This window comes from Streptomyces sp. Y20 (assembly GCF_043195475.1).
Taxonomy (GTDB): Bacteria; Actinomycetota; Actinomycetes; order Streptomycetales; family Streptomycetaceae; genus Streptomyces.
Genome location: NZ_JBIDDP010000001.1, coordinates 279805 through 335581, shown reverse-complemented (window position 1 = coordinate 335581; position 55777 = coordinate 279805). Strand labels below are relative to the sequence as shown.

General features: G+C 75.0%; 53 protein-coding genes (2 of these 53 running past the window's edge). 33 read left to right on the top strand and 20 right to left on the bottom strand.

Annotated features, from left to right (window positions below; all coding sequences use genetic code 11):
• From ACGFT1_RS01565 to ACGFT1_RS01535, 7 genes are all read left to right on the top strand, one after another.
• On the top strand, positions 1 to 908 hold the 3' portion of the coding sequence (locus ACGFT1_RS01565; protein WP_373906994.1) for an SMP-30/gluconolactonase/LRE family protein. 49 nt of this gene lie to the left of the window's left edge; 908 of the gene's 957 nt are visible here — the last part of the coding sequence; its start codon lies beyond the left edge, outside the window; it ends in the stop codon at positions 906 to 908.
• A gap of 68 nt (positions 909 to 976) precedes the next feature.
• Positions 977 to 1438, top strand: coding sequence for a CrcB family protein (locus tag ACGFT1_RS01560; protein ID WP_373906993.1), 462 nt, complete (start codon positions 977 to 979; stop codon positions 1436 to 1438).
• A 295-nt stretch (positions 1439 to 1733) separates the two neighbouring features.
• A complete protein-coding gene (locus ACGFT1_RS01555; RefSeq protein ID WP_373906992.1) occupies positions 1734 to 2570 on the top strand; it encodes an undecaprenyl-diphosphate phosphatase in 837 nt (278 codons plus the stop codon).
• Between the two features lie 153 nt (positions 2571 to 2723).
• Positions 2724 to 3455, top strand: a complete 732-nt coding sequence (locus tag ACGFT1_RS01550; protein ID WP_373906991.1) for a FadR/GntR family transcriptional regulator — start codon at positions 2724 to 2726, stop codon at positions 3453 to 3455.
• Complete coding sequence (locus ACGFT1_RS01545; RefSeq protein ID WP_373906990.1) at positions 3452 to 3958, top strand: hypothetical protein; 507 nt, start codon at positions 3452 to 3454, stop codon at positions 3956 to 3958. Before ACGFT1_RS01550 ends, ACGFT1_RS01545 begins: the two co-directional genes overlap by 4 nt.
• A gap of 11 nt (positions 3959 to 3969) precedes the next feature.
• On the top strand, positions 3970 to 4986 hold the full coding sequence (locus tag ACGFT1_RS01540) for an asparaginase (protein WP_373907635.1): 1017 nt from the start codon (positions 3970 to 3972) through the stop codon (positions 4984 to 4986).
• A gap of 65 nt (positions 4987 to 5051) precedes the next feature.
• Positions 5052 to 5978, top strand: a complete 927-nt coding sequence (locus tag ACGFT1_RS01535) for a glutaminase (protein ID WP_373906989.1) — start codon at positions 5052 to 5054, stop codon at positions 5976 to 5978.
• Between the two features lie 66 nt (positions 5979 to 6044).
• Here ACGFT1_RS01535 and ACGFT1_RS01530 read toward each other — a convergent pair whose 3' ends face one another.
• Positions 6045 to 7217, bottom strand: coding sequence for a D-alanyl-D-alanine carboxypeptidase family protein (locus ACGFT1_RS01530; RefSeq protein WP_373906988.1), 1173 nt, complete (start codon positions 7215 to 7217; stop codon positions 6045 to 6047).
• Between the two features lie 103 nt (positions 7218 to 7320).
• Positions 7321 to 8469, bottom strand: a complete 1149-nt coding sequence (gene rho / locus ACGFT1_RS01525; protein WP_373906987.1) for a transcription termination factor Rho — start codon at positions 8467 to 8469, stop codon at positions 7321 to 7323.
• 484 nt (positions 8470 to 8953) lie between these two features.
• Between rho and ACGFT1_RS01520 the strand changes: the two genes are divergently transcribed.
• Together ACGFT1_RS01520 and ACGFT1_RS01515 are read left to right on the top strand one after the other, a co-directional pair.
• Positions 8954 to 10186, top strand: a complete 1233-nt coding sequence (locus ACGFT1_RS01520; RefSeq protein WP_373907634.1) for a cytochrome P450 — start codon at positions 8954 to 8956, stop codon at positions 10184 to 10186.
• Positions 10187 to 10282: 96 nt separating this feature from the next.
• Positions 10283 to 11173 carry a hypothetical protein gene (locus ACGFT1_RS01515; protein ID WP_373906986.1) on the top strand — a complete coding sequence of 297 codons (891 nt, stop codon included), beginning with the start codon at positions 10283 to 10285 and terminating at the stop codon, positions 11171 to 11173.
• 31 nt (positions 11174 to 11204) lie between these two features.
• Here the strand turns inward: ACGFT1_RS01515 and ACGFT1_RS01510 are convergent, their stop codons facing one another.
• Positions 11205 to 11603, bottom strand: coding sequence for a nuclear transport factor 2 family protein (locus tag ACGFT1_RS01510; RefSeq protein ID WP_373906985.1), 399 nt, complete (start codon positions 11601 to 11603; stop codon positions 11205 to 11207).
• Between the two features lie 73 nt (positions 11604 to 11676).
• On the opposite strand from ACGFT1_RS01510, the gene ACGFT1_RS01505 reads away from it, so the two are divergent.
• Together ACGFT1_RS01505 and ACGFT1_RS01500 are read left to right on the top strand one after the other, a co-directional pair.
• A complete protein-coding gene (locus tag ACGFT1_RS01505) occupies positions 11677 to 12270 on the top strand; it encodes a PadR family transcriptional regulator (RefSeq protein WP_373906984.1) in 594 nt (197 codons plus the stop codon).
• Between the two features lie 794 nt (positions 12271 to 13064).
• On the top strand, positions 13065 to 13832 hold the full coding sequence (locus ACGFT1_RS01500) for a class I SAM-dependent methyltransferase (RefSeq protein WP_373906983.1): 768 nt from the start codon (positions 13065 to 13067) through the stop codon (positions 13830 to 13832).
• On the opposite strand, the gene ACGFT1_RS01495 is transcribed toward ACGFT1_RS01500, so the two are convergent.
• The 5 genes from ACGFT1_RS01495 to ACGFT1_RS01475 form a co-directional block, all read right to left on the bottom strand.
• Positions 13810 to 14553, bottom strand: a complete 744-nt coding sequence (locus ACGFT1_RS01495; protein WP_373906982.1) for a GntR family transcriptional regulator — start codon at positions 14551 to 14553, stop codon at positions 13810 to 13812. The two genes, ACGFT1_RS01500 and ACGFT1_RS01495, sit on opposite strands and share 23 nt — an antisense overlap.
• A 153-nt stretch (positions 14554 to 14706) precedes the next feature.
• Entirely contained in the window at positions 14707 to 15897 is a 1191-nt protein-coding gene (locus ACGFT1_RS01490) for a serine hydrolase domain-containing protein (protein WP_373906981.1), read from the bottom strand.
• Between the two features lie 208 nt (positions 15898 to 16105).
• Positions 16106 to 17074, bottom strand: coding sequence for an acetylxylan esterase (locus ACGFT1_RS01485; protein ID WP_373906980.1), 969 nt, complete (start codon positions 17072 to 17074; stop codon positions 16106 to 16108).
• 306 nt (positions 17075 to 17380) lie between these two features.
• Positions 17381 to 18100 (bottom strand): ferredoxin reductase, encoded by a 720-nt coding sequence (locus tag ACGFT1_RS01480; protein ID WP_373907633.1) that lies wholly within the window; start codon positions 18098 to 18100, stop codon positions 17381 to 17383.
• 124 nt (positions 18101 to 18224) lie between these two features.
• A complete protein-coding gene (locus ACGFT1_RS01475; protein ID WP_373906979.1) occupies positions 18225 to 18830 on the bottom strand; it encodes a sulfite oxidase-like oxidoreductase in 606 nt (201 codons plus the stop codon).
• Positions 18831 to 19069: 239 nt separating this feature from the next.
• On the opposite strand from ACGFT1_RS01475, the gene ACGFT1_RS01470 reads away from it, so the two are divergent.
• Positions 19070 to 19927: a GNAT family N-acetyltransferase gene (locus tag ACGFT1_RS01470; RefSeq protein WP_373906978.1), complete on the top strand. Its 858-nt coding sequence runs from the start codon at positions 19070 to 19072 to the stop codon at positions 19925 to 19927.
• Here ACGFT1_RS01470 and ACGFT1_RS01465 read toward each other — a convergent pair.
• The gene (locus ACGFT1_RS01465) at positions 19873 to 20277 is read right to left on the bottom strand and encodes a MarR family winged helix-turn-helix transcriptional regulator (RefSeq protein ID WP_373907632.1); all 405 of its coding nucleotides are present in this window, start codon (positions 20275 to 20277) and stop codon (positions 19873 to 19875) included. The genes ACGFT1_RS01470 and ACGFT1_RS01465 overlap by 55 nt on opposite strands.
• Before the next feature lie 125 nt (positions 20278 to 20402).
• On the opposite strand from ACGFT1_RS01465, the gene ACGFT1_RS01460 reads away from it, so the two are divergent.
• Positions 20403 to 21527 carry a hypothetical protein gene (locus tag ACGFT1_RS01460; protein ID WP_373906977.1) on the top strand — a complete coding sequence of 375 codons (1125 nt, stop codon included), beginning with the start codon at positions 20403 to 20405 and terminating at the stop codon, positions 21525 to 21527.
• A 304-nt stretch (positions 21528 to 21831) separates the two neighbouring features.
• A complete protein-coding gene (locus ACGFT1_RS01455) occupies positions 21832 to 22617 on the top strand; it encodes a putative protein N(5)-glutamine methyltransferase (RefSeq protein ID WP_373906976.1) in 786 nt (261 codons plus the stop codon).
• Between the two features lie 39 nt (positions 22618 to 22656).
• On the opposite strand, the gene ACGFT1_RS01450 is transcribed toward ACGFT1_RS01455, so the two are convergent.
• Positions 22657 to 24735 carry a SpoIIE family protein phosphatase gene (locus ACGFT1_RS01450; RefSeq protein ID WP_373906975.1) on the bottom strand — a complete coding sequence of 693 codons (2079 nt, stop codon included), beginning with the start codon at positions 24733 to 24735 and terminating at the stop codon, positions 22657 to 22659.
• 315 nt (positions 24736 to 25050) lie between these two features.
• On the opposite strand from ACGFT1_RS01450, the gene ACGFT1_RS01445 reads away from it, so the two are divergent.
• Together ACGFT1_RS01445 and ACGFT1_RS01440 are read left to right on the top strand one after the other, a co-directional pair.
• Positions 25051 to 25929 (top strand): hypothetical protein, encoded by an 879-nt coding sequence (locus ACGFT1_RS01445; protein WP_373906974.1) that lies wholly within the window; start codon positions 25051 to 25053, stop codon positions 25927 to 25929.
• 96 nt (positions 25930 to 26025) lie between these two features.
• Positions 26026 to 26394, top strand: coding sequence for a hypothetical protein (locus ACGFT1_RS01440; RefSeq protein ID WP_373906973.1), 369 nt, complete (start codon positions 26026 to 26028; stop codon positions 26392 to 26394).
• A 10-nt stretch (positions 26395 to 26404) separates the two neighbouring features.
• Here ACGFT1_RS01440 and ACGFT1_RS01435 read toward each other — a convergent pair whose 3' ends face one another.
• Positions 26405 to 26812, bottom strand: a complete 408-nt coding sequence (locus tag ACGFT1_RS01435; protein ID WP_373906972.1) for a tautomerase family protein — start codon at positions 26810 to 26812, stop codon at positions 26405 to 26407.
• 160 nt (positions 26813 to 26972) lie between these two features.
• On the opposite strand from ACGFT1_RS01435, the gene ACGFT1_RS01430 reads away from it, so the two are divergent.
• Together ACGFT1_RS01430 and ACGFT1_RS01425 are read left to right on the top strand one after the other, a co-directional pair.
• Positions 26973 to 28988: an FAD-dependent oxidoreductase gene (locus ACGFT1_RS01430; protein ID WP_373906971.1), complete on the top strand. Its 2016-nt coding sequence runs from the start codon at positions 26973 to 26975 to the stop codon at positions 28986 to 28988.
• Between the two features lie 55 nt (positions 28989 to 29043).
• On the top strand, positions 29044 to 29607 hold the full coding sequence (locus tag ACGFT1_RS01425; RefSeq protein ID WP_373906970.1) for a PadR family transcriptional regulator: 564 nt from the start codon (positions 29044 to 29046) through the stop codon (positions 29605 to 29607).
• A 23-nt stretch (positions 29608 to 29630) separates the two neighbouring features.
• Here the strand turns inward: ACGFT1_RS01425 and ACGFT1_RS01420 are convergent, their stop codons facing one another.
• From ACGFT1_RS01420 to ACGFT1_RS01410, 3 genes are all read right to left on the bottom strand, one after another.
• On the bottom strand, positions 29631 to 30086 hold the full coding sequence (locus tag ACGFT1_RS01420) for a transcriptional regulator (RefSeq protein WP_373906969.1): 456 nt from the start codon (positions 30084 to 30086) through the stop codon (positions 29631 to 29633).
• 84 nt (positions 30087 to 30170) lie between these two features.
• A complete protein-coding gene (locus ACGFT1_RS01415) occupies positions 30171 to 30710 on the bottom strand; it encodes a hypothetical protein (protein ID WP_373906968.1) in 540 nt (179 codons plus the stop codon).
• A 214-nt stretch (positions 30711 to 30924) separates the two neighbouring features.
• On the bottom strand, positions 30925 to 31899 hold the full coding sequence (locus ACGFT1_RS01410) for a fibronectin type III domain-containing protein (protein ID WP_373906967.1): 975 nt from the start codon (positions 31897 to 31899) through the stop codon (positions 30925 to 30927).
• A gap of 486 nt (positions 31900 to 32385) precedes the next feature.
• Between ACGFT1_RS01410 and ACGFT1_RS01405 the strand changes: the two genes are divergently transcribed.
• Positions 32386 to 33135, top strand: coding sequence for a glycoside hydrolase family 75 protein (locus ACGFT1_RS01405; RefSeq protein WP_373906966.1), 750 nt, complete (start codon positions 32386 to 32388; stop codon positions 33133 to 33135).
• A gap of 268 nt (positions 33136 to 33403) precedes the next feature.
• On the opposite strand, the gene ACGFT1_RS01400 is transcribed toward ACGFT1_RS01405, so the two are convergent.
• The 5 genes from ACGFT1_RS01400 to ACGFT1_RS01380 form a co-directional block, all read right to left on the bottom strand.
• The gene (locus ACGFT1_RS01400) at positions 33404 to 33814 is read right to left on the bottom strand and encodes a PTS-dependent dihydroxyacetone kinase phosphotransferase subunit DhaM (protein ID WP_373906965.1); all 411 of its coding nucleotides are present in this window, start codon (positions 33812 to 33814) and stop codon (positions 33404 to 33406) included.
• Complete coding sequence (gene dhaL, locus ACGFT1_RS01395; protein ID WP_373906964.1) at positions 33807 to 34415, bottom strand: dihydroxyacetone kinase subunit DhaL; 609 nt, start codon at positions 34413 to 34415, stop codon at positions 33807 to 33809. The genes ACGFT1_RS01400 and dhaL overlap by 8 nt, the downstream gene beginning before the upstream one ends.
• Before the next feature lie 66 nt (positions 34416 to 34481).
• On the bottom strand, positions 34482 to 35474 hold the full coding sequence (dhaK, locus tag ACGFT1_RS01390) for a dihydroxyacetone kinase subunit DhaK (RefSeq protein ID WP_373906963.1): 993 nt from the start codon (positions 35472 to 35474) through the stop codon (positions 34482 to 34484).
• Positions 35475 to 35854: 380 nt separating this feature from the next.
• A complete protein-coding gene (locus ACGFT1_RS01385; RefSeq protein WP_373906962.1) occupies positions 35855 to 36298 on the bottom strand; it encodes a peptidase inhibitor family I36 protein in 444 nt (147 codons plus the stop codon).
• Between the two features lie 36 nt (positions 36299 to 36334).
• Positions 36335 to 37285 carry a hypothetical protein gene (locus tag ACGFT1_RS01380; RefSeq protein WP_373906961.1) on the bottom strand — a complete coding sequence of 317 codons (951 nt, stop codon included), beginning with the start codon at positions 37283 to 37285 and terminating at the stop codon, positions 36335 to 36337.
• Between the two features lie 169 nt (positions 37286 to 37454).
• Between ACGFT1_RS01380 and ACGFT1_RS01375 the strand changes: the two genes are divergently transcribed.
• Positions 37455 to 40676: an XRE family transcriptional regulator gene (locus ACGFT1_RS01375; RefSeq protein ID WP_373906960.1), complete on the top strand. Its 3222-nt coding sequence runs from the start codon at positions 37455 to 37457 to the stop codon at positions 40674 to 40676.
• Positions 40677 to 41034: 358 nt separating this feature from the next.
• Positions 41035 to 41373, top strand: a complete 339-nt coding sequence (locus tag ACGFT1_RS01370; protein WP_373906959.1) for a DUF3040 domain-containing protein — start codon at positions 41035 to 41037, stop codon at positions 41371 to 41373.
• Positions 41374 to 41464: 91 nt separating this feature from the next.
• Here the strand turns inward: ACGFT1_RS01370 and ACGFT1_RS01365 are convergent, their stop codons facing one another.
• Positions 41465 to 42028, bottom strand: a complete 564-nt coding sequence (locus ACGFT1_RS01365) for a hemerythrin domain-containing protein (protein WP_373906958.1) — start codon at positions 42026 to 42028, stop codon at positions 41465 to 41467.
• A 748-nt stretch (positions 42029 to 42776) separates the two neighbouring features.
• Here ACGFT1_RS01365 and ACGFT1_RS01360 point away from each other — a divergent pair.
• The 12 genes from ACGFT1_RS01360 to ACGFT1_RS01305 form a co-directional block, all read left to right on the top strand.
• On the top strand, positions 42777 to 43784 hold the full coding sequence (locus tag ACGFT1_RS01360) for an NAD-dependent epimerase/dehydratase family protein (RefSeq protein WP_373906957.1): 1008 nt from the start codon (positions 42777 to 42779) through the stop codon (positions 43782 to 43784).
• Between the two features lie 28 nt (positions 43785 to 43812).
• On the top strand, positions 43813 to 45447 hold the full coding sequence (locus ACGFT1_RS01355) for a carbamoyltransferase (RefSeq protein WP_373906956.1): 1635 nt from the start codon (positions 43813 to 43815) through the stop codon (positions 45445 to 45447).
• The gene (locus ACGFT1_RS01350; RefSeq protein ID WP_373906955.1) at positions 45444 to 46439 is read left to right on the top strand and encodes a glycosyltransferase family 2 protein; all 996 of its coding nucleotides are present in this window, start codon (positions 45444 to 45446) and stop codon (positions 46437 to 46439) included. The genes ACGFT1_RS01355 and ACGFT1_RS01350 overlap by 4 nt, the downstream gene beginning before the upstream one ends.
• On the top strand, positions 46436 to 47488 hold the full coding sequence (locus tag ACGFT1_RS01345; protein ID WP_373906954.1) for an HAD-IIIA family hydrolase: 1053 nt from the start codon (positions 46436 to 46438) through the stop codon (positions 47486 to 47488). The genes ACGFT1_RS01350 and ACGFT1_RS01345 overlap by 4 nt, the downstream gene beginning before the upstream one ends.
• Entirely contained in the window at positions 47485 to 48495 is a 1011-nt protein-coding gene (locus ACGFT1_RS01340; protein ID WP_373906953.1) for a glycosyltransferase family 9 protein, read from the top strand. Before ACGFT1_RS01345 ends, ACGFT1_RS01340 begins: the two co-directional genes overlap by 4 nt.
• Positions 48492 to 49454: a glycosyltransferase gene (locus tag ACGFT1_RS01335; protein WP_373906952.1), complete on the top strand. Its 963-nt coding sequence runs from the start codon at positions 48492 to 48494 to the stop codon at positions 49452 to 49454. The genes ACGFT1_RS01340 and ACGFT1_RS01335 overlap by 4 nt, the downstream gene beginning before the upstream one ends.
• A complete protein-coding gene (locus ACGFT1_RS01330; RefSeq protein WP_373906951.1) occupies positions 49451 to 50683 on the top strand; it encodes a glycosyltransferase in 1233 nt (410 codons plus the stop codon). Before ACGFT1_RS01335 ends, ACGFT1_RS01330 begins: the two co-directional genes overlap by 4 nt.
• A complete protein-coding gene (locus ACGFT1_RS01325; protein ID WP_373906950.1) occupies positions 50680 to 51438 on the top strand; it encodes an SIS domain-containing protein in 759 nt (252 codons plus the stop codon). The genes ACGFT1_RS01330 and ACGFT1_RS01325 overlap by 4 nt, the downstream gene beginning before the upstream one ends.
• Positions 51435 to 52853: a PfkB family carbohydrate kinase gene (locus ACGFT1_RS01320; RefSeq protein ID WP_373906949.1), complete on the top strand. Its 1419-nt coding sequence runs from the start codon at positions 51435 to 51437 to the stop codon at positions 52851 to 52853. Before ACGFT1_RS01325 ends, ACGFT1_RS01320 begins: the two co-directional genes overlap by 4 nt.
• Before the next feature lie 714 nt (positions 52854 to 53567).
• The gene (locus ACGFT1_RS01315) at positions 53568 to 54572 is read left to right on the top strand and encodes a glycosyltransferase family 9 protein (protein WP_373906948.1); all 1005 of its coding nucleotides are present in this window, start codon (positions 53568 to 53570) and stop codon (positions 54570 to 54572) included.
• Positions 54562 to 55503, top strand: coding sequence for a glycosyltransferase family 2 protein (locus ACGFT1_RS01310; protein ID WP_373906947.1), 942 nt, complete (start codon positions 54562 to 54564; stop codon positions 55501 to 55503). The genes ACGFT1_RS01315 and ACGFT1_RS01310 overlap by 11 nt, the downstream gene beginning before the upstream one ends.
• Positions 55500 to 55777: the beginning of a glycosyltransferase family 2 protein gene (locus ACGFT1_RS01305; protein ID WP_373906946.1), read on the top strand. It continues 658 nt past the right edge of the window; 278 of the gene's 936 nt are visible here — the first part of the coding sequence; the start codon lies at positions 55500 to 55502; the stop codon falls past the right edge of the window. Before ACGFT1_RS01310 ends, ACGFT1_RS01305 begins: the two co-directional genes overlap by 4 nt.

Here is a 55777-nt window from a genome sequence, read left to right as displayed (position 1 = left end):
CCCGCGGACCGGAAGATGTCGTGGCCGACCCGCACGGCCGGGTGCTGACCGGCGTGGCGGACGGACGCATCCTGCGCGTCCACCACCCGGGCGACCCGCACGCGGTGCGCACGGAGGTGCTGGCCGAGACCGGCGGCCGTCCCCTGGGACTGGAGCTCCTGCCGGACGGCGACCTGCTGGTGTGCGACGCGGAACGCGGACTGCTGCGCGTAGGCACGGACGACGGCACCGTCCGCGTGCTGGCCGACTCGGTGGCGGGGGAGCGGCTCCGCTTCTGCAGCAACGCCGTCGCCCTGCCGGACGGAACCGTGTACTTCACCGTCTCCAGCCGCCGCTACCCCCTCCACCGGTGGATCGGGGACATCGTCGAACACACCGGCACCGGGCGGCTGTTGCGGCTCGCCCCCGGCGGCGCACCCGAGGTCCTGCTGGACGGCCTGCAGTTCGCCAACGGACTCGCCCCGAGCGCCGACGGCTCCTTCCTGATGATCGCCGAGACCGGCTCCTGCCGCCTCATCCGCTACCGGCTCACCGGCCCCCGCGCCGGGCACGCCGACCCCTTCGCCGACCTTCCCGGCATGCCGGACAACCTCTGGCGCGAGGGCCCCGGCGGACCCGTCTGGGTCGCCTTGGCCGGCCCCCGCGTCCCCCCGCTGGACGTGCTGCACCGCACCCCGCCGGCCGTCCGCCGCGGCGCCGCCCGGGCCGCCGTCCACGCGCCGTACCGGCCGAGCGGCACCGTCGGCGTCGTCGCCGTCGACGACCGGGGCCGCACCGTCCACCACCTCACCCGCCGGCACTCCGGCTTCCGCATGGTCACCAGCGTGTGTGCGACCCGCGACCACTTGGTGCTCGGCAGCCTCCTGGAGCCCGGTGTGGCGGTCTGCGCCCGGCCCGCCACCCGCTGAGGCCGGCGGTACCCTGGTCCGGGCCGTGACCGCCCCTGGGGACCGGGCCGGACAGGAGACGTACGAGCATGCCAGCGCCGGGCACCGAGACCCGCGGCGTCCGTTCCACGGCACGCCGGCGGTCGGAGTGGCGTACGCAGGCGCCCGTCGTCGCGGTCGTGGCGGCCGGCGGCGCACTCGACGCACCGGCCCGCTACGCCCTCGGCCTCGCCCGGCCCGCGCCCGCGGGCGGCTTCCCCTGGGCGATCTTCTGGACGAACGTCACAGGCTGCGCGGTCATGGGCGTTCTCATGGTGCTCGTCACCGAGGTGGGGTCCGCCCACCGCCTCTTGCGGCCGTTCCTCGGCACCGGCGTCCTCGGCGGCTTCACCACCTTTTCCACCTACGCGGTCGGCATCCGCCGACTGGCCGACGCCGGCCACCCCGGCCTCGCGGCCGTGTACCTCGCCGCGACGCCGTGCGCGGCCCTCGCGGCGGTCCGGCTGGCTTCGGCCGCCGCCCGCCGCCTGCTGACCGGCAGGCGGCGATGACATGACCCACCCACCGCGCCCTCCGGCTGACCGGCTGCGCCGGCGAGAACGACACCCGGCACCACGAGCCGCTCCATTCCTGCCCCAGCTCGAAGAGCTGACCGGTGAGGCCCTGGTGACCCCGGAGGTGTGCGAGGTCGTCCCCTGCGGTCCCCGCCCCGCCCGGGCGGGGGAGCGGCCCTTACCGGGGTCGCGCCGGCCGACGCCCTTTGGGCCCGGGCGCCTGTCGCCCGGCCGGGCGGAGTCAGTACTGTCTACTGCACTGTCGACCTAACTCTCCTCAGAACTGGATTCCATGAGCGCCATCTCCGTCGGTCAGGCCGTCGTCCTCGGGGTAGTCGAGGGGGTGACCGAGTTCCTCCCGGTGTCCTCGACCGGCCACCTCAAGATCGTCGAGGGGCTCATGGACATCCCCGTCGACGACAAGTCCGTCGTCGGGTTCTCCGCCGTCATCCAGGTCGGCGCCATCGCCGCCGTGCTCGTGTACTTCTTCAAGGACATCCGGCGCATCGTCACCGCCTGGGGCCGCGGTCTGACCAACCGCGAGGAGCGCTACCACCACGACTACAAGTTCGCCTGGTGGGTCATCGCCGCCACCGTCCCGATCGTCGTCGTGGGCCTGGCCGCGAAGCCGCTGATCGACGGCCCGCTCGCCTCGCTGTGGGTGGTCGCCGGCTCGCTGATCGTCGGCTCGGGCGTGATGTGGGCCGCCGACCAGATGGGCCGGCACAAGCGGGGTGAGGACGACACGTCCTTCAAGGACGCCATGTGGGTCGGCTGCTCCCAGATCCTCGCCCTGCTCTTCCCCGGCTTCTCCCGCTCCGGCGCCACCATGTCCACCGCGCTCATCCTCGACCTCGACCGCGTCGCCGCCACCCGGCTCTCCTTCTTCCTCGGCATCCCCGCCCTGACCGGCGCGGGCCTGTACGAGCTGAAGGACGCCCTCGGTGCGGGCGTGGGCGCGGCCCCGCTGGCCGTCGGGACCGTCGTGTCGTTCGTGGTCGCCTACGCCTCCATCGCCTGGCTGCTGAAGTTCGTCGCCAAGCACTCCTTCAACGCCTTCGTGATCTACCGGATCGTCGTCGGCGTCCTCCTGCTCGGCCTGCTCGGCACCGGCACGCTCAGCGGCTGACGGGAGACGCGCGTCACCCAGCGGGGTGGGGGGGGCGCCCCCCCCCCCCCCCCCCCCCCCCCCCCCCCCCGGCCCGACCAGGCCGCGCACCCCGCCCCGCCCTTCCCGGGCCCGCCTTGACAGCCCCGGCCCGTACGCCGCAGGATCGGTGCCGTGAGCCTGTCAGACAGCCAGACAGGTGGTCGTGGTCCCCGGCGCGTGAGCGCCATGGAGGCGGTCCTCGCCCACCTCCGCGACGCCATCGAGCGCGGCGCCTACGCCATCGGCGACAAGCTGCCCTCGGAGGCCGAGCTGTGCCGCACCCTCGAGGTGTCGCGGCCCGTGCTGCGCGAGGCGCTGCGGGCGCTGCAGACGATGGGGCTCACCGTCTCCCGGACCGGCAAGGGCACCTTCGTCGTCGCGAACGCGGTGGAGGACCCGACCTTCGGCGACTACGCGGCCAGCGACCTGCTCGAAGTGCGCCGCCACATCGAGATCCCGGTCGCCGGCTACGCGGCCCTGCGCCGCACCCCGGAGAACCTGGACCTCCTGACCCACCTGCTGGACCGCATGGAACGGGAGACGGACACCACCGCCTGGGTCGCCATGGACACCCTTTTCCACCTCGCCGTGGCCGAGGCCGCCCAGAACCCGGTGTTCCGCCGGGTCATCGAGGAGATCCGCGACGCGCTGGCGCGCCAGTCGGCCTTCCTCAACGAGCTGGGCGGGCGCCGCGAGCAGTCCAACCGCGAGCACCGGGCGATCGTCGAGGCGCTCGCCGACGGCAGCGAACGCGACGCGGTGGAGGCCATGAGCCACCACTTGGACCGCGTCGAGACGACCCTCACCGACATCGTGCGTCCCCGGCGGGCGGGCGCCGCCGCGGCGGAAGGCACCGGTACATGAGCGCGCGCCGCCCCGAGGACGTGACGCGCCTCCCGTCCGCCCTCCTCGCCTCCCCGGCCGCCCGCACGCCTCGGCGGATCCGCTCCGGGACCGTCCGCGGCCACCGGGCGACCGGCCTCCCCGCGGTCCGGGGAACGGCCGGGACCCGTCAGCTGCCGCCCCGACGGCAGGTCCGGCTGGGTACATCGGTCGAGCCGTTGCGGCAGGTCCGGCGGGTCTCGCGGGGTCGGAGGGGCGAGCCGGGCCGGTCGTCGTACCGGCTGCCCGACCGTCCCCCAACCCGCGCCGTGACGTGGGCGTTCCCCGCCCGCGTCCCGGCCTGCCTGTACGCCGCCGACGGCACCGGACGCACCCCCGTGCCCGGTCCGCCGCCGATCGCGGCGGCACCGTTCGCGGGCCGGCACGGCATCCGTGTCCGCGTCCGCGTGTCCCGCACCACTCCCACCGCCACCCCCACCGGCGCCGACGCGCGATCCGCGTACCGGCCGGCCCCGACCCCATGATGCAGGCAGTGATGTACGACAGTTCTCCCGCCGGCGCGCCCGTCGTCCGCGAACCCCTCCACACGCCCGTCGCCCACCTCGTCCGCGGCGGGATCGTCGAGGGCGTCCACCACGGCTCCGTCGTCGTCCTGGAAGCCGACGGCCGGGTAGGCTTCCGGCTCGGTGACATCGAGGCGGCCTTCTACCCGCGCTCGGCCCTCAAGCCCGTCCAGGCCGTGGCCATGGTGCGGGCCGGGCTGCCGCTCGACGGCGAGCTGCTGTCGCTGGCCGCCGCGAGCCACTCCGGCGAGGAGCGCCACCTCGCCGGCACCCGTCGCATCCTCGAACTCGCCGGCCTCGGCGAGAACGACCTGCGCAACGTACCGGACATGCCGTTCGACCCGGTCGTGCGGGACGCCTGGATCCGCGAGGGCCGGGCGCCCTCCCGGCTCGCCCAGAACTGCTCCGGCAAGCACGCGGCCATGCTGTGGACCGCCCGGCTCAACGGCTGGTCCCTGGACGACTACCTCGACCCGGCGCACCCGCTCCAGCGGGCCGTCGCCGAGACCGTCGAGGAACTCACCGGCCAGCGCGTCGCCCGGGTCACCGTGGACGGCTGCGGCGCCCCGCTGTTCGCCGTCTCCCTGCACGGCCTCGCCCGTGCCGTCGCCCGGATCACCTCCGCGGCACCCGGCACTCCCGAGGCGCGCGTCGCGGACGCGATGCGCGAGCACGCCGAGATGGCCTCCGGCTCCGGCCGGGACGTCGCCGCGCTCATGCGGGCCGTGCCCGGGCTGCTGGCCAAGGACGGTTTCGAGGGCGTGCAGGTGGCCGCGCTGCCCGACGGCCGCGCCATCGCCGTCAAGATCGCCGACGGGGCGAACCGGGCGCGTATACCGGTCGCCGCGGCGGCCCTGGCCCGGGCCGGCATAGACCCGGCCGCGCTCACTCGGTTCGCGGGGGAACCGCTGCTCGGGGGAGGGGTGCCGGTCGGCTGCGTGCGGCCGGTGGACGCCCTGAACCCCGTTCACCCGGCGGCCCGCGTCTAGGCCAGGCCGATTCGTTCCGCGGTGAGCCGGACGCCGCGGGCGCCCCGCGCCGGCGGTACGGCATGATGACGATCATGTCCTCGCAGTTCCGACCGGTTCTCGACCGCATCATGGCGGAGATCGACCGCGCCCCCGGCCGCGGCCGGTCCGCCGACTACATCCCGGCGCTCGCCGCCCGCGACCCCCGCCGTTTCGGCATGGCCGTCGCCGAGCCGGACGGCACGGTGTACGGGGTGGGGGAGTGGCAGCAGCCGTTCTCCACGCAGTCGATCACCAAGGTCTTCACGCTGGCCCTGGACCTGGCCCGCGAGGGTGACGAACTGTGGGAGCACGTGGGCCGCGAACCCTCCGGCAATCCCTTCAACTCGCTGGTCCAGCTGGAGTACGAGAGCGGCATCCCGCGCAACCCCTTCATCAACGCGGGTGCGCTGGTGGTCACCGACCGCCTCCACACCCGTACCGGTGACGCGGCCGGGGAACTGCTGGCCTTTCTGCGGGCCGAGAGCGGCAACGCCGCCCTCGACTTCGACCTGGAGGTCGCCGCGTCGGAGACCGCCCACGGCGACCGGAACGCCGCCCTCGCCCACTTCATGGCGTCCTACGGCAACATCGGCAACGACGTGCCGGTCCTCCTCGACCAGTACTTCCGGCAGTGTTCCGTGGCCGCCTCCTGCGCCGACCTGGCGCTCGCCACCGGCTTCCTCGCCCGGCACGGCGTCCGCGCCGACGGCAGCCGGCTGCTCAGCCGCAGCCAGGCCAAGCAGGTCAACGCGGTCATGCTGACCTGCGGCACGTACGACGCGGCCGGTGACTTCGCCTACCGCGTGGGCCTGCCCGGCAAGAGCGGGGTCGGCGGCGGGATCATCGCGGTCGTACCGGGCCGGTGCACGCTGTGCGTGTGGAGTCCGGGGCTGGACGAGCGCGGCAACTCGGTGGCCGGCGTGGCGGCACTGGACCGGTTCACGACGCTCACCGGCCTGTCGGTGTTCTGAGCGGCCGGCCCGCCGAAGCGGTCCGTCCTCCCCTCCCAGGGCCCGCTGCCCCGGCTGCCGGCCGGGTCAACCGCGGGCCGTGCGGCCGCCCTTGGCCCGCAGCGTCAGCGCCACGGCTCCCGCGCCGAGCCCCAGACCGGCGACGACGGCCGGACCGGACCAGCCCGAGTCGTCGTCCGGCGCCGGAGCGGTGGCCGCCGCCACCGGCTTGGCGGACGACGCCGTACGGGCTGCGGCGCGCAGTCCGTCCAGCGACCCCACCGGATCCACCTGCCCGGCCGCGGCGAAACCCCAGTCGAGCAGGGCACGCGCCTCCTCGTACACGGCGAACCCGCCGCCTGACTGCGGGTTCATCACGGTCACCACCAGGGTGCGCCCGCCCCGGCGGGCCGCGGCCACGAGGGTGTTGCCCGCGTTGCTGGTGTAGCCGTTCTTGATGCCGACGAGCCCCGGGTAGGATGCCACGCCGTCCTCGCCGGTCAGCAGCCGGTTGGTGTTCTCGATCTCGTACGGCGACCCGTCACCGGGGAAGCGGGCCTCGGGAGTGGCGCAGTACCGGGCGAAGGCGGGGTCGGCCAGTCCCGCCCGGCCGAACACCGCCAGGTCGTAGGCGGAGGACACCTGGCCGGGGGTGTCGTAGCCGTCCGGGGAGACGACGTGGGTGTCCAGGGCGCCGAGGGCGCGGGCCTTCACCTGCATCCGCGCGGCCGTTGCGTCCCAGCCGCCGTTCAGCGAGGCCAGGACGTGCACGGCGTCGTTCCCGGAGCTGAGGAAGACACCGCGCCACAGATCGGCCACCTCGTAGGTGTGCCCCTCCTCGACGCCTACCAGGCTGCTGCCCTCGGCGACGTCCTCCAGCTCCTCGTACCGCACGGTGTGCCGCATGCCGCCGGGCAGTGCCGGCAGCACGGTGAGCGCGAACAGGGTCTTGAGGGTGCTGGCCGGCGGCAGCCTGCGGTGGGCGTCGCCCGCGGCCAGCACCTCCCCGCTGCCCGCGTCGGCGACCAGCCAGGACAGCGCCGACACCTCCGGCACCGCGGGCGCGCCCCGGCGCGGCCGGACCTGGGTGCCGGAGCGGTAGAGCAGGGCCGGCCCGGGCGTCGCGGTCCGGGGGGCGGGTGGTGCGGGCTCCCCGCTCGGGTGGCCGGCGGCGGCAGCGGCCGGCGTGAGCACCAGCAGGCCGGTCACGCACAGGGAGCAGGCCGACACGGCCGCCCGATAAGCAAGTCCGGTGATCATACGATCAACGTACGGAGAGGGGTCCCTGTGTGCCGCGCCGTCCGGGCCGTTCGGCCCAACGGAGCGACCCGGATGCCGCACCCGGCACCCTCCCGGCCGGGGGTCAGCCGGCCGGCAGGGTGGGCCGGACCTGCCGCAGGAACGCGGCGTTGTCGGGTGTGGCCCGCAGGCGTGCCAGGAGGGTCTCCAGGGCGGCCGGCCCGGCCTCCCGGGAGCGCAGAGCACGGCGCAGGCCGGTGACGGCCGTCAACTCGCCCGGGGTGAGGAGCAGTTCCTCGCGGCGGGTGCCGGTGGCGTCGATGTCCACGGCGGGGAAGACCCGGCGGGCGGCGGGTTCCCGGTCCAGACTCAGTTCCATGTTGCCCGTGCCCTTCAGCTCCTCGAAGAAGTAGCCGTCGGCGCGGGAGCCGGTGTCCACGAGCACGGTGGCGAGGATGGTGAGCGAACCTCCCTCCTCGGCCTGCCGGGCGGCGCCGAAGAACCGCTTGGGGCCGAGCAGCGCGCCCGCGTCGACACCGCCGCTCAGGGTACGGCCGCCCGCGGCGGATGCGTTGTTGTGGGCCCGGCACAGCCGGGTCAGCGAGTCCAGCAGGACGACCACGTCCTCACCGGCCTCCACCAGGCGTTTGGCCCGCTCCACGACGAGGTCGGCGAGGGCGATGTGGTCCCGGGGCGACCGGTCGAACGTGGAGGCGTACACCTCCCCGCGCACCGAGCGGCGCATCTCGGTGACCTCCTCGGGCCGCTCGTCGAGCAGGACGACCATCAGCCGGCACTCGGGGTGGTTGCCGGCCACGGCGGCGGCGAGCTGCTGGAGCAGCACGGTCTTGCCGCTCTTCGGCGGTGCCACGATCAGGCCGCGCTGGCCTTTGCCGACGGGTGCGAGCAGGTCGGTGACGCGGCCGGCCAGTCCCGAGGCGGGGTGTTCGAGGCGGAGGCGCCGGTGCGGGTGGAGCGGGGTCAGGTCGCGGAAGTGCCGCCGGGAGCGGAGGTCGCCGGGAGCGCGGCCGTTGACGCGCGCCACCTCGGCCAGGGCGCGCTGTGCGCCCCGGACGCCTTCGACCAGGTCGCCCGCGCGCAGTGCGTGGCGCCGGATCAGCGCCGGCGCGACCTGCGGGTCGGCGGGGGAGGAGAGGAGGTTCGCGGCCCTCAGGTGCCCCTTGCCGTGCGCGTCGATGTCCAGGACACCGGTCACGGTCGGGGCGGCCTGGTGCTGCCGGACCTCGGGCGGGTGTTCGAGTGTGGTGGTCATGAAGGAGGTGTCCTTTCACGGACGGAACGAGAGTACGAGGGGTGTGGCCGCGAGAGGGAGGCGCGGACGGCGGCCTCCGGGCGGCGGGAACGGCACCTCGGCCACGGGAGGGGACACCCGTGACGGGTGTGCGGAGAAGCTGACGGGCCGGGAGCCGGAAATCCGGGAAACGGCGAACAGATCAGCGTGAAGGAGGGAGACTGGCACCGGCGGCCACGGTGGGCGTGCACGAGTGCTGACGGCACGGTAGCACCGGACGGGGTGCTGTGTCCCGGACCGTGTCAACAAGCCGCCGGGCCGGATCATTCCCGCTGCGACTGCGACTGCGACTGCGACTGCGACTGCGACTGCGACTGCGGCACCGGAGAGAGGCGCGCGCCGGTTCGTCCGGTGGGGTACGGCCGCGGGACCACGATCGACCGTCTTGTCAGGGCAACGTCAGGAGACTCCGGTGGAGGCCACACCCGCCCGCACCCCGCACCGCATGGACCCCGCCGGCGGCTGCCCGCACGCCGTCAACGCCCGGCTGCTGGCCCAGGGCGCCGTGGCCCCGGTCGAGCTGCCCGGCGGGATCGAGGGCGTGGCCGTACTCGGGCACGAGGCGCTGAAGGAGTTCCTCCAGCATCCCGAAGTCGCGAAGGGCGCCCACCACTTCACGGCACTGCGGGAGGGCCGGATCGCCGAGGGCTGGCCGCTGCTGACGTTCGCCACCGTCCCGGGCATGACCACCGCCGACGGCGACGACCACCGGCGGCTGCGGTCCCTCGTCAGCCGGGCGTTCACTCCCGGGCAGGTCGCCGGACTGCGACCACGCGTCGAGGAGTTGACCGGCACACTGCTCGACGCTCTGGCACGCGCCGCCGCCGCGGGCGATGGTGTCGCCGATCTGCGACGGCACTTCGCCCTGCCCCTGCCGATGGGGGTGATCTGCGAACTCCTGGGTGTGGATGTACGGTTCCGCACCCGGCTGCACGAGCTGGGCGGCAAGGTCGTGGCCACCGGCACCCCACCCGCCGAGACCGTCGCCGCCCACCGTGAACTGCTCGCCGTACTGGAGGAGATCGCCGCCGCCAGGGCCGCTCATCCCGGTGACGATCTCACCAGCGCGCTCATCGCGGCCCGGGAGGAGGGCGGTGACCGGCTCCGCCCGCACGAACTGATCGGCACCCTCCTGCTCATGATCATCGCCGGGCACGAGACCACGCTCAACCTCATCACCAACGCCGTACGCGCCCTGTGCGCCCACCCCGCCCAGCTCGCCCTGGTCCGCGCGGGCGAGGCGAGCTGGGCCGACGTCGTGGAGGAGACCCTGCGCTGGGACGCGCCGGTCAGCTACTTCCCGTTCCGCTACCCGGTGCGGGACCTGACCGTCGCCGGGACGCTCATCCCCGCCGGCACACCCGTGCTCGCGGGATATTCAGCCGCCGGCCGCGACCCGGCCGCGCACGGCCCGGACGCCGGCCGCTTCGACCTCACCCGGCCCGCCCGGCCCGGTGCCGCCCGGCACCTCTCCCTCGGTCACGGCGCCCACTACTGCCTGGGCGCGCCGCTGGCCCGGCTGGAGGCCACGGTCGCCCTGGAACGGCTGTTCACCCGGTTCCCGGCGCTGCGTCTCGCCGTGCCGGACCACGACCTGACGCCGCACGCGGGCTTCGTCGGCAACAGTGTGCGGAGTCTGCCGGTGCGCCTGGCGCCGCCGGGGGCGCAAGTCGCGTAACGCCCGTACGGACAGAGCCCGTAACAAATGTCCCTGGACCATAACAGTCCCGGACGTGGGGGGACTTGACCGCCAACCGTGCACTATCTTCACGGCATGTCCACGCCACCGCAGTCCCCGCAGCCTGCCGACCAGCCCGCACCGCGGCCAGAGCAGACCCAGCAGCCCGCACCGCAGCCCGCCGTCCCCGCGCAGCCGACGGCCTATCCCTACCCGCACCCGCAGTCACCCCCGGCAGGCGCCTTCTACGCACAGCCCACGCCGGTCGGCGGCCCCGGCCCCGGACACCCGCAGCACGGAAACCCCTACGCCCAGACGCCCTCGTTCGGTCCCGTACCGCCCGTTCCCCCGTCCGGTGGCGGCGGGGCCGGCCGCGCGGTGCTGTGGGCCGCCGTCGGTGCCGTCGTGGCCTCCGCCGCATGGGCGGCCGGCGTCTTCGCCATCGGCGCCAGGAGCGACGGCGCGGACCTGCGCGGCTACTCGGCGCCCTCCAACCTGTGCTCCGGCGCCGACTACTCCTCCTTCAAGGACGAGTATCCCCAGGAGGACTCCGCGCCGACCCGCACCTCCCTCAAGGACAAGGCGCTGGACGAGGGTTACTGCAGCCTGAGCCTGAAGAAGTCCGGCTCGTCGTACGCGGACGCCTACCTGACCCTGCAGCTGGACCTGCACAAGAAGACCGACCCCGGCCCCGAGTTCACGGCCGGCTGGAAGAACTACGGGGAAAGCCACTCCGGTTACGACGTCGATCCGGTCGAGGGCATCGGCGACGAGGCCTACCTGATCAGCGAGGACACCGTGAGCGGCTCCTCCGGCGGCTCCCGTTACGCCACGCTCGCCGTCCGCGACGGCTGGGTGACGTACGTCATGACCTACAGCCTGTACCTCACCTCCTACTCCCAGGACAAGAACCCGCCCGCGCTCACCGACATCACCGGCTGGCTGAAGACGGACGCCAAGGCGACACTGCGGCAGCTCAGGGACTGACCCCGGGCGTGCGGGCGCGCGGACCGGACGGTCACACCGGCCGCGCCCCGGCCTCCCGGGTGATCTCCCCGAACCGCGCCCCCATGGCCTCGGCGAGGGCCTGCGCAGCCGACAGCGGCCGGACCATGACCATCAACTCGTCGATCAGACCGTGCTCGTCGACGTGCAGGAAGTCGCAGCCGGTCAGCTCCCGGCCGCCCACGTCGGCCCGGAAGACCAGCGCGTGCTCCGGTCCGTCCGGGTCGCCGATCTCCCTCACGTAGCGGAAGTCCTCGAAGACCTCCACGACCGCGCGGAGGATCGCCGCGGTGATCGCCCTGCCGGTGTACGGCCTGAACACCACCGGGCTGGTGAAGACGACGTCCTCGGCCAGCAGCGCCTCCACGGCAGCCATGTCCCGAGCCTCGACCGCCTCACGGAACGCGCGCATGCGGACCACCTCTCATAGTCAACAAATTGAATAGGTGCGGATGAGATTATTCAACGGCTGTTAGCCTGTCCACATGTCGCTCAGGTACGCCGTCCTGGCCGCCCTCCTGGAGGGCGAGGCCTCGGGCTACGAACTGTCGAAGACGTTCGACGTCTCGCTCGCGAACTTCTGGCCCGCCACCCCGCAGCAGCTCTACCGGGAACTGGAGCGCCTCGCGCAGGACGGGCTGGTCCGGGCCCGCACGGTGGAGCAGGAACGCCGGCCCAACAAGCGGATGTTCACCCTCACGCGGGCCGGCCGGGCCGAACTGAGCGCCTTCGCCGCGCAGCCGCCCAAGCGGCCCGCCGCCCTGCGCGACGAACTCCTCATCAAGGTCCAGGCGATGGATGGCGGCGACCCGGAGGTCACCCGGGCCCTGATCGAGGAACGGATGGGCTGGGCGCGCGGCAAACTCGGCCGCTACCTGCGGGTGCGCGACCGGCTGCTCGACGGGCGCACGGAGGAGGAGTTCCTGCGCACGGCCGAACGCGTCGGGCCGTACCTCACCCTCATGGGCGGGATCGCCCTGGAGGAGGAGAACCTGCGCTGGTGCGAGCGCGTCCTCGCGATCCTGGCGCGCCGCCGCGACACCGCGCCGAGCGGTGCCGTGCCCGGGCCGGACCACTGACGGCCGGCCCACTGACGGCCGGCCCAATGACGACGGCCTGACCGCCGACTGGCCTGGCCACTGACGACGGCCTGACCACTGGCGGCCGGGACCGCTGACGACGGCCTGACCACTGGCGGCCGGGACCGCTGACGACGGGTGCACCGCCCCAGCCGTCCAGTCCGGGCCCGGCCGATCGCTCGTCGGAGTGGTCGTACCGCGTCCCGCCCACCGACACCGCTCACCGTGCAGCACAGTGGTCGGGTGCCTCGCCGACTACTTCCGCTGCTGATCGCGGCGCTCGTGAGCGTCGCCGGCTGCACCACCGTCCGCCCCGGCGCCCTGCCGGACCCCGCCCGTTCCCAGGGCCCGTCGGCACCGGACGCGGCGGCGGCACCCTCGGCCGTCAACGCGCCGCTCAGCCTCCCGCCCGGACCCGCGGCGCTCGTGCGCACGGGCCCCGGGCGCCGGGAAGCGCCCGCGCCGGCGGCTGCCCCGGGGAGGAGGAAAGCCGCCCCGGGAAGCCACACCGCGCCCGTGGGCCGAGCCGCGCCCGCCGTGCCCCGCCGGGCACGGCCGGCCGCCCCGCGGGCCCACCACCCGCGCCTGCGGCCCCGTTCCCCCGTACAGCACCCCGCCCCGCGCCCCCGTCACGTCCACCGGCCGCCCACGGAGCAGATGCGTGACGTGTGCCGCCGTGCGGACGGCGTGGCCGCGCCGGACATCGTGCGGCTCTGCCACGCCACATACGGCTGACGGGGTGCCGCCCACCGCACACCTCGCCCGGCCGCCGGCACAGCGCCTAGGCTGACGCAATGTTCGGACCCGAAGGCCCCACGCTCCGCGAACTCGCCGTGCAGGCACTGTCGTCCGTCGAGCACGGTTACGACCTGCTCGCCCCGAAGTTCGACCACACCCCCTTCCGCACCTCCGACCGGGTGCTGGACGCCGCGGCGCGGGCGCTGGCGCCGCTCGGCCCCTTCGCGGACGGACTCGATCTGTGCTGCGGCACCGGCGCCGGCACGGAGATGCTGGCAGGGCTGTGCCACCACAGCGTCACGGGCGTCGACTTCAGCACCGGCATGCTCGATGCCGCCCGCCGCCGGCCGCGCCCCGCCGACGGCCCCGCCCCCGCCTGGGTGCGCGGCGACGCCCGGGCCCTGCCGTTCGCGGCCGCCTTCGATCTCGTCGTCTCCTTCGGGGCGTTCGGGCACTTCCTGCCCCGGGAGCTCCCGGGGCTCTTCACCCAGGTCCACTCCGTGCTGCGCCCCGGGGGCCGTCTCGTCTTCCCGGTGCCGGCCCCGCCCCGCCCGACGCGGCGCGACTTCTGGCTGCTGTCCGGCTTCGACGCGGTGATGCGGGTGCGCAACGCGCTGTGGCGGCCACCGTTCGTCATGTACTACCGGGCCTTCGGGCTCGGTGCGATGACAAGGGAGCTGACGCGCGCCGGTTTCACGGTCGAGCTGGGTGTCCTGCCCGGGTTCGGCCGGCGAGCCGACGGCAGCCCGCGCGCCCGGTTGGTCGTGGCCCGCAAGGCCGCGGCGCCCGCCGGACGCCGGGTCAGCCCGCGGCCGGTGATGTGAACTCGTAGACCAACGCGTCCTGTTCGGCGTTCACCACCAGGTCGGTGATCTCCAGCGGACGCGCGTACTGGTCGTGCACCCGCCGGGTCACCCGGACCGAGGAGGCGTCACCGACCTGGGTGATGGCGTCCCGGTGGTGCAGGGTCAGTCCGGCCTTGCGCATCCAGTCGTACGCTCGCCGCAGCTGCGCGGGCGTGGCCCCGTCGGCCCGGTCCCGGTAGCGGGCCAGCTCGGCCACCTCGGCCAGCGCCACCGCGGAAAACGATGTCAACGCCGTCCGCAGGGACCGCCCGTCCGGCGCGAGCGACTCGTAGCGATGCACCAGCGTCGGCCGGTGCGCGGCCAGCCCCAGCGCCGTCGCGTGCTCCGGCGGCGGAGCCTCCCAGGTCACCGTGGCCCGGTCCAGCGCGCAGGGGTCCGTGGACCGGGCGCCGACCGGAAAGGGGAGCGACTGCGGCGCCTCGGCCGGCTCGCCGGGCAGCGTGGCGTGGCTGCCCCGCCGGTCGGTGGTGACGACACCGTTGCGGCGCAGCACGTCCAGTGCCTGCCGGACGGTCTCCCGGCTGACCCGGAAGTAGGCGGCCAGATGCCGTTCGCCGGGCAGCCGTTCACCGGGCGGAATGGTGCCGTCGCGCAGTTCCTCCAGCAGCAGCGCCGCGATCCGCCCGTACAGGGGCCGGCCGTCGCTGGGCGGGGGATCGTGGGGGGTGGTGCGGGCCATGCCGCGCCTCCTGTCGGTGACAAAACGTAGCCGTACGGGTTCGTTGCGCGACCACAATTAGCATTGGTCTAAACCACAAGGGAAGGGCGGGCCGCCGGTTAGGCCGAAATCCGTCCGCCACGGCGCGTGGCCACCCGGAGGCGCGGCGAGGCGTCACAGGGTGCTGTAGACGGCGTCGACCAGCGCCGACTTCCGTGGGTCATTGGCGATGTGCGGTCCCATCCGGTTCATCACGTAACCCAGCGACACGCCCGCCTCCGGGTCGGCGAGCCCGCAGGAACCACCGAACCCGTCATGGCCGAAAGCGCGCGCATTGGGCCCGTACGAGCCCTGCGGTCCGCTCAGCCACAGCCCGAGCCCGATCTCCGTCTCACCCTCGAAGCCCGCGCCGAGCACCAGATCGCGGCAGCTGCCCTGCCGCTCGCGCACCCGCTCCGCCGCCTCCGGCGACAGGATCCGCCGGCCCCCGTGGGAGCCGCGCCCGGCGAAGACGCCGTACAGTGCCGCGACCGCCCGCGCGGTGCCGTGCCCGTTGGCCGCGGGAATCTCCGCCGCCCGCCAGCCGGGACTGTTCGCCTCGGCCGCTCCGGCCACGGGGTTGGCGAGAGCCGCCAGCGCGGCCGGCGCCAGCCGGCCGAAGAGAGCCGTCTGCCGGCCGCTCGACGCGGCCGGCGGACGTACCAGCTCGGCGGCCCGGCCGGCCTCCCCCTCCGGCAGGCCGATGGTGAAGTCGATCCCGAGCGGCCCGGTCACCTCCCGCGCCAGAAGGGCCCCGGGCCGCAACCCCGACACCCGGCGTACGACCTCCCCGACGAGGAAGCCGTACGTCAGCGCGTGGTACCCGGACCGGGTGCCCGGCTCCCACCAGGGCGCCATGGCCGCGAGCCGCGCGGTGGTCAGCTCCCAGTCGTACAACTCCTCCAGGGTGTGCGGCTCCCGCAGGCCGCAGAGCCCGGACCGGTGGGACAGCAGATGCCGGACGAGCACCTTCTCCTTGCCCGCGGCGGCGAATTCCGGCCAGTAGGAGGCCACCGGTGCGTCGAGGTCGAGCAGCCCGCGGTCGGCGAGTATGTGCGCGCACAGCGCCACCGGTCCCTTGGTGGTCGACCACACGTTCACCACGGTGTCCCGCTCCCAGGGCCGGGCGCGGGCCGCGTCCGCCCAGCCGCCCCACAGGTCCACCACAGTCTCCCCCGCGACGGTGACCGCCACCGCGGCGCCCAGTTCACCCCGCTCCCGGAAGTTCTCCTCGAACGCCTCCCGCACCGCGGAGAACCGCGGGTCGCAGTGCCCGTGGATCATCGGGTGCGGCTGGGGTGTCTGCCGTGCCTCCAGTGCGGACATATGACCTCCGTCGTCGCCGGTTGAGCCGGGCCATGACACCGGGACCCGGGCGCTCCGAACGTACCGACTGGTCGGACCGGGGGGAAGGGCGGGCACGGGCACCCGGCCGGCCGGGCCGCGGGCAGGAACGGCGCGCCCGGGAACCGTCCGGGGGCGGTCGGGACCGGCCGGGGGGCGGCGGATCAGGGCCGGGGGCGCGGCCGGCGGATCAGGCGTACGACCGCAGCCAGCGCACCTTCGCCGCCTCGTGGAAGGGGCCGCCACCCTCGTGGTCGTTGAAGTCGTACACCTCGATCGTCCTGTCGTCACCGGCCCACGCGTTGTACGCCGCGAACACGGTCGACGGCGGACACGTCTCGTCCTCCAGCGCCACCGAGAACAGGGCCGGCATCCGCCCGCGGGCCGCGAAATGCACCCCGTCGAAGTAGGACAGGGTGCGCAGCACGTCCGACAGGCGCCCACGGTGCGTCTTGAGGAACAGGCCTATCTCGCGGTACGGGTGACGGTCGGTCAGGATCGTCGCGCGCGGGAAGTCGCACAGGAACGGCACGTCCGGGGCCACCGCGACCAGGTCGGGGACCAGCGCGCCGACGGCCAGCGTGATGCCACCGCCCTGGCTGGCACCGAGCGCCACGGTCCGTGCCGCGTCGGTCAGCGGATGCGAGCGGGCCGCCTCGACCGCCCGTACGGCGTCCGTGAACACCCGGCGGTAGTAATAGTTCTCCGGTGCCTCGATGCCCCGTGTCATGTACCCGGGGTACGCGGGCGCCGCGCCCACCGGGTCCGCCGTGGCACCCCCGCCGCCCCAGGCGCTGCCCTGCCCGCGGGTGTCCATCAGGAAGTGCGCCCGGCCCGTCGACGCCCACAGCAGACTCTCGTGCGCAAGGCCGCGTCCACCGCCGTAGCCGAGGAACTCCACGACCAGCGGCAGTGGTTCGGTGGCCCCGGCCGGCAGGCGCAGCCAGCCCTTCACGGGGTGACCGCCGAACCCGGCGAACGTCACGTCGTACACCTCGACCGTGGACAGCCCGGTGTCCACCGGCTCGAACCGCGCGTCCAGTTCGTACGCGCGGGCCTCCCGGAGCGTCTTGTCCCAGAAGGTGTCGAAGTCCGCGGGCACGGTGGACTCGCTGCGGTACTTGCGGAGTTCGTCGAGGGGGAGGTCGAACAGGGCCATCAACAACCGCCTTGGGAAAGGGAGACTGCGTCGTCTCACCGTACGTGGGTGGTCGGATGACCCGCCAGGTTCGTGAGCAGGAAAGGGATCCTCGCGGAGGCGGGGCGCGAGGGGCACATGGCGCTGGTCGGGTGCGGGTAAGCGCTTGTTTCCGGAGGGGCAGGCGGGGTGAACAGCTCCGGCAGTGGTCGGGTCACTGACCGGTCCTGGGCGGGGCTGCGCCGACACTCGCGTGCCCGGCCCCGGTCCGAGTGCCGGCACCGGCACGGCATCGGCACCGGTACCGGGCGCCGCGTGGGCGCTCACTCAGCCGAAGCGCTCGATCCGGATGCGGTCCACCGGCTGGCCCGCCGCGACCAGCAGCCGGGAGGCGTGCTCGGCGAACGCGTTGGACCCGCACACATAGGCCTCCCACCCACCGGCCGGCGGCTCGGCCAGGAGTGGCGCCACATGTGTGGCGGCCATACGTCCCACCGGTACACCTGGCGGGGCGCTGCGGGTGAACACGGGTGTCGTCTCGGCGCCCATCTCGGCCGCGTAGATCAGTTCCTCCGGGCTGCGCGCGGACACCAGCACCCGCAGCGGCACGGTGAGGCGGCGCGCCCGGTGGTGCCGGACCATCGACATCAGCGGTACCACCCCCGAACCGGCCCCCAGCAGCAGCGCGGGCCGGTCGCCCGGCCAGGCGAAGAAGCCGCTCACCGGACCGCGCACCTCGACGGTGTCGCCGGGCCGGGCCACGGTGTGGAACCAGCCGGAGACCTCGCCGTCCGGCACGCGGTCCAGGGTCAGCTCGATGTGCCCGGAGTCGTCCGGTGCCGACGCGATCGAGTAGTGGCGCTGCGCCGCGTAACCGTCCTGCGCGGTCAGCCGCAGCATCAGGTGCTGGCCGGGCAGATGCCCCGCCCACTCCGGCACGGCCAGGCGGAACGTCGTCGCGCGGGGTGTCTCCCGCCGGATCTCGGTCAGGGTGGCGGTCTGCCACACCGCCGCCGCGCCCTCGCTCACGGCGATCCGCCCGGGCACCGCGAACCGCGTCACGGGAGTCGCCGTCCCGGTCGTCGCACCAGTCACCGCCGTCTCGGTCCGCGCCGTCTCAGCCACCGCCGTCTCACTCACCGTGGTGTCAGTCACCGTCTGGATCACCGTCTCAGTCACCGGAGTACCGCTGCTCCTCCCAGGGGTTGCCGCGGGCGTGGTAGCCGTTGCGCTCCCAGAAGCCGGGCTCGTCGTGGTCGAGGAGCGTGATGCCCGCGATCCACTTGGCGCTCTTCCAGAAGTAGAGATGGGGTACCAGCAGCCGCGCCGGGCCGCCGTGCTCGGCCGGCAGCGGCCCGCCCTCGTATTCCCAGGCGATCCAGGCCCGGCCGCCGGTGAGGTCGGACAGGGGCAGGTTCGTGGTGTAACCCGTGTGGGAGTAGGCGACGGCATGGGTGGCGGACCCATGGGGTCGCACCACATCGAAGAAGGCGTCGAGCGAGACACCGCCGAACCGCACGCCGAACTTGGACCAGCCGGTCACACAGTGGATGTCACCGTCGTACGCCGACGCCGGCAACCCGTGGGCGGCGTCCCAGTCCCAGGTGTGCGGCCGTTCGACCAGGCCGTCGATCCGGAGGGACCAGTCGCCGGGCCCGAGGTCCGGGGTGACCTCGGCGGACAGGACGGGCCAGTCGTCGCCCGCGTCGTACTGTCCGGGCGGCAGCCCGGGCCGGTGGACGCGCGGGCGGCCCGTGAAGCCTCGCGTGACGTTCATGGTTCAACCGTACGCTGTCGCTCCGGCTGCCCCCGTCCCTGGTCACGCCCTGATCGTTGCGGCGGTATGAACTCTTCCGGGCGCTGGGAATACGCGGCCGGGTGCGTCTCCTTGGCGCTCAGTGCCGGCTCCGGCGCACCGGTGACAGTGCGAGGGCGGCGCCGGTGACGACGCGAGGGAAATGAGGGAGCGAGGATGTCCAAGCCGTACGTCCCGACGACAGTGACCGAGGTGGCCGCGTGAGCATCCTGAGCAGTCCGGGTGGCCCCGGCCCGGCCGCCGCCGGCGTCCCGCACGTCCTCGACAACCCGGCTCTCGCCTCCCTGACCGGCGCGCACGCCCACTTCGCCGAGCGGCGCGGCCGGGTGCTGCGCTACCCCGTCGACGTCTCGCCCTGGCTCGCCCTGCCCGACCTCCCGGACGCGCAGGACTGGGCGGACCTCGCCGAACTGGCGGGACCGGGCGCCGAGGTCCCGCTGCCCGGTTACCGCGGGGAGGTACCGGACGGCTGGGAGATCACCTTCCGGGTCGAGGGCGTGCAGTTCGTGGACGGCGGCATCGCCGCCGCTCCGGACGCGGAAGCGGTCCGGCTCGGCCCGGCGGACGTCCCCGACATGCTCGACCTGGTGGCCCGCACCGAGCCGGGGCCGTTCCTGCCGCGCACTCTGGAGCTCGGCACCTACCTCGGCATCCGGCGCGGCGGCGCGCTCGTCGCCATGGCGGGGGAGCGGCTGCGTCCGCCCGGCTGGACCGAGATCAGCGCGGTCTGCACGGACCCCGCGTTCCGCGGCGAGGGGCTCGCCACCCGGCTGGTCCTCGCGGTCGCCCACGGCATCAGGGAGCGCGGCGAGACCCCGTTCCTGCACACGGGCGCGCAGAACACCAGGGCCGTCCGGCTGTACGAGTCCCTGGGCTTCCGGCTGCGCCGCCACACCGTGTTCCTGGCGGCCCGGGCGCCGGAGCGGCTGGCGGACGGCCGCCCGGCGGCAGCCGTGGCGTACCCCGGGCGGGCGCCCGGCCGGAGCGGTGCCCCGGAGGGCGGTCAGTCGGCGCCGGGGCCGATCTCGCCCGGCGCCGCGTTGTACCGCTCCAGATAGGCCGCGAAGCGCACCAGGTCCTCCTCGGGCCAGTTCGCGAGCCGCTCCCGGAAGGCGGTCCGGCGGCTGCGGGTGACCTGGGCGAGGATGTCCTCGCCGGCCTCCGTCAGGTGCAGCACCTGCACCCGGTGGTCCTCCGGGTCCAGGCGGCGTTCGATCAGCCCGGCCCGCTCCAGCGCGCCCACCTGGCGGCTCACCGTGGACTTGTCCAGCGCGTAGTGGGCCGCCAGGTCGGTCGCCCGGCAGCCGCCGCGCTCCTCCAGGTGGCCCAGCAGGGTGTACGACACCAGGGACAGCTCGGGGTGCATGCGGCCCGCCGAGGCCCGGGCCCGGCGGGCGAAGATCGTCATCTCGCGCTGGATCGTCTCGACGGCCGACTCCGCTGCGCTCACGGGAATACCTCCTCCGGGGTTCTAGTTGTACAATACAACTAGATTATGAGTTGTATAAGCCAACTTTTGGAGGGTCGCCCGCGATGAGGTCACCGGCACTGCGCCATGTGCTCACCCACCTGATAACCCCGCTGCTGATGTGCATCGGCATGGGGCTCGCGTACATGGGGGCGTTCGTCACCCCGGAGCCGCACCACCTGCCGGTCGCCGTCGTCGGCACCGCCCCGCGGACCAAGGTCTTCGCGCAGACGGTGAAGGACACCGCGGGGGACAGGCTCGACGTCCGTACGGTCGCCACCCGCGCCGACGCCGTCCGACTGCTCGAGTCCCGGGATGTCACCGGCGCCTATGTGCCCAGCGCCAAGGCGCCCGAGCTGCTGGTCGCCACCGCCGCCTCCGACATGGGCGCGACGGCCGTCGAGAAGGTCTTCACGCCGGTGGCCGCCGAGCAGGGCACCCCGCTGAAGGTCACCGACGTGGCCGCGCCGGTCGCCGACGATCCCACCGGCCAGGGCCTGTTCTTCCTGCTGGTCGCGGTCAGCATCGGCTCCTACGCCTCGGTCGCCGCCCTCGGGGCCGCGGGTGCCGCGCTCGCGATGCGCGTGCGGGCGCTGCTCGCGCTCGGCGTCTCCGCCGTGGTCGGCGGCATCGGCGCGCTGCTCGCCGGCCCGGTGTTCCACCTCGCCCACCACGACCTCGCGGGTGTGTGGGGTATGGCCTGGCTGTACTCGGCGGGCATCCTCCTGGTCGGCGTCGGTCTGCACACATTCCTCAAGCGGTGGACCACGCTGGCCATGATGGTGCTCTTCGTGATGCTGAACTTCACCAGCTCCGGCGGCCTCTTCCGGCCCGAGCTCCAGAACGGCTTCTTCGGCGCCCTGCACGCCTTCTGGAACGGCGCCGGTTTCGTCGAGGGCGCCCGCAGCCTGCTCTACTTCGGCAGTGACGGCCTCGCGCGCAACGTGTGGACCCTGGCGGGCTGGCTGCTGGCCGGCCTCCTGGTGACCGCGGGCGCCGCCCTGTACGAGCGCACCCGGCGCCCCCTTCAGCGGACCGCTCACCCCGAGGCCGGGACCGGGCGGGCCGCCGGCACCACGTCCCACGGACCGGCGGCCCGCGAGGAAGCTGAGGCGGAGGCCGAGGCGGACGCGGAGGCGGACGCGGAGGAAGAGGCCGAGGAAGAGATCGAGGAGACGGTCGGCGTCTGACGACCGCCCTCAGGGGGCGTGCCGACCGCCCTCACCGGGCGCGCCCGGCGCCCGGAAGACGGACCCACGGCCGCGTGACGCACGCGGCCGTTCCCGTTTCCCGGCGGCCGGGGGAGCCGTGTCGGAGCGTTGCGGTATGGTGACCGCCTGGCCGCGGGTGTCCGCGGCCCCGATGGCGAGGAGGTGAGTCCCATTACCGCTGTGTCGGCAGGGGTGCTCTCTCCTCGTGACGGCGCGGTACGCCGGCAGCGGTGACCGCGGGAGCGCCCTGATGCTTCGCGCTCCCGAAAGGCTTCCGGCTTCCATGCCCACTCCCGTACCGCCTTCCCCCTCCGCCGTCGTCTCCGCACTGCGTGCCGCCGGGTGCGTCTTCGCCGAGGACGAGGCGGCGCTGATCCTCGCCACCGCCCGTACCCCCGGCGACACGGCCGCCATGGTGGACCGGCGCGCCGCCGGGCTGCCGCTCGAACAGGTCCTGGGCTGGGCCCGGTTCCACGGACTGCGCATCACGGTGGAACCCGGGGTGTTCGTGCCCCGCCGCCGCACCGAGTTCCTGGTCGACCAGGCGCTGGCCGCGGCACCGCACGCGGCCGTCGCCGTGGACCTGTGCTGTGGTTCCGGCGCGCTGGGCGCGGCCCTCGCCGCCGTCCTCGGCGGTGCCGAGGTGCACGCCGCCGACATCGACCCGGCCGCCGTACGCTGCGCCCGCCGCAATCTCGGCGCCTTCGGCGGCCGGGCGCACCAGGGCGACCTGTACGACGCCCTGCCCGCCGGTCTGCGCGGCCGTGTCGACGTGCTGATGGCGAACGTGCCGTACGTCCCGACCGCCGATGTGCCCCTGCTGCCGCCGGAGGCCCGCGACCACGAGCCGCTGGTCGCCCTGGACGGCGGCGCGGACGGACTCGACGTGCTGCGCCGGGTGGCCGCCGGGGCACCCGGATGGCTGGCGCCCGGTGGCTGTCTGCTGACCGAGACCAGCGAGCGCCAGGCGGCGGACGCGGCCGAGGTGCTCACCCGGGCGGGCCTGTCGACGCGCCTGGCGGTGTCGGAGGAGCTGTACGCGCACGTGGTGATCGGCGTACTTCCCTAGAGTGCGCGGCTTCCGGCGCCGCGCCCGTCCCCGAAGCCGCTAGTCCAGTTCCTGCGCGCGGGCGATGAGCAGGGCGACGTCGTCGTGGTTGTCCGGGTGGTGGAGGGTGCGCAGGAGAAGGTCGCAGACCTCCTCCAGGGGGCGTGCGGGGTCGTCGAGCAGGGACAGCAGGACGTCCAGGCGTTCGTCCAGCGAGTGGCGGCGGGTCTCGACCAGGCCGTCGGTGTAGAAGACCAGCTCGTCGCCGGGCTGGAAGTCGACGGTGACCGTGGAGAACTCGACCCCGCCGACCCCGAGGGGCACGCCGGTGGGCAGGTCGAGCAGCTCCGGCGGGCGGCCGGGCCGGACCCGGGCCGGCGGCAGATGGCCGGCGTTGGCGATCCGGCACTGCCGCAGATGCGGGTCGTGGACGGCGTAGACGCACGTCGCGATGGAGTGGTCCAGGGCCGACGTGGTGCTGTCCAGGTGCTCCAGCAGCCGGGCCGGGTCGAGGCCGAGCGAGGCCAGGGTGGTGGTGGCGGTGCGCAGCCGGCCCATCGTGGCGGCGGCGCTGATCCCGCTGCCCATCACGTCGCCCACGACGAGCGCGGTCTTCCCCCCGTCCAGCGGTATGACGTCGAACCAGTCGCCGCCGACCTCGCTGGTCGCGCCCGCCGGCTGGTAGCGGGAGGCCACCTCCAGGCCGGTGGTGACCGGTGGATGCCCGGGCAGCAGGCTGCGCTGGAGGGTGAGCGCCGTGTTGCGGACGTTCTGGTACCAGCGCGCGTTGTCGATCTGTACCGCCGCGCGGGCGGCCAGCTCCCGCGCCAGCAGGACGTCGTCCTCGCCGAACGGCGCCGGGTTCCGGGTGCGCTTGAGGTCGAGCGCCCCCAGCACCTCGCCGCGCGCGATCAGCGGCACCGCGAGATACGAGTGCAGGCCCGCCCGGCCCAGCAGCAGGGCCGCCTCGGGCGAGCGGGCGATGCGGGGCAGGTCGTCGTCCTTGACCTGCGGGACCAGCACCGCCTCACCCGTGCGCACACACTCGGTGACCAGGCGGTCGGACGGGTAGCGGGCGATCTGGCCGGGCGGGTCGGCGGCCCGTACCGCCTCCGTGTCCTCGTCCGGCCGGACCGCGAGCGCCCGGATCACCGCGGACTCCGACGGGCCCAGGGTGCTGGGCCGCCCCTCCACCACCGCGTCCAGCAGGTCCACGGCGGCCACGTCCGCCAGTTCGGGCACGGCGACGTCGGCCAGCTCGCAGGCGGTGCGTTCCAGTTCGAGCGTCGTGCCGATCCGCGCGGAGGCGTCGGCGATGACCGCGAGCCGGCGCCGGGCCGCCTCCGCCTCCACCGAGGCCCGGTGCTGCTCGGTGATGTCGACCAGCGAGACCGCCACCCCGAGCACGTTGCCCATGGCGTCCTCCAGCCGGTACAGCGAGTGGGACCAGGTGTGGTCCGTGTCCGGGTCGGCCGCGGTACGGCCGACGAGCGTGTCGTCGACCAGGGGAACGCCCGTCTCCAGCACCCGCCGGGTGGCGGCCTCCAGCGCGTCGGCGTCCACCCGGGGCAGCACCTCGCGCAGGGTCCGGCCCACGTGTTCGGCGGCCGGCAGGCCGTTGATCTTCTCCAGGGCCGGGTTGACCGAGACGAACCGCATCCGGGTGTCGAGGACGCCGTATCCGATCGGGGACTGCTTCACCATCCGCTCGGACAGTGCCACGTCCTGCTCCAGCCGCCGTACGGTCGACTGGTCGGCGGCCAGGCCGAGCGCGTACACGTCCCCGCGGTCGTCCAGCAGCCGCATGTTGCGGAACTCCACCAGACGGGTGCTGCCGTCCTTGTGGCGGACCGGGAAGCCGCCGGCCCAGCTCTGCCCGGTGCGCAGTACGTCGGCGAAGAGGTCGCCGACCAGCCGCATGTGCCGTTCGTGCACCATCAGCCGGGCGGCGTACTGCCCCAGGGCCTCCCGCGCGGTGTACCCGAACAGCTCCTCAGCCTGCGGACTCCACAGGACGATGCGGCCGTCCGTGTCCAGCACCACCGACGCCACGCCCAGCACGTCGAGCAGCCCGCCCGGCCGCTGCGGCCCGCGCACGGGCCCGTCGCCCTCGGCCACCGGAGCCTCGGCTGCACTCATGCCACGCACCGCCTTCGCCCGTCCGCACGGCACGTCGTCCCCCGTGCCGACTCCCCTTGTTCTACCGCGCTCACACCGAGTCTCCGCCGCCTTCGCCGTCCACCTCCACCATCTCTCAACACGGAGCCGGGCGTCCGCCGGAGCCGTCACCGGCGGTGCGCGCGCTGCGGGGCCTGCCGGCGGGACCGCAGCCCGCGATCCCGCGGGCCGTGAGAGTTCACGCTCATGTTGCTGCATTGGCCTGTACATGACTATGACGCCACGCCAGACTGTCCGCCGACCGAGTGCCCTCCACCCCCCGTCCAGGAGTCGCCCATGCCCGCGTCCGCCCGGGAACGCCGTCACGCAGTCCTCGCCGGCCTCGTCGCCCTCGCCACCGCCGCCGTCGTGTCCCTCGTCGCGCCCACGCCCGCCACCGCGGCAGGCACCTGGACCGAGACCGGCTCCGACCGCGCCGACCCGCTGACCGAGAGCCAGGGCCTGGCCTCGGTGGAGGTGCCCGCGAACAGCCCCAACCGCTACACCGGCATCGGCACCATCCCCGTCGGCCTGTCCGCCCGGGGCTGGAACCACGTGGGCGACCCCGACGCCACCTACGGCGGCTACTACATCGAGCCCTACCAGCGGGACTCCGGCAACTCGAAGATGTTCCGCGTCCAGGCCCCCGACGGCACCTGGTCGGAGTACGTCCACACCCTCGGCCCGGACGAGGCGCTGAACAACTCCTGGGCGGCCGTCTCGCCCGACGGCCGGTGGATGCTGTCCGGCGAGTGGGGCACGATGACCCGCCTGCTGGTCTTCCCCACCCCGGGCGCCAACCCGTCCACCTCGCCCTCGGCGAACCTCCCGCAGACCGGGACCGTCCGTCTGGACCACGCCGTCCGCGACGTCCAGGGCTGCGACTTCTCCGGACCGACGACCCTGCTGTGCTCCTCCGACGACCCGGACGGCTCGCTCTTCGGCCTCACCAAGCCGCTGCTCCGCATCGACCTGTCGGCCGCCCCGGACGGCACCGACGTCTCCGGCCACGTCACCGCCCTGCGCCAGCTGCCGCTGCGCAGCTCCTGCTCCGGGAACTTCGAGGCGGAGGGCATCGACTACGACCGCCGCAGCGGTGTCCTGCGCGTCATCGTCGTCTCGCCCGGCTTCTGCGTGCTGACGGACAGCAAGACGTACAAGTTCTCCCAGAGCTGAGGTGTGCGCGGCGGCCTGTGATGTTTTCCTGAGGATGGACGCGGTTCGGCGGGATACCCGTTCCACCGCAGCGCGGCTACGAAAGGACTGGCATCAATGACAGACACGGAGCGGTCGAACGCGGAAACCGTCACGGTGGAGCTCAGCGGCTCCGCGGAGGACGCCCGCATCGTCTTCGACGCGCTGGGGTCATGCTTCGCCTCCGACCGGGGCGCGGACGAGCCGCCTCAGCAGCTGCACGAGTCACGCCCGATGGTGTGGTCCGGCACCTACGACGTGGCGGACAGCCGTGAGGGCGACTGCCCCGAGGTCCGCCTGGGCTCGGCGGTCGAGGCGGACGTCCAGGGCGGCCCCTGGGCCGTCGACCGGTTCCTCACCACCCTGGACTCGATGTTCAGCGTGCGGGAGACCTCCGCCTCCGGCGACCAGGAACGCGACCTCCACCTGCGCCTGGAGAGTCGCTGACCTCACGCCCCTACGCCCCGGCCGGTGCTCCACCGGCCGGGGCGTACTGCGCCAGGCCGTGGCCGAAGGACCAGTCGGCGCAGCCGTTCTCGGTCAGGGTGACCAGCACGTTGCGCGGCTCGGTGCCGGTGCGTTCGTGCACCAGCTCGGCGATCCGCCGGTACAGCGCCCGCTTGACGTCCGCGTCACGTCCGGCGCGCAGGGTGATCGCGACGAACACCACCGAGTCGTCGCGGCGCACGCCCGGGTGGTCGCCGTAGCGCAGGAGGCTGTGGACGCCGTCGTGGCCGGTCAGCACCTGGAAGCGGTCCCCGGACGGCACACCGAGCGCGTCGACCACGGCTTCGTGGACGGCCTCGCCGAGCGCGGCCAGGCGGGCCGGGTCGGTGCCGAGGGTGTCTATACGGACGAGGGGCATGGCGGTGTCCTTCCGCTGGGCACTGGCGTGGCGAAACTCTGTACATACTAGTAGGTACAGAGTGGCTGGTGTCACGTGCGGGTGGTTGTGCAACTAGTTGCATAAAGCGTGCGGCTTGCTCTACAACAGGGAGTGACGACACCGCGCACGGAGGGCCCCGATGAGCCGTTACCCGCACCTGATGACCCCGCTCGACCTGGGGTTCACCACCCTGCCCAACCGCGTGCTCATGGGCTCGATGCACGTGGGCCTGGAGGAGGCCGAGCACGGTTTCGAGCGGATGGCGGCGTTCTACGCGGCCCGCGCGCGCGGGGGCGTGGGGCTCATCGTCACCGGCGGCATCGCACCCAACGACGAGGGACGGCCGTACGAGGGCGGAGCCAAGCTCACCACCGACGCGGAGGCCGGACAGCACCGGGTGATCACCGAGGCCGTGCACCGCGAGGGCGGCCGGATCGCCATGCAGATCCTGCACTTCGGCCGGTACGCCTACCACCGGGACCTCGTCGCGCCGAGCCCGCTCCAGGCGCCGATCAGCCCCTTCGTGCCGCGCGAGCTGACCGACGCCGACATCGAGCGGACCATCGGGGACTACGTCCGCGCCGCCCGCCTGGCGCGTGAGGCCGGTTACGACGGCGTGGAGATCATGGGCTCCGAGGGCTACCTGATCAACGAGTTCATCGCCGCGCAGACCAACCGGCGCACCGACCGCTGGGGCGGCTCGTACGAGAACCGGATGCGGTTCCCCGTCGAGATCGTCCGGCGGGTGCGCGAGGCCGTCGGCGAGGACTTCATCGTCATCTACCGGTTGTCCATGCTGGACCTCGTCCCGGGCGGCTCCTCGCTGGCGGAGGTCGTCACCCTCGGCAAGGCCGTCGAGGCCGCCGGGGCGACACTCATCAACACCGGCATCGGCTGGCACGAGGCCCGCATCCCCACCATCGCCACCTCCGTGCCGCGCGGCGCCTACACCTGGGTCACCAAGAAGCTGATGGGTCAGGTGTCCGTGCCGCTGGTCACCACCAACCGCATCAACACCCCGGAGCTGGCCGAGGAGCTGCTGGCCGGCGGCTACGCCGACATGGTGTCCATGGCCCGCCCGATGCTCGCCGACCCCGACTTCGTCGCCAAGGCCGCCGCCGGCACCCCGGAGGCCATCAACACCTGCATCGGCTGCAACCAGGCCTGCCTGGACCACACGTTCAGCGGGCAGATCACCTCCTGCCTGGTCAACCCGCGCGCCTGCCACGAGACCGAGCTGGTGCTCTCGCCGACCCGGCAGAAGAAGCGCGTCGCCGTCGTCGGCGCCGGCCCGGCCGGACTCGCCTGCGCGGTCGCCGCCGCCGAACGCGGCCACGCCGTCACCCTGTTCGACGCCGCGAGCGAGATCGGCGGACAGCTCAACGTCGCCCGCAAGGTCCCCGGCAAGCAGGAGTTCGACGAGACCCTGCGCTACTTCGGCCACCAGCTCCGGGCCCACGGCGTCGATGTACGCCTCGACACCTGGGTCACCGCCGACACCGTGGCCGGCTACGACGAGGTCGTCGTCGCCACCGGCGTCACCCCGCGAACCCCGGACCTCCCGGGCATCGACCACCCCCGCGTCCTCGGCTACCTCGACGTACTGCGCGACGGCGCCCCCGTCGGCGAGCGCGTCGCCGTGCTGGGCGCCGGCGGCATCGGCTTCGACGTCGCCGAGTACCTCACCGACGGCGGCGACAAGGCGCACGAGGACCCGGAGACGTACTTCCGCCAGTGGGGCGTCGACACCACCTACCAGGCGCCCGGCGGCCTCGCCGCGCCCGTGCGGCCCACACCGCCCCGCCAGGTCCACCTCCTCCAGCGCAAGACCACCAAGGTCGGCGCCGGGCTCGGCAAGACCACCGGCTGGATCCACCGCACCGAGCTGAAGCACCGGGGCGTCACCATGGTGCCGGGCGTGCGCTACGACCGGATCGACGACGCCGGGCTGCACATCACCGTCGGTGAGGAGAGCACCGTCCTGGAGGTCGACACCGTGGTGCTCTGCACCGGCCAGGACCCGCGCCGAGACCTGTACGACGAGCTGGTCGCCGCCGGACGCAGCGCGCACCTCATCGGCGGCGCGGACGTCGCGGCCGAACTCGACGCCAAGCGGGCCATCAAGCAGGGCACCGAGCTGGCCGCGGCCCTGTAGCCGAGGCCGCGGGGCGCGCGCCCGGCGCGCCCGCGCCCCTTTCTAGGATGAGCCCATGTCACTCCCGCACGCGATCCTCACCGCCCTGCTGGAAAGACCGTCGTCGGGGCTGGAGCTGACCCGCCGGTTCGACAAGTCGATCGGCTACTTCTGGTCCGCGACGCACCAGCAGATCTACCGCGAGCTGGGGAGACTGGAGGCGCAGGGCCTCATCCGCGCACTGCCGGCCGAGCAGCCGGCCCGCGGCCAGAAGAAGAACTACGAGGTGCTCCCGACGGGCCGCGCCGAACTGGCCCGCTGGACCGCCGCCGCGCAGGACCCCAAGCCCCAGCGGGACGTGCTCCTGCTGCGGCTGCGCGCGGCGGCCGTGGTCGGCACGGCGGGCCTGGAGCCGGAGCTGCGCCGCCACCTGGAGCTGCACCGGCGGCAGCTCGCCGAGTACCAGGAGATCGAACGGCGCGACTTCCCGCCGGACCGGCACGCCCCCCGGGACCGGCTGCGTCACCTGGTCCTGCGGGCGGGCATCGACCTGGAGACCTTCTGGACCCAGTGGCTCACCCACGCCCTGGCGGAGTTCGCGGAACTGCCGGCGCAGGAGTGCGGTCCCGGGGAGCGGTAGGCGCGCCGCGGGCCCGGGGCGCCTCAGCGCCGCCGGGCCGGCTCCCGCGCGTGGGCCGTGCGCCGCAGGCCCGGGAGCACCGGCTCGCACAGCACCGCCGGCGCGACGGCAGCCTCGGTCTGCCCGGTCCGGGTCGGCTGCCCGTCGATGATGTCCAGGTCGGTGACGGCCGGTTGCGCGGCCGGCCGCCCGTACGGCGGCACGTGCCCGGTGTCGCGGGGGCGACCGAGCCGGGCCAGCCCGGCGACCGGGTCGACGAGCCGCCGGTGGGTGGGGTTGAGCAGGTCCAGGACGGTGCCGCATGACCGGCCCAGCCGCTCCGGCAGCGCCTCCACCGAGCGGCGGGCGGTCTCCACCGCCGGGTCGTCCCCGGCGGACCCCTCGACGCGGGGCAGCGCCCGGGCCGCCGCGCCCAGCCGCAGGTGATGGTCGAGCGACTCGTCCTCCGCGGGGGCGATCACCTCACGCGCGGCGGCCACCGGGACCCCGCCGATCCGGGGAGCGGGCGGCGCCGCCCGCTCCTCCCCGGACCGACCCGGTGACGGGGGCGTGCTGAGGGGGGCTCAGAGCCGGTACGGCTTCGAGCGGCGGCGCAGCACCCAGCCCGTGGCGACGACGCCGGCGCCGACCAGGGCCGCGCCGACGCCCAGCGTCAGCGGGCCGTAGTCGCGGGCGGCACCGCCCAGGCCGCCCATGACCCCCCGGGAGGGTCTGGCGGTGGACGTCGCCGAGATCGTCGGCGAGGTGGCGCCGGAGACGATCACCGACTGGCTGCCCGCGGTGCTGCCGCTGGAACAGACCACCACCACGGTGAACGTCCCCGGGCTCACCCCGGACCAGGCCGCGGACTGGCTGACGGACGTGCCCGACAGGGCCACCTGCCTGCCCTGGGCGAAGCTCGCCTGACGGCTCGAGAGCAGGGCCGCGGTGCCCCAGCTGCCGTTGATCTGGGTGCACGCACTGGTCACCACCGAGACCGTGGAGCCGGTGGTACTGACCGAGATCCCCGAGGCGGCGGCGGACGGCCCGGCGAACCCGGCCGGAAGCGCGGCGGCGACCGCCAGGGTCAGGCCGGAGCGGAGCAGGAGTCGTGAGGTGTGCATGGGCTGGCCTCCGGCGGCACGGTTGGCGGTACGTCCCATGCGCCGCCTGGGGTCGGAAACGTCCGTGCGCCTCAACCGCAGCAAACGCCGCCCCGGGACCGCCCGCACGCCGGGGACACCCGGCCGGGTGACGGCTGCACCGCCCGGATGAAGCGGACCGTCCGTGTGGCCCCCGCCGTCCGGTGGACGCAGGCGCGCCGGACCTGTCCGCCCGTCAGCCGCCCGTGGTCACCGTGCGTTCCGCCGAGTAACCACCCCACGTCCCGTCCGGCAGCCGCGCCCGCAGCCGCACCCGGTGCTCCTCGCCGGCCGCCGTGCCCGTGTAGAAGCTGTGCCGCGCCCGGCCGTGCGGCGGCGTGCCGCCCCAGAGGAGTGAGGTGGCCGCGGCGCCGTCCAGCTGGATCTGGTACTCGGTGACCACACCGCCCGTGCGCGGCGGGTCCCAGGCCAGGTCGATGTAGTAGGCCCCGCCGGACCGGTGGGTGGCGGCGGTGAAGCCGGTGGGCGCGGTGTCCCGGCCGTCGTCCCTGCCCGGGGTGGCCAGGCGGATCCGGGTGCCGGCGGGGGAGAGATTGCCGGCGGCATCCTGGGCCCGCACCGTGAAGACGTAGCGGCTGCCGGGGCGCAGGCCGGTGACCACCGTGGCCGTCTGGCCGCCGCCGACGCTGTGGATCTTCACGTCGCCCTGGTAGACCTCGTACGACACCACGCCCCGGTCGTCCCGGGACGCGCCCCAGGACAGCTGGACCGCGCGGCTGCCGACGGTCCGCCCGGCGGTGTCCCGGGGCCGGGTCGGTGCCGAGCGGTCCGCCGCCACCGCGGCCGGTGTCCGCGCCCGTACCGACCGGCTCGGCGGGCTCAGCCGGCCCGCGGCGTCCCGGGCACGCACGGTGAACGCGTACACGGTGGACGGCCTGAGCCTGGTGACGTCCACCATGTGCTGCGAATCCGCCACGTCCGCCACTTTGGTGGTGCCGCGGTATATCTCGTAGGAGCGGACCCCGGAGCCGTCGGGCAGGGCGTTCCACATGACGTGCACGCTCGTGGCGCTGCCCGCCGTGGCGGTGACCCCGCCCGGAGCGCCCGGCGCCCGTCCCTCGTCCGCCTCGCCGGCCCGGCCCCAGCCGCACGACACGGCGAGCAGCAGGGCTCCGCAGGCCAGCACGAGCGGAACGGGAACGCGTCGCACGGCTGTTCCTCCCCCGGGGGACGGCGTGAGCAGGCACGGTAAAGGTCCGGACCAATAGTGCCGGGCGGGTGCGGCCACAGCAAGGGGGTCGCGTGGGGGACTGCCCCCCGAGTTGCGTGAGCTGGACCTCTCCGCGGCCGAACTCGCTTGCCACTGAGCGGAGTTCATGCCGGTGGCGCGGACCCGCTGTCGTCGCCGATCCCGTGCCGGCATGGGCGGCCGGGGGTTCCGGGCGGGCAGTTCCCGGAACCCCCGGCCCCTTCATGCCGGAACCCGGCCTCCTGTACCCCTGTCATCCGCTCCGCGCAACCCGGTCGGCGCCCGGACCCACGGCTGTCCTCGCGGGATGCTCCGAAGATCCCCTCGCGGGGTGTCAGAAGCGTGCTCCATCCGGCCCCTTCGGAGCGGTCCCGACGTCCACTCGCCCGAACGCGCACCACAGTGGGCTGAATGCCCGTTATGTACCCTAAGAGAGGGTTCCTCATCGTGCGTGTCCCGTCGCTGACGCTGGCCGCCGCCGGCGCCGCCCTGCTCGCCCCCACGGCCCTGCCCGCCCCGGCCACCGCCGTCCCGCCCCGAGAACGGCCCGCGGTCCACGGCGAGGATCTGGTCACCGCCGCCGACCTGCTGGCGCGCACCGACACGTGCACCCAGGTCTCCCGGGGCCGGTACCGCACCGACGCCGACACCGCTCCGACCGTCCCCGTCTGCGGCACCCGGGACGCCGTCTTCTGGAAGGCCGACCTGGACATCGACTGCGACGGCCGGCCCAGCGCCCGCTGCAACCACCGCACCGACCCGCTGTTCGCCCCCACCACCGCCTTCCAGCAGTCCGACGGCCGCCATCTGAGCGCCGCGCGCCTGCCCTACATCGTGGTCCCCGCGCCGAGCAGACGCTGGAACCAGCGCGCGCACGGCGTCCGGGGCGGCTCCGTGGCCGCGGTCGTCTACCGGGACCGGGTGCGGTACGCGGTCGTCGGCGACACCGGCCCGCGCGACATCATCGGCGAGGCCTCCTACGCCACCGCCCGCAGCCTCGGCATCCCGCCCGACCCGCGCACCGGCGGCGTACCCTCCGACGTCACCTACATCGTCTTCCGCCATTCCCGCGCCACCCGCATCGAGGACCACGCGGCGGTGGTGGAGGAGGGCCGGCGACTGGCCGGCCGCTTCATCGCGGACGACCCGAGGAACTGGCCGTGGCGGGCAGCTTCCGGCCGTCCCCTCGTGCGGTAGGCGCGCAGCTCCGTGGCGGGGACGCGGGGGCAGCGGCCGGCCGGGCGTTCCGTCGCGGGCGAGCGGCGCACCGGCCCTGGCGGGCTGCTTCCGGCGGTCTCGCCGTCGTGCGGGAGGCGTGCGCTTCCGCGGCGCTTCCGCGGCGGCGCGGAGGGCCGGCGGGCCGGCGGGCCGGCGGCCCTGCCCGGCGATGCGTCGCGGGGGCGGCGGCCGACCGGCTCTTTCGTCGCGCGCCGCCGCCGGCCCCCTCGCGCGCCGAAGCCCGTCGTCACACCTTGCGGTAGGCGTACGCCTCCGCCGCCGCCGCTTCCACGGCGTCCAGGTCTCCCCCCGCGGCGGCGGTGACCACCGCGGCCACCGCGCCCTCGACGAACGGCGCATCCACCAGGCGCGTACGCTCCGGGAGTTCATCGCCCTCGGCGAGCAGTGCCTTCACCGTGAGCACCGCGCTGCCCAGGTCGGTGAGCACCGCCACCCCGGCCCCGCCGTCCACCGACGCCGCCGCGGCGGCGATCAGCTCGGCGCTGGTGCCGAGCCCGCCGTCCTCGGTGCCGCCCGCCGGAGCCACCGGCACCGCGGCCGCCCCGCCCGACAGGCCCTTGGCCAGCGCCGCGACCGACGCGGCCACCTCCGCGCTGTGCGACACCAGTACGATCCCGACCGCCCTGTCCTCACTCACCGTCCGCCTCCGCCGTGTCGGCCAGCGCGGCGATCAGCAGCGCCGACGAGGTCGCCCCCGGATCCTGGTGGCCGATGCTGCGTTCGCCCAGATAGCTGGCCCGGCCCTTGCGCGCCTGCAACGGGGTGGTGGCCTGGGCGCCCTCCTCCGCCGCGGCCCGCGCGGCGGCGAAACCCGTCCCGAGCGCGTCCACGGCCGGTACCAGCGCGTCGATCATGGTCTTGTCGCCCGGTGCCGCCCCGCCGAGCGTCATCACACCGTCGACGCCCGCGCGCAGCGCCTCGGCCAGCTGCTCCCTGCCGACCTCGGCCGCGTCACCGAGCGCCTTCCCGGTCCGGCGCAGCAGAGTGCCGTACAGCGGGCCGGACGCACCGCCGACGGTCGAGATCAACTGCCGCCCGGCCGCGGTCAGGACGGCCCCCGGAGTCTGCGGTGCCTCCTTCTCCAGGGTGGCCGTGACCGCGGTGAACCCGCGCTGGAGGTTGCTGCCGTGGTCGGCGTCCCCGATGGCCGAGTCGAGGGCGGTAAGGCGCTCCGCCTCGCGGTCGACGGACGCGGCGGTCGCCGTCATCCAACGGCGGAAGAAGTCGGCGTCGAGCACTGGATCTCCTCGTGGTAGGACTGCCGGCCGGTGCGGCCGGGGCGGTGATCGTCTGCTGTCGCCGGCTCACATGCCCCAGCGCAGCGCCGGAGTCCGTACCGGCGCGTCCCACAGCCGCAGCAGCTCCTCGTCGGCCTGGCACAAGGTCACCGAGGCGCCGGCCATGTCCAGGGAGGTGACGTAGTTCCCGACCAGGGTGCGGGCCACGACGACCCCCCGTTCGCGCAGTACCCGCTGCACCTCGGCGTGGAAGCCGTACAGTTCCAGCAGCGGCGTGGCGCCCATGCCGTTGACCAGCAGCAGGACCGGGTCGCGCGGCGGCATGTCCTCCACGATGGCGTTGACCGCGAAGTCGGCGATCTCCCCGGAGGTCATCATCGGGCGCCGCTCCCGGCCCGGCTCGCCGTGGATGCCGATGCCGAGCTCCAGTTCACCGTCCGGCAGATCGAAGGTCGGGCTGCCCTTCGCCGGGGTCGTACAGGCGCTCAGGGCGACGCCGAAGCTGCGGGAGTTCGCGTTGACCTGGCGGCCGACGGCCTCGACCCGCTCCAGCGGCTGCCCCTCGGCCGCGGCGGCACCCGCGATCTTCTCCACGAACAGCGTCGCGCCGGTGCCGCGCCGCCCGGCCGTGTAAAGGCTGTCGGTGACCGCCACGTCGTCGTCGACGAGCACCTTCGCGACCTGGATGCCCTCGTCCTCGGCCAGCTCGGCCGCCATGTCGAAGTTCAGCACGTCACCGGTGTAGTTCTTCACCACGAACAGCACGCCAGCCCCGCTGTCCACGGCCGCCGCGGCGCGCGCCATCTGGTCCGGCACCGGCGAGGTGAACACCTCCCCGGGGCAGGCGGCGGACAGCATGCCGGGGCCGACGAAGCCGCCGTGCAACGGCTCGTGCCCCGATCCGCCGCCCGAGACCAGTCCGACCTGTCCGGCCACGGGAGCGTCCCGGCGGACGATCACCCGGTTCTCCACGTCGACGGTCAGGTCGGGATACGCGGCGGCGAAGCCGCGCAGCGCGTCCGCCACGACGGTCTCCGGCACGTTGATCAGCATCCTCATGGGGGTCTCCTCGTGAGCTTGGCGCTTAGGCCCAGGACCTGCCGCTTCGCAGGTCACCGGCGTGGAGGGCGGTCTTGCATCGGGCGGTTCACGGCGGTCGGAGGCGGGTCGTGCCGGGTCGGCCGCCGACTCGGGGCCGACCACGGTGACGAGACGTCACCCCCTGGCTCTCCTTGATCGCCACATCGTGATCGTCGAATGGGCCGTCCCGTCTATTGGCAGTATCGGCCTTGCGCCAGTGAAGGTCACCTGCGGCCGGGTGCTTTCACGTTCGGTAGCGCCCCATGCGCGTACCGCCACGCGCGGCGTCGCGCTCTCGCCGCATGCCGAAGACCTCCCGGGCGTGCGGCCCGGGAGGCCCGGCAGCGGGGGAGCGGCGGTCAGTAGCCGCAGGCGGTCACCCACTTGTGGGAGGAGATGCGGTCGTTCCACTCCCAGGGGATGTTGCCCTGGCCCCCGTTGGGCGCGCAGGTGGAGGCACCGCCGTAGTTGATGTCCTCGTAGACGCGGACGTCTCCGTAGGCGCCGCCGTAGCCGTTGTTGAACCAGGACGAGGCCCGGTCGTTCATGTCGAAGCTGCCGTTCGGGCCGCAGGTGCTCCAGTTGGCGTCGTCGCCGCTCCACCCGCAGGAGTGGCCGCCGCGATCGGTGTCCTCCCACACCCAGTAGGCGCCGTCGGCGGCCAGGGCGGAGGCGCTGGCCGTAGTGGTCTTCCCGTGCGGGGTGTGGGCCGTGGCGGCGCCGGCCGTGGTCAGGGCGGCGGGAACGGTCAGCAGCGGCAGGACGAACGTGCCGGCCAGCAGCATGGTGCGCAACTTGCGCATGGGATCCTCCAGGGGTCTGGTCCTACCCGTTTGATGTCAGGACGGTGGTGCGGACGGAGAAGGTGGTGCGAGGCGCCGCGCCCTCGGCAGCGCGGCGTTCTGGAACCTCCACCTGTCGACGAGTTCCTCGCGGTACTGCGCGCGGAGCCGTTCGCCGTAGGAGCGGTCCAGAATTCGGGAGACCCGCGCCAGCGGTGTGCCGGTCGCGCAGGTCGCTTCGGTGACGGCGAGCGCGGTCCCCGCCGCGTCCGCCTCGGACGCCGGCAGGCTCTCGCGGTAGCGGGCCGCCGCCTGCCGGGACTCGTCGGGGCTGGTGTACGGCCGGCCGGCCGCCCGCATGCAGGCGGCCCACCGGCCCACCGCGGCCACGTACCGCCGGTCCTGGTGTACGCGCGTCTCCCGGAGGGGACGCAGGTTCATGGTGACGACCTTGACGCGGAACCAGGCCTTGAGATCTCCGTAGAGCGTGCGTTCGGCGTCCGCGATGCAGCCCTCGGTGGAAGCGGTGACCGTCATCTTCGTGGGCGTCCTCGCCGAGAGCCCCACGGGGGAGGGCCCCATCAGCGCGGTACGGGCCGCGGCCCGCGCGGACGGCGACAACCCGTGGAAGTACCGCTGGTTCGGGTCGTTCCGCCGCGCCTCGGCCCTGAGGCGGTCCTCCCGGCCGCCGTAACCGTGGGCGCGGGCCCACGCGACGTCGTCGACCGCGTACGGGAAGGTTCGCGCGCCCTCGCCGGCAGCCCCGGCGACCTCCGTGACCTCGTACCGGAATCCCCGCGCGGCCATGCACCGGCTGATCAGGACCTGTTCCGCCCGGGCCAGCACCCGGACCTCCCGCGGGCCCGGTTCGCGGGACGAACCCGCCGGACCCGGCCCGGGCGCCGGGCCGCCCGCGGCCGCTCCGCATCCGCCCAGCAGCAGGACGGCTGCCAGACCGGCGGCCACGGCCCGGGCCGTGGCCGTGGCGGTCGCACGGTGACGCCTCATCGGCGAAGACCTCCCCTCGCTCTCGCTGTCGTGGTGCGTGAACCCAGGTCTAGCCGTTGTCGGTTGTTCGCCGTCGGGCCGGTTGCAGTGAACAAACAATTGCTGAACAATCCACACCAGAGGGCGGAAAACCCCTCGGGTGGGGAAGCCCGAGCGGGGGAAGGGGAGCATGGCCCGCAAGGAGCGCCCGCTGGAGGGGGAAGACGGACCGCTGCTGCGGTTCGCCGCGGCTCTGCGCCGCTTACGTCACGAGGCCGGCTCCCCGCCGTACCGCGATCTGGCGCACCGCGCCCACTACTCGGTGGCCACCCTGTCCGGCGCCGCCTCCGGACGGCGGCTGCCCAGCCTGGACGTCACGCTGTCGTACGTACGGGCCTGCGGCGGCGATCCGCGGGAATGGGAGGGGCGCTGGCACGCCGTCGCCGTCGAACTCCGCGCCGTGTCCTCCGCCGGCGCCTCGGGGGAGCGGAACGGCCCGGACGAGGGGGGCGACCCGCACCGACAGCCCTGCCCGGAGGTACCGGCCGGCCCGCTCCCCCGAGGGCCGTACGTCGGTCTGGCGGCCTTCCGGACCGAGGACGCCGACCTGTTCTTCGGCCGCGAGCGTCTCGTCGAGGACCTCCTCGCCACCCTGGCCCGGAGGCGGGCCGTGGCCGTCGTCGGCGCGTCCGGAGCCGGCAAGTCCTCCCTCCTGCGCGCCGGACTGCTGCCGCGTCTGACCCGTGACGAACCACGCCGCAGGGTTTGGGTCCTCACCCCCGGACCCCACCCGTGGGAACGCCTGGAGAAGGCGCTCGCGGCGGGGCGGGAAGCCCGGGAGTCCTGGGAGTCCGGGTCGGGTCACGGGCTGGAGTCCGGGTCGGTCTCCGGGCCCGGTCACGGGGCGGCCTCCGGACCGGACTCCGGGCCCGGCCACGGGGCGGCCTCCGGACCGGACTCCGGGCTGGGATCCAGGTTCCTGTCAGGGCCGGGCCACGGGCCGGGCTCCGGGCCGGGATCCGGGTTGCAGTCAGGCCGGGGCCACAGGGCGGACTGCGGACTGGGCTCCGGGCCGGGCCCCGCGCCGGGTTCCCGGCCGGGTGAACTGGTCGTCGTCGTGGACCAGTTCGAGGAGGTCTTCACCGTCTGCACCGACGCCGACGAGCGGGCCCGCTTCATCGCCGCCCTCGTCGAGGAGGCGGAGCGGCCCGGATCCGGCTGCCGGATCGTCCTCGGGGTCCGCGCCGACTTCTACGCCCACTGCACCCGCCACGCCCCGCTCGTCGCCATCCTGCGCGACGCGCAGGTCGTCGTCGGCCCGATGAGCGCGGCCGAACTGCGGTGCGCCGTCGTCGAACCCGCCCGGCGGGCCGGCCTGACCGTGGAAGGCGCCCTCCAGGCCACCCTCGTCGCCCACGCCCACGGGCAGGCCGGAGTCCTGCCCCTGCTGTCCCACGCGCTGCTGGAGACCTGGCGCAGGAGGCGAGGCGCGGCCCTCACCCTGGACGCCTTCCACGCGGCCGGCGGATTCGAGGGGGCGCTCGCCCAGTCCGCGGAGAGCCTCTATTCCTCGCTCACCGTCCGTCAGCGGCAGCTGGCCCGGCAGACCTTCGTACACCTCATCGCCCTCGGCGAGGGCACCGAGGACACCAAGCGGCCCGTCTCCCGCGACGAACTCGGCGAGGACGCCGACACCGCGACCGTGCTGGCCCGGGCCGCGGCGCTGCGCCTGCTCACCCTCGACGACGGCCGGGTCGAACTCACCCACGAGGCGCTCATCCGGGCGTGGCCCCGGCTGCGCGGCTGGCTGACCGACGACCGCGAGCGGCTACGGGCCCACCGTCGGCTCACCGACGCCGCCCGCGCCTGGGAAACCCTGGGACGGGACCCCGGCGCCCTCTACCGCGGCGCCCGGCTGGCCCTCGCCCGCGACCTCGTCAACAGCCGCGGGATCCGGCTCGCCCCGACGGAACAGGCCTTCGTCGACGCGGGGACGGCGGCCGAGGCCGCGGCCGACGACTCCGCCCGGCGGCGCGCCCGACGCCTGCGCTTCCTCGTGGCACTCCTGGCCGTGCTCGTCGTGGTGGCGGCCATCGCCACCGTCGACGCCCGCCGGGCCGAGGACGAGGTCACCCGGCAGCGCAACGCCGCGGTCGCCCGGACCATCGCGGACAGCGCGACGGGACTCGTCGACACCGATCCCGGGCTGGCGGTACAGCTGGGCCTGACGGCCTACCGCCTCGCCCCGACCGCCAGGACGCGCGACGCCCTGGTGAGCACCCTGATGACCACCGTGGTGGCCCACGCCAAGGAGGTCCTCGCCATCGCCTACCGTCCCGACGGGCGTCAGCTGGCGACCGCGAGCGGCGACCACACCGCACGGCTGTGGCGGGTGCACGGCACCGACCGCCCCGTCGCCGAAGCCACCCTCAGGGGCCACGGCGACGACGTCCGGACCGTGGCCTACCGCCCGGACGGCCGCGCGCTGGCCACCGGGTCCGCCGACGGGAGCGTGCGGCTGTGGGACACGGCGACGCCCACCCGGCCGGCCCTGCTCGCCTCACTCACCGGCCAGGGAGGCGACGTACGCTCCGTCGCCTACGGCCCGGACGGCCGTACGCTCGCCACCGCCGGCAGCGACGGCAGTGTGGGGCTCTGGGACGTCACCGACCCCGCCAGGCCCGCCCTGCTCACGCGGGTGACCGGACATCGTGACGCGGTCCGTTCGGTGGCGTTCAGCCCGGACGGCGGCACGCTCGCCAGCGCCGGCGAGGACGGCGCCGTACGACTGACCGCCGTCGCCGACCGGCGCCGGCCCCGACGGCTGGCCGTCCTGTACGGCCACGCCACCGGGGCGTTCTCGGTGGCGTTCAGCCCCGACGGCCGCACACTGGCCACGGCCGGCGGCGGGCACGCACCGGTACGGCTGTGGAACCTCGCCGACCCGCGGCGTCCGGCCCCGCTCGCCGGCCTCTCCGGCCACACCGACGTCGTCGGCTCGGTGGCGTTCAGCCCCGACGGGCGCACCCTGGCCAGCGCGAGCGACGACCGCACGGTGCGGTTGTGGAGCGTGGACCGGCCCACGCACCCGACCGCGCCGACCACACTGACCGGCCACGGCACGGCGGTCAGCTCGGTCGCCTTCAGCCCCGACGGAACCGTACTGGCCTCCGGCGGCTTCGACGCCACCGTCCGCCTCGCCGGTACCGACCGGGCCCGCGTCATCGCGCACGCCTGCGCTCACACCGGCCCCCGCATCACCCGCGCCCAGTGGGCCGCCCACCTGCCGTACGTCGCCTACGCGCCCCCGTGCGGCGATCCGGACGACTCCGAGCCGACCGGCCGGCCCCGGCGCGCACCCGGCGCCGCCGGCGGCCCCGGGCGTCCGGCGGGACGGGGCACGGCGAGCTGATTCTCCGGCCCGCCGTCACGCCGTCACGCCGTCAGGAGCACGTCCAGGGAAACGATCACGACGCGGGCCGCGACGGCCGTCAGCACCACCCAGGGCCACATCGGGTGTTCCTCCGCCGGCTGCGCCTCGCTGGGCTCCCGCACGGTGGCTCCCTGCGGGCGGACGAAGGGAGGGCCGCCTCCATCGTGGCCGCGCCGGGGCCCCCTTTTAGTCGGGGTGGCCACCGGCCCCGGGGTGGAGTTTCCTCCCCCCGTCCCCGCCCTCGTGGCCGGCAGCGGCCCGGCATCGCCGGCGCCGTCCGGGGAACTCGGCGCTCCGGAACACGGGGCCGCCGTCGGGCGGAGGAGGTGCCGTTGCCGTGGACGACTGGGAGATGTGGGAGATGCACGACGAGGTACAGCTGTCACCGTGCGAGCGGCTGGCGCTGCTGCAGATCGAGTCGAGACTGCGGCAGGACCGCCGGTTCGCGCGCCGGATGGGCTGCCCGCGCGGTCCGGGGTGGCTGCCGGTGGCGGTCGTGCTGCTGACGGCCGCGTCGGTGTTCGTGGCCGTCATGGGCATCCGCACCTCGGACCCGGCGCTGCTGTGGTGCTTCGCGGCGCTGTGGCCGCTGACCCTCGTGCAGGTGTTCCGGCTGCTGTGCCGGGCCACCCGCACCCGGATCCGCGCCGGCGCCCGGGTCACTCCCTGGCTCTGAGCCCCGGCAGCAGAAAGCACGGCCCGGCAACGGGAAGCGGGGCCGGGCAACCTGCCCGGCCCCGCCTTCTTCCGCCCGTGGCGGTGCCGCGTCAGCTCTCCTTGCCCCGCCCCGACAGCGCGTCGCGCATCCGGTCGACCAGGCCGGCGCCCGGGGCCAGCAGCTTGTTGGCCGGGGGCTTGTCCGGCGCCGCCGGGTGCGGCCGGGTCGGCGCCGTCTTCTTGGCCCGGCGCACCTTGTCGCCGAGGGTCATCAGCGCGTCGGGGGAACAGGCCGCCTCCAGACGCGGGAAGAGGTTCAGCTCCTCGTCGGTCACATGGGAGCGGATCTCCGTCATCAGCTGCGCCATGAGCGTGTCGAACCGGGGGTCGTCGGCCTGACAGCCCTCCAGGTCCTTCATGATCTGCTCGGCCTTCGCGTGGTCCTCCAGCTCCTTGTCGGCCAGGGCGTCCCCGCCCGTGAGGTGCTCGCGCACCGCCGGGTACAGATAGGCCTCCTCGGCGACGGAGTGGCGGACCAGCTCGATCGTGGCCTGGTCGGCCAGGTTCTTGCGTTCGCTGGAACCGGGCGGCAGCGCCTCGATCCGGCCGAAGAGCTCCTCGACCTCACGGTGGTCGGTGGTGAGCTCCTGGATGACGTTTCCGCCGTGACCCATCGTCGTACCTCCTGAATGACACGCGGCGGCCCGTGAGCGGCCGGCCGTCGTCCGGCCGGGTGCCCCGGGGACGGCGGGCCACACGGTCCGTCCCGTCCGGCCACCGGATCGGGTGACAGACGTGGCAGACGGCGGCCATCCGGCCCGTTCGGGCCCGCGCCCCCTCCCGCGGTGCCGCATGATCCCGCTGCGGACAGCCGCGCTCGGGTGTGCCCACCGCCCGGGTGCCCGCGCCCGACCGCGGGCACCAGCGGACCGGCCTCCTGAAACCACCCCGGCGGCGAGTCGTCTGCAAGTTCTGAACCCGTCTTCGGAAGCCGCTAATCGCCCGGCGTACCGCCAGGCGCGCGAGGCGGCGTGCGCGGTGCGGGCCGGCCGGGGGGCCTCCGGTGTTTTCCAGGGGCAACTCCCCGCACGGGCCGGCCTTCCGGGTGCCGGCGGAACCCGGACATCGTCGTGCAGGAGCCTTCCCGCCGTGCTGGACGGGGAGCCGGAGTCGCGCGAGCACCCGTGATCCGGGAGAATCAGAATCCAACGCGTGAACCCAACTGGCAGGGGAACCCAGCTGCCAGTGCCGTCCAGCAAGCGGCGGCCGATCAGGGCGGTCCTCCGGATGAGCGGGGACCCGGCCCTCTCCTCCCCTTCTCTCCCAGCGGGCCGACGATGTCGGACCCGGCGACGCAGTACGCGCCGACGCCCGCCCAGGGCGTCTTCGCGGCGCGAACGACGTGGACGAAGGAACAGGCCCATGACTGCTGAGACACCGTTCTCCTGGCGGCGCGCCCTCGTGACCGGGGGCGCCGGTTTCCTCGGCTCCCATCTGTGCGAACGGCTGCTGGATTCGGGCGTCGAAGTCGACTGTGCCGACAACCTGGCCTGCGGCCGGCGCGAGAACGTCGCGCACCTGGAGGACCGGCCCGGATTCCGGTACGTGCACTGCGACGTCTCCGCGGCCGAGTGCACCGGACTGCTGCCGGGCCCCTACGGCCTGGTACTGCACTTCGCCTGCCCGGCCTCACCCGCCGACTACCTGCGGATGCCCCTGGAGACGCTGGACGTGGGCAGCCTCGGCACCCGCAACGCGCTGAGGATCGCCGAACGCGACGGCGCCCGCTTCCTGCTGGCCTCCACCTCCGAGGTGTACGGCGACCCGCTGGTGCACCCGCAGCACGAGGGCTACTGGGGCAACGTCAACCCGGTCGGGCCGCGCAGCGTGTACGACGAGTCCAAGCGGTTCGGCGAGGCCCTGGTGACCGCGCACGCCGGCACCCGGGGGACGAACGCCGGGATAGTACGGCTGTTCAACACCTACGGGCCGCGCATGCGGGCCCACGACGGCCGCGCGGTACCGACGTTCATCTGCCAGGCCCTGGCCGGCGAACCGCTCACGGTGACCGGCGACGGCAGCCAGACCCGCTCGCTGTGCTACGTCGACGACACCGTCGACGGCATCCTGCGGGTGGCCGCCAGCCGCTCCGTACGGCCCGTCAACATCGGCGGCAGTGACGAGATCACCGTCGCCGACCTGGCCCGCCGGGTGGTCGCCCTGACCGGTTCCCGCTCGCCGATCGCGTTCATAGACCGGCCCGTCGACGATCCCGGCCGGCGCCGGCCCGACACGACCCTGGCGCGCGAACTGCTCGGCTGGTCCCCGCAGATCCCCTGGGAGGAGGGCCTGAAGCAGACCATCGCCTACTTCTCCGCCCTGCCCCCGGAACCGGCCTCGCGCGCGGAGGTCCCGGCCCCGCATTCCTGACCCCCGCCCCCGGCCCTGGAGACAGCGCATGCACGTCCTCGGAATCAACGCACTCTTCCACGATCCCGCCGCCGCCCTGATCACCGACGGCACGGTCGTGGCGGCAGCGGAGGAGGAACGCTTCTCACGCCGCAAGCACGGCAAGCGCCCCGTTCCCTTCTCCGCCTGGGAGCTGCCCGAGCAGTCGGCCCGCTGGTGCCTGACACAGGCCGGCCTCACCCCGGCCGACCTGGACGCCGTCGCCTACTCCTACGATCCGGCACTCGCCCGTCCCGCCGAGCGGCTGGGGCTGCACGACCCCTGGGACCACCTGCGCCAGGAGTACGCCCGCCGGGCCCCGGAATTCCTCGCCGAGGCCCTGCCCGGACTCGACCCGGCCAAGGTCAGGTTCGTCCCGCACCACGTGGCCCACGCCGCCTCCGCCGGGGCCGTCTCGCCGTACCCGGACTGCGCCGTCCTCGTCCTGGACGGCCGCGGCGAGTGCGGCTCCCACCTGGCAGGCCGCTACACCGGCCGCGAACTGACCGTCCTCGTCACCCAGGAACTGCCCGACTCCCTGGGTCTGTTCTACGAGGACCTCACCCAGCACCTCGGATTCCTGCGCAGCAGCGACGAGTTCAAGGTCATGGCCCTCGCCTCCCACGGCACCCCGCGCTTCGCCGGCCGGCTGCGCGAGTACGTCCACACCGATGACGGCGGCGGTTTCCGGGCCCGCCCCGTGCCCTGGGCGGAACTCGTCCCGGCGCGCCCCGCCGGCGGCGCCTGGGACCAGGACCACGCCGACCTCGCCGCCAGTGCCCAGCTCTGCCTGGAGGAGGCCATGCTGGGCCTCGCCCGGTGGCTGCGCGAGCGCACCGGCGAGGACGTGCTCACCCTGGCCGGCGGGGTCGCACTCAACTGCGTGGCCAACACCCGGCTGTGGCGGGAGAGCGGCTTCGCCCACGTGTGGGTGCAGCCCGCCGCAGGCGACGCCGGCACGGCCCTCGGCGCCGCGGCGCACATCGCCGGGCAGAAGGACACCCTGGAGCCGATGCCGACGGCCGCGCTCGGCCGCGGCTGGAGCGACACCGAGCTGCGGGAGTGGCTCGACCGGGCGGCCGTACCGTACGAGGAGCCCGCCGACATCGCCGAGACGGCCGCCGAGGCGCTGGCCGCCGACGGGATCGTGGCCTGGTTCCAGGGCCGCAGCGAGTACGGGCCCCGTGCGCTCGGGCACCGCTCGCTGCTCGCCCACCCGGGCCGGGCCGCCAACCTGGAGCGGCTCAACGCCGTCAAGGGACGCGAGGAGTTCCGGCCCGTCGCGCCCATGGTCCTCGCCGAACGCGCGGCCGAGATCTTCGACGGGCCGCTGCCCAGCCCGCACATGCTCTTCGTCCACGACGTGGCCCCCGACTGGAGGGCCCGCATCCCGGCCGTGGTCCATGTCGACGGCACGGCCCGCGTCCAGACCGTGGACCGGGACCAGGAGCCGCTGGTGGCCCGGATGATCGAGGGTTTCGAACGGCGCACCGGACTGCCGGTGGTGGTCAACACCAGTCTGAACACCGCCGGCCGGCCCATGGTCGACGACCCCAGGGACGCCCTGGAGTGCTTCGGCTCGGCCCCCGTGGACCTGCTGGTGCTCGGCCCGTTCGCCATCCGACGCGGGAAGGCGTTCGCATGAGCGACGCACCCGCGTACACCGTCGTCGTCCCGACGATCGCCCGCCCCTGCCTCGCCGAGTGCCTGCGCGCGCTCGCGGCGGCCGGCGACCATCCGCCGCACGAGGTGGTCGTCGTGGACGACCGGCCCGCACCCGACGGCGGCCTGCCGCTGGAGCCGGCCGGGCAGCTCCTCGACCGCGTCCGCACCCTGCGCACCGGCGGCCGGGGCCCGGCCGCCGCCCGCAACGCCGGCTGGCAGACCGTCCGTACGCCCTGGACGGTCTTCCTGGACGACGACGTCCAGGTGCTGCCCGACTGGTCCCGGCGGCTCGCCGAGGACCTGCGGAAGGCCGGTCCCGACGTCGGCGGCATCCAGGGTCGGCTGCGTGTCCCCCTGCCCCCCGACCGCCGGCCCACCGACTGGGAACGCACCACCAAGGGCCTGGAGAACGCCGCCTGGGCCACGGCCGACATGGCCTACCGCACCGAGGCCCTCAAGCGGACCGGTGGCTTCGACGAACGCTTCCCGCGCGCCTTCCGCGAGGACGCCGACCTCGCCCTGCGCGTCCAGCGGGCCGGCTGGTCCCTGGTCCGGGGCGGACGGGTCACCCGGCACCCCGTCCGCCCGGCCCACTGGTGGGCCTCGCTGCCCGCGCAGCGCGGCAACGCCGACGACGCCCTGATGAACCGGCTGCACGGCCGCGACTGGTGGGACCGCGCACAGGCGCCCCGCGGCCGGCTGCCCCGCCACCTCGTGGTCACGGGAGCCGCCCTCGCCGCCGCATCCTGCGCCCTGACCGGGCGGCGCCGGGCAGCGACCGCCTGGGCGGCGCTGTGGACGCTGGGCACCACCGAGTTCGCCCTCGCCCGGATCCTGCCCGGCCCGCGCACCGCCCGCGAGATCGCCGGGATGCTCGGCACCAGCGTGCTCATCCCGCCCCTCGCCGTCCGGCACTGGGTGTGCGGCATCGTCCGCCACCGGCAGGCCGAACCCCTGGGAGGCGCCGAGTGAACAGGCTGTCCGCCGTCCTCTTCGACCGCGACGGCACCCTCGTGCGGGACGTGCCGTACAACGGCGACCCCGGCCGGGTACGGCTGCTGCCGGGCGCGGCCGCTGCCGTCGCGCTGGCGCGGTCCGCCGGGCTGCCGACCGGGGTCGTCAGCAACCAGTCCGGCATCGGGCGCGGCCTGCTCACCGTCGAGCAGGTGCTCCGCGTCAACGCGCGTGCCGACGAGCTGCTGGGCGGACTGGACACCTGGCTGTTCTGCCCGCACGCCCCGGACACGGGCTGCGCCTGCCGCAAACCCCGGCCCGGCCTGATCCGCACCGCCGCCGCCCGGCTGGGCGTCGAGGCCGCCGGGTGCCTGGTGATCGGTGACATCGCCGCGGACGTGCTGGCCGCCCGCGCGGCGGGCGCCCGGGGTGTGCTCGTCCCGAACGCGGCCACGGCACCGGCGGAGGTGGCACGTTTCGCCATGGACAGCGCCCCCGACGTACTCACCGCCGTACGCGCGGCACTGGCCGAGGCCGGCCTCCCGCCCGGCGGGAGACCGGCCTCGGCCGGGAGGCGGCCGTCTGCGACCGGGAGACAACGGTCCGCACGGGACCCGGCCACCGGCCAGGCCCACACCCGGACACCCTGGCACGGCACCGCGAGGCCCGCGGTCCCCACGGCGCCCGCGGTGCCCGCGACGCCCGCGGGTGCCGCGACACCCGCTCCTGTGGCTTCCGCGGCCTCAAAGGCCGCCGGGTCACCCGCTCCTGTGGGCCCTGTGGGCCCTGTGGGCCCTGTGGCGGCTGCGGCCGGTGCGGCACCCGCCCCTGCTCCTGCGGCCCCCACCAACCGCACCGCCCCCACGGTTCCTGCGGCTCCCACGGCCACCGCCGCCTCTTCGGCTCCCGCGCCCCGCCCCGCCCCAGCGGTCACGGCGGCCCCAGCGGCCCCCGCACCCCCCGGAGTCCCCCGGGCCTTCGAGAGCGGGCGGTCGGACGGCGTGGCGGTCCCCGTGGCGCACGCGGCCCCCGTGTCCGCGCCGTCCGCGGGGAGGCGGTCGCGGTGAAGGCCCTCGTCGTCCGTCTCGACAGCTTCGGCGACGTCCTGCTCGCCGGCCCCGCCGTACGCGCCGTCGCCGCCCACGCCTCCCACGTCACGATGCTCTGCGGCCCGCGCGGCGCGGACGCCGCCCGACTGCTGCCCGGCGTGGACGAGGTGCTGGAGTGGGCGGCGCCCTGGGAGGGTTTCGACCCGCCCCCGGTCGTCCCGGCGGACATCGACGCCCTGCTGGGACGGCTGCGCGCCGGCGCCTACGACACCGCGCTCGTCCTCACCTCCTTCCACCAGAGCCCGCTGCCCACCGCGCTGCTGCTGCGGCTCGCCGGCGTCGGCCGGATCGGCGCGGACAGCGTCGACCACCCCGGCCGGCTGCTCGACGTACGCCACCGGCGGCAGGGCGGCCGGCACGAGGCCGAGGCGGCCCTGGAGACGGCCGCCGCCCTGGGCTTCCCGCTCCCGGCCGGAGACGACGGCCGGCTGCGCGTGCTGCCGCCCCCGGACACCGGTGGCCTCACCGGCCACGGCCCCTACGTCGTCCTGCACCCCGGCGCCAGCGCCCCCGCCCGCGCCTGGAGCCCCCACCGCTGCGCGGAGGCCGTCGCCCTGCTCACCGACGCCGGGCACCGCGTCGTCGTCACCGGCGGCCCCGGCGAGAGGGCCCTGACCCGGCAGGTGAGCGGCGACCTCGCCGTGGACCTCGGCGGCCGGACCTCGCCCCGCACCCTCGCCGGCGTGCTGCGCACGGCCGACGCCGTGATCAGCGCCAACACCGGCCCCGCCCACCTCGCCGCCGCCGTCGGCACCCCGGTCGTCTCGCTGTTCGCGCCGGTCGTGCCGGCCGGCCGCTGGGCGCCGTACGGCGTCCCCGTCATCCTGCTCGGCGACCAGTCCGCGCCCTGTGCGGACACCCGGGCCCTCACCTGCCCCGTGCCCGGCCACCCCTGCCTGGACGAGGTCACCGGACAGGACGTGGTGCGCGCGGTGCACAAGCTCATCCAGGAGCGGCAGTCATGAACATCCTCGTATGGCACGTGCACGGATCCTGGCTCACCGCCTTCGTGCAGGGCCCGCACACCTACCTGGTCCCGGTCACCGGGGACCGCGGCCCCGACGGGCTCGGCCGGGCCGTGACCTGGCACTGGCCCGCGGCCGTCCGGGAACGCACCCCGGGCGAACTGCGGGACAGCGACATCGACCTGATGGTCCTGCAACGCCCCCACGAGATCGACCTGGCCGCGCGCTGGACCGGCCGCACGCCCGGCGTGGACGTGCCCGCCGTGTACGTCGAGCACAACAGCCCCGACGCCTCACCCGAGCGGCAGCCCCACCCGCTGGCCGGGCAGTCCCGGATCCCCGTCGTGCACGTCACCCACTTCAACCGGCTCATGTGGGACAACGGCCGGGCCCCGGCCGAGGTCGTCGAGCACGGCATCCTCGACCCCGGCCCGCTGTGGACCGGCACCGAGCGGCGCGCGGCCGTCGTGGTCAACGAACCCGTACGCAGGGGCCGTACCACCGGCACCGACCTGCTGCCCCGGTTCGCCCGCTCCGCGCCCCTGGACGTCTTCGGGATGCGCACCGAAGGGCTCGCCGAGCACCTCGGCCTGCCGCCCGGGCGCTGCCGCACCCGGGACCTGCCGCAGCACGAACTGCACCGCGAGATGGCCCGCTGCCGTCTCTACCTGCACCCCGTGCGCTGGACCTCGCTCGGCCTGTCCCTGCTGGAGGCCATGTTCCTCGGCATGCCCGTGGTCGCCCTGGACACCACCGAGGTCCGCGAGGCCGTACCCGACGGCGCCGGGGTGGTCTCGAACCGCCTCGACGTGCTGGAGGACGCCGTACGGGCCCTCCTCGCCGAACCCGGGCTGGCCCGCCGCACCGGCGCGGCGGCCCGGGCTGCGGCCCGGGCCCGCTACGGAGAGCGGCGCTTCCTGGAGGACTGGGAGCGCCTGATCAAGGAGGTCACCCGATGAGCCGCATTCCGCACACGGCCGGGCGCGTCGCCATGGTCTCCGAGCACGCCAGCCCGCTGGCCGCGCTCGGCGGACCGGACGCGGGCGGCCAGAACGTGTACGTGGCGCAGGTCGCCCGGCAGCTCGCCAGAAAGGGATACCGGGTCACGGTGTACACCCGGCGGGACTCCGCGGGCCTGCCCGACCGGGTGACCCTCATCGACGGCGTCCAGGTCGTGCACGTGCCCGCCGGGCCGCCCGCGCCCGTCCCCAAGGACGAACTCCTGCCGTACATGGCCGAGTTCGGGAATTTCCTGGCCCGGCAATGGACGCAGAGCCCGCCCGACGTGGTCCACGCCCACTTCTGGATGTCGGGCCTGGCCGCCCTGGCCGGCACCCGGGAACTCGGTATCCCCGTCGTGCAGACCTACCACGCGCTCGGCACGGTCAAGCAGCGCTACCAGGGCACCGCCGACACCAGCCCGCCGCAGCGCCTCGCCATCGAGGAGGCCGTCGGCCACGAGTGCGCCCGGATCATCGCCACGTGCAGCGACGAGGTGGCCGAACTGAAGGCCATGGGGCTGCCGGAGGACCGGATCAGCGTGGTGCCCTGCGGGGTGGACCCCGACCAGTTCGCGCCCGTCGGCCGCCCGCGCCGGGCCGGTGCCCGCCGGCGGCTGCTGGCCGTCGGCCGGCTCGTCCCCCGCAAGGGCTACGACCGCGCCATCCGCGCCCTGGCCGGCGTCCCCGACGCCGAACTCCTCATCGCCGGAGGCCCGGAGGCCGATCTGCTCGGCACCGAACCCGAGGCCGCGCGCCTCTACGGCACGGCCGCCGAACTCGGGGTCGCCGACCGCGTCACCCTGCTCGGCGGCGTCAGCCGGGCCCGCATGCCCCGGCTGATGTCCAGCGCCGACCTGGTGCTGTCGCTGCCCCGGTACGAACCGTTCGGCATCGTCCCGCTGGAGGCCATGGCCTGCGCCACCCCGGTCGTCGCCACCGCCGTCGGCGGCCAGCTCGACACCGTCGTGGACGGCACCACCGGCGTCCTCGTCCCGGCCGACGACGACCACGACCTCGGCGCCGTCGTCCGCGGCCTCCTCGCCGACCCCGACCGGCTCGCCCGGTACGGGGCCGCCGGCCGCGAACGGGTCCTTGGCCACTACACCTGGGACCGGGTCGCCGACGGCGTGGCAGCGGTGTACGGCGCCGTGTCATCCGTCCGCTCGCTCTCGGGAGTCGTCCGATGAAGACCGCCACCGGCAGCACGCACGGCACCACGCACGGGGCCGTCAACGACACCACCCACTGCGACGACCTGACGAAGGCCCTGGAGACGTTCCGCGGCAACGGTCCGCTCCTCGAACGCTGGGGCACCCACCTCGCCCGCCGGCTGGGCTCCGGCGCCCGGCTGCTCGTCGCGGGCAACGGCGGCAGCGCCGCGCAGGCACAGCACCTCACCGCCGAACTCGTGGGCCGCTACCGCGACGACCGGCCGCCGTTCTCCGCGGTCGCCCTGCACGCCGACACCTCCTCCACCACCGCGATCGCCAACGACTACGGCGTCCAGGAGGTGTTCGCCCGCCAGACCGCCGCCCACGGCCGGCCCGGCGACGTCCTGCTGCTGCTGTCCACCAGCGGGGCGAGCGCCAACCTGCTGGCCGCCGCCGAGCGCGCCCACCGTCTGGGCATGACGGTGTGGGCGCTGACCGGACGGGCCCCCAACCCGCTGCACCTCGGCGCGGACGAGGCCCTGTGCGTCGACGCCCCCGTCGCCGCCACCGTCCAGGAACTGCACCTGGTCGCCGTGCACATGCTGTGCGAGGCATTCGACCGGGCCGTCGCACGCGGCGAGTCGGACCACCGGGCCGACGGCGACGGCGCCGGCACCAAGCCCTCGGCCGACGGCAGGCCGGGTGTCGTCGGCCGGCTCGTGGGCCGTGCCCGCACCGTCGGCCGTGCCGCGTCCGGCGCGCCCGCGGCCCCCACGGAGGGACACGCGTGAACGCCTCGCACACACCCCTGGTCGTCGTGGGCGACGCCCTGCTCGACCACGACCTGTGCGGCCGGGCCGAACGCCTGGCCCCGGACGCCCCCGTACCCGTGGTCCACGGCACCCGGCGCAGCTCCCGCCCCGGCGGAGCCGCCCTCGCCGCCTGCCTCGCGGCGGCCGACGGACGCCCCGTCACCCTGGTCACCGCTCTCGGCACCGACCCCGCCAGCGACACCCTGCGCGAGCTGCTGGCCGGCCGGGTCGACCTGGTCCAGGTGCCGCTGGAGGGCACCCTCAGCAGCAAGACCCGCGTCCTGGCCGGGGACCGGCCGCTGCTGCGCCTCGACGACGGCGAGGGACACGCCCGCGAGGCCACCCGGGAGGCGGTGTCCACGGTCGCGGCGGCCGACGGCGTCCTCGTCGCCGACTACGGCCGCGGCACCGCCGACGTCCTCCGGGACGCGCTGGCGCACACCGCGGCGCCCGTCGTGTGGGACCCCCACGTCCGCGGCCGGCCCCCCGTGCCAGGCGTCCGCCTGGTCACCCCCTCGGCACAGGAGGCACGCGCGTTCGCCCGCCGGCTGGCCGACGGCGGCGACGCCGGCGACGCGGCCGGACTGCGCACCGCCGCCCGGGACGCCCGCGCCCTGGTCGCCGCCTGGCAGGTGCAGGCCGTCGCCGTGACCCTCGGCGACCGCGGCGCCCTCCTCTCCCACGGTGAGACCCCGCTGCTCGTGCCGACCACGGGCGCCGCCTCCGGCGATCCCTGCGGCGCCGGCGACCGGTTCGCCTCCGCCGCCGCCGGTCTGCTCGCCGACGGCGCCCTCACCGAGGCCGCCGTCCAGGCCGCCGTCCACGCCGCCACCCGCTACGTCGCCGAGGGCGGCGCCCGCGCGGTCACCGGTGCGGACCGCCCCGAGCCGGCCGCCGAACCCCCGGCCGACGGCGACACCACCGCCGACGCCGTGCGCACCGCGGCCCGCGTCCGGGCCGCGGGCGGCACCGTCGTCGCCGCGGGCGGCTGCTTCGACCTGCTGCACGCCGGGCACGTCGCCCTGCTCCAGGCCGCCCGCCGGGCCGGTGACTGCCTGATCGTCTGCGTCAACTCCGACGACTCGGTACGCCGCCGCAAGGGCGACGGCCGGCCCCTCGTCCCGGCCGCCGACCGGGTGCGGGTGCTGCGTGCCCTGGAGTGCGTGGACGCGGTCGCCGTCTTCGACGAGGACACCCCCGAACGCGTCCTCGGCGACCTCCGCCCGCACATCTGGGCCAAGGGCGGCGACTACGCCCGGACCCGGCTGCCCGAACAGCCCCTCGTGGAGAGCTGGGGCGGCCAGGTCCTGCTCCTGCCCTACCTCGACGGCCGCTCCACCACCGTCCTGGCCCGCCGCGCCGCCCGGACGCCGGCCCCGGGCTCCCCGAGATGACCCCCGCGGGCCGTTCCTGCGCCCCACGCGTCCGCGTCCAGCCGGGGACCCGTGGCCTCTCGCGCACGGCCGGCCTGCCGGGAGGCTTCGGCTGCGGTACGTTCCCGGAGCCGGCGGGCGTGGCCGGCGCGCGGTCCTGGCGTGCCCGACGCTCGCTCGTCCTCCCGCGAGGTGCCGGCTTCGGCGCCTGCCGGGGAATGGTGGAGGCGAGCACCACACAGCCCCCGCGCGCGCACCGCGCGCCCCGCACGGTCGACCCGGCGCTCGGTGACCGGCCCGGCCCGCCGGGATGCGTCAGCCTCGGCATCCGCCGCCGGCCGACGGAGATGACCGGTGGGCGCCCCCCACGCGGCCGGCTCGCACTCGGCCCGGCGCGCGGGCTGTCCGCCCCGCCAGGTGTCCGACGGGCGACTGCTCCGCCCCCCGGGGGCCGGTGGCCGAGGGGCGCTGCCGGTGCCGGGCCCCGCCCTGCGCGCCGGCCGCCGCCCGGTGTCCGCCGGATCCACGTCCCCGTCCACCACCGCCCGGCCCGGAGCGCCGGCTGTCCGCCTCGCCAGGCCGCCGGTGCCCGGGCGGCGTACGCCGGTGCCGGGCCCGGCCGTCCGTGGCGGCCGCCGCCGCCCGGTGTCCACCGGATCCACGTCCCCGGCCACCACCCCCGTCCCGCCCCCGACCACGCGGGCTCCACGCCCCACCCGCCGGAGGGTTGCCTCGGTGAGCACTGAGCACTTCGCGAGCCCCCCCGACGCGCCACGCGTCCTGGTCCTGCGTGCGCTGGGCCTCGGTGACCTGCTGGCCGGCGTGCCCGCGCTGCGCGGTGTCCGCCGGGCCTTTCCCGGGCACCGGGTCGTCCTCGCCCAGCCGCCGGGCCTGACCGAACTCGCCCTGGCCACCGGGGCGGTCGACGCCGTGTTCCGGGCCGGGGCACCGGGCCGGGCCGTCCCGGCGCTCACCCACTGGTCGGGGCCGCCCCCCGACGTTGCCGTCGACCTGCACGGCAACGGCCCCGAGAGCCGCGACGCGCTGGCCGCCCTGCATCCGCGCCGGCTCCTCGCGCACGCCTGCCCGGACGGGCCGCCGTGGCGGGGAGGGCTCAACGAACGCGACCGCTGGTGCGCCTTCCTGCACGCGTACGGCATCCCGGCCGACCCCCTCGACCTGCGCCTGCCCCGGCCCGCCGCGCCGTCCCCGGCCCCGGGCGCGGTCGTCGTGCACCCCGGGGCCGCATCGGGCTCGCGCCGCTGGCCAGGGGAGCGGTTCGCCGCCGTCGTACGGTGCCTGCGGGCGGCCGGACACCACGTGGTCCTCACCGGCGGCCCCGGCGAGGACGCCCTGGTCCGCTCGGTCGCCGAACGCAGCGGCCGGCGCACCGGCGACGTGCTGACCGGCGGCCTGCCGTTCGCCAGGCTGTCCGCGCTGGTCGCCGGGGCGTCCCTGGTGCTCAGCGGCGACACGGGCCTCGCCCATCTCGCGGTGGCCCACGGCACCCGCTCGGTCACCCTGTACGGGCCGGTCTCCCCGCGCCTGTGGGGTCCGCCGCCCGGCCCGGACCACGTCGCCCTGTGGAAGCCCGGCCCGCCCGGCGACCCGCACGGCCGCACCCCGGACGCCCGCCTGCTGCGCATCGGCAGCGGCGAGGTCGCCGCGGCCTGCCTGACGCTGCTCCGGGATCCCCGCGGCAGGCGGCGGTACAACGGGGAGGTCGCACATGTCCGCTGAGCAGGCACCCGGACACGTCCGCACGGCGCCCGCAGACGGCGACCCCCGGGTCACCGTCGCCGTCATCACCCGGGACCGCAGCGCCAGTCTGCTGCGCACCCTGGACGCCCTGGCCGCGCTGCCCGAGCGGCCGCCGGTCGTCGTCGTCGACAACTCCCGTGACGACAGCACCTACCGGGCCGTGTCCGGCCACCCGGCGATCACCCGCCTGCTGCGGCCCCCCGCCAACACCGGCGCCCTCGGCCGCAACCTGGCCGCCCGGCACGCCCGCACCCCCTACGTCGCCTTCAGCGACGACGACTCCTGGTGGACGCCGGGCAGCCTCGCCCGGGCCGCCGACCTCCTGGACGGGCACCCACGGCTCGGCCTGCTCGCCGCCCGCACCCTCGTCGGTCCCGAGGCCGCCGAGGACCCCCTCAACGCCGTACTCGCCGCCTCACCCCTGCCGCCCGAGCCGGACCTGCCAGGCCGCCCCGTGCTCGGCTTCCTCGGCTGCGCCTGCGTGGTCCGCCGCGAGGCCTTCCTCGGCGTCGGCGGCTACCACCCGCTGCTCTTCTTCGGCGGTGAGGAGACCCTGCTCGCCTACGACCTCGCCGCCGCGGGCTGGGGCGTCACCTACGAGCCCTCCCTCAGCGCCTGCCACCACCCCGGGACCCACGGCCGCACCGGCCGCTCCTCCCTCGTCCGGCGCAACCACGTGCTCACCACCTTCCTGCGCCGCCCCTGGCCGGTAGCCCTGCGCGCCGGCACCGGCCTCGCTCTGGCCGCCGCGGCCGGCCGTCCCGGCGCACGCAGCGCCCTGAAGGAGGCCCTCACCCGGTTCCCGGCCGCCCTCGCCCGCCGCCGCACCCTGCCCCCGCACGTCGAACACGCCGCCCGCCTGCTCGACCGGGAGCCGGCCGGCGGCCCGAGGAAAGGCGCCACGCGATGACCGGCACCACCGCGCCCGACGCCCGCACCCGCACCGTCCCCGACGACCGCACGACCGTCGTCCTGATCACGTACAACCGCCGCGACGAACTGCTGCGCACCCTGAACCTCCTGCGCCGGCTGCCCGAGCGCCCGCCGGTGATCGTCACCGACAACGGCTCCACCGACGGCACCGCCGAGGCCGTCGCCCGCGACTTCCCCGGGATGACCCTGCTGCGCCCCGGCCGCAACCTCGGCGCCATCGGCCGCAACCTGGCCGTCCAGCGGGTGCGCAC

Coding starts and splice junctions, on each gene's coding strand:
- ACGFT1_RS01310 (WP_373906947.1), top strand. CDS start 54,562: ATGTCCGCTGAGCAGGCACCCGGACACGTCCGCACGGCGCCCGCAGAC.
- ACGFT1_RS01485 (WP_373906980.1), bottom strand. CDS start 17,074: ATGGCCCTGTTCGACCTCCCCCTCGACGAACTCCGCAAGTACCGCAGC.
- ACGFT1_RS01330 (WP_373906951.1), top strand. CDS start 49,451: ATGAGCCGCATTCCGCACACGGCCGGGCGCGTCGCCATGGTCTCCGAG.
- dhaK (WP_373906963.1), bottom strand. CDS start 35,474: ATGAGGATGCTGATCAACGTGCCGGAGACCGTCGTGGCGGACGCGCTG.
- ACGFT1_RS01430 (WP_373906971.1), top strand. CDS start 26,973: ATGAGCCGTTACCCGCACCTGATGACCCCGCTCGACCTGGGGTTCACC.
- ACGFT1_RS01435 (WP_373906972.1), bottom strand. CDS start 26,812: ATGCCCCTCGTCCGTATAGACACCCTCGGCACCGACCCGGCCCGCCTG.
- ACGFT1_RS01465 (WP_373907632.1), bottom strand. CDS start 20,277: ATGACGATCTTCGCCCGCCGGGCCCGGGCCTCGGCGGGCCGCATGCAC.
- ACGFT1_RS01460 (WP_373906977.1), top strand. CDS start 20,403: ATGAGGTCACCGGCACTGCGCCATGTGCTCACCCACCTGATAACCCCG.
- ACGFT1_RS01555 (WP_373906992.1), top strand. CDS start 1,734: ATGAGCGCCATCTCCGTCGGTCAGGCCGTCGTCCTCGGGGTAGTCGAG.
- ACGFT1_RS01545 (WP_373906990.1), top strand. CDS start 3,452: ATGAGCGCGCGCCGCCCCGAGGACGTGACGCGCCTCCCGTCCGCCCTC.
- ACGFT1_RS01455 (WP_373906976.1), top strand. CDS start 21,832: ATGCCCACTCCCGTACCGCCTTCCCCCTCCGCCGTCGTCTCCGCACTG.
- ACGFT1_RS01415 (WP_373906968.1), bottom strand. CDS start 30,710: ATGCACACCTCACGACTCCTGCTCCGCTCCGGCCTGACCCTGGCGGTC.
- ACGFT1_RS01475 (WP_373906979.1), bottom strand. CDS start 18,830: ATGAACGTCACGCGAGGCTTCACGGGCCGCCCGCGCGTCCACCGGCCC.
- ACGFT1_RS01490 (WP_373906981.1), bottom strand. CDS start 15,897: ATGTCCGCACTGGAGGCACGGCAGACACCCCAGCCGCACCCGATGATC.
- ACGFT1_RS01500 (WP_373906983.1), top strand. CDS start 13,065: ATGTTCGGACCCGAAGGCCCCACGCTCCGCGAACTCGCCGTGCAGGCA.
- ACGFT1_RS01375 (WP_373906960.1), top strand. CDS start 37,455: ATGGCCCGCAAGGAGCGCCCGCTGGAGGGGGAAGACGGACCGCTGCTG.
- ACGFT1_RS01445 (WP_373906974.1), top strand. CDS start 25,051: ATGCCCGCGTCCGCCCGGGAACGCCGTCACGCAGTCCTCGCCGGCCTC.
- ACGFT1_RS01385 (WP_373906962.1), bottom strand. CDS start 36,298: ATGCGCAAGTTGCGCACCATGCTGCTGGCCGGCACGTTCGTCCTGCCG.
- ACGFT1_RS01335 (WP_373906952.1), top strand. CDS start 48,492: ATGAACATCCTCGTATGGCACGTGCACGGATCCTGGCTCACCGCCTTC.
- ACGFT1_RS01360 (WP_373906957.1), top strand. CDS start 42,777: ATGACTGCTGAGACACCGTTCTCCTGGCGGCGCGCCCTCGTGACCGGG.
- ACGFT1_RS01560 (WP_373906993.1), top strand. CDS start 977: ATGCCAGCGCCGGGCACCGAGACCCGCGGCGTCCGTTCCACGGCACGC.
- ACGFT1_RS01520 (WP_373907634.1), top strand. CDS start 8,954: ATGGACCCCGCCGGCGGCTGCCCGCACGCCGTCAACGCCCGGCTGCTG.
- ACGFT1_RS01510 (WP_373906985.1), bottom strand. CDS start 11,603: ATGCGCGCGTTCCGTGAGGCGGTCGAGGCTCGGGACATGGCTGCCGTG.
- ACGFT1_RS01365 (WP_373906958.1), bottom strand. CDS start 42,028: ATGGGTCACGGCGGAAACGTCATCCAGGAGCTCACCACCGACCACCGT.
- ACGFT1_RS01350 (WP_373906955.1), top strand. CDS start 45,444: ATGAGCGACGCACCCGCGTACACCGTCGTCGTCCCGACGATCGCCCGC.
- ACGFT1_RS01355 (WP_373906956.1), top strand. CDS start 43,813: ATGCACGTCCTCGGAATCAACGCACTCTTCCACGATCCCGCCGCCGCC.
- ACGFT1_RS01325 (WP_373906950.1), top strand. CDS start 50,680: ATGAAGACCGCCACCGGCAGCACGCACGGCACCACGCACGGGGCCGTC.
- ACGFT1_RS01530 (WP_373906988.1), bottom strand. CDS start 7,217: ATGATCACCGGACTTGCTTATCGGGCGGCCGTGTCGGCCTGCTCCCTG.
- ACGFT1_RS01425 (WP_373906970.1), top strand. CDS start 29,044: ATGTCACTCCCGCACGCGATCCTCACCGCCCTGCTGGAAAGACCGTCG.
- ACGFT1_RS01380 (WP_373906961.1), bottom strand. CDS start 37,285: ATGAGGCGTCACCGTGCGACCGCCACGGCCACGGCCCGGGCCGTGGCC.
- rho (WP_373906987.1), bottom strand. CDS start 8,469: ATGACCACCACACTCGAACACCCGCCCGAGGTCCGGCAGCACCAGGCC.
- ACGFT1_RS01505 (WP_373906984.1), top strand. CDS start 11,677: ATGTCGCTCAGGTACGCCGTCCTGGCCGCCCTCCTGGAGGGCGAGGCC.
- ACGFT1_RS01540 (WP_373907635.1), top strand. CDS start 3,970: ATGTACGACAGTTCTCCCGCCGGCGCGCCCGTCGTCCGCGAACCCCTC.
- ACGFT1_RS01495 (WP_373906982.1), bottom strand. CDS start 14,553: ATGGCCCGCACCACCCCCCACGATCCCCCGCCCAGCGACGGCCGGCCC.
- ACGFT1_RS01535 (WP_373906989.1), top strand. CDS start 5,052: ATGACGATCATGTCCTCGCAGTTCCGACCGGTTCTCGACCGCATCATG.
- ACGFT1_RS01440 (WP_373906973.1), top strand. CDS start 26,026: ATGACAGACACGGAGCGGTCGAACGCGGAAACCGTCACGGTGGAGCTC.
- ACGFT1_RS01515 (WP_373906986.1), top strand. CDS start 10,283: ATGTCCACGCCACCGCAGTCCCCGCAGCCTGCCGACCAGCCCGCACCG.
- ACGFT1_RS01450 (WP_373906975.1), bottom strand. CDS start 24,735: ATGAGTGCAGCCGAGGCTCCGGTGGCCGAGGGCGACGGGCCCGTGCGC.